This is a genomic window from Streptomyces sp. (assembly GCF_036524955.1).
Lineage (GTDB): Bacteria > Actinomycetota > Actinomycetes > Streptomycetales > Streptomycetaceae > Actinacidiphila.
Genome location: NZ_DATDBG010000228.1, coordinates 1 through 40,923 on the forward strand (window position 1 = coordinate 1; position 40,923 = coordinate 40,923).

Below are 40,923 nucleotides of genomic sequence, written 5' to 3' on the forward strand. Positions count from 1 at the left end.
CTGGCGCAGGCGCTCGCGGACAGCGCGGTGAGCCGGGACCGCGCCGCCGATCTGCTGCTCGCCGCGGTGCAGAGGCATCCCCGGCAGTGGCAGTTGCACGGCGCCCTGCTCGCCGAGGTGGACCGCATCCTGGACGAGCTCACCGTGGAGAAGCGGTCCGAGCGGCTGGTGGAGGAACTGGACCGCAACGCGCGCGAACTGAGCGAGCGCTACCCGCGGCTGGAACTGCTCAAGCGCCGGCTGACCGCCGGCCGCGTCCGCCGGCGGCCGTGAGGCTCGCCGGCGCGTCCCGCTCGCCCCGGCCGTGAGGTCCTGTCCGGCGCGTCCCGCTCGCCCGGCGCCGCCGCCCCGTACGCCTGGCACGCGACCCCGGCCGGCCGGCCCGCCGGACGGCTCATCAGATAGGTCGTCCCGGGCCATAGACGGCGCCGTAGCGCGTCTGTAACACTCTGCCAACACGCGCGCAAATTATGAGCAGAAGAACGATGAATCTGCATTGCAATCGCGCAACTTCGCAGGTTCACCCCGCATGCTTCGCATTGCCGCGTAGTTCGCGCTCGTCTCCCGATCTTCCGGACCACGACACAGAGGGACGCTATGAGATCGAAGCGCTCCATCGCACGGCTGATCGCGGGGGTGATCGCGACCAGCCTGCTCTTCCTCGGCGGCCAGGTCCTCCCTGCGTCGGCCGCGGGAGGACCGAATCTGGCGACCGGCAAGGCGGTCTCGGCCAGCAGCACCAACGGCAGCAACCCCGTGAGCAACATCAACGACGGCAACCAGGACTCGTACTGGGAGAGCGCCAACAACGCCCTGCCGCAGTGGGCCCAGGTCGACCTCGGCAGCTCCACCAGCATCGACCAGGTCCAGCTCAAGCTGCCGGCCTCCTGGGGCGCCCGCACCCAGACCCTCTCGCTCCAGGCAAGCCCCGACGGCACGGCCTTCAGCACACTGGTGGCCTCGGCGACCTACTCCTTCGACCCGGCCGCCGGCAACACCGTGAGGATCGACCTCCCGGCCGCGAGCGCCCGGTTCGTACGGGTCAACGTGACCGCCAACACCGGCTGGCCGGCGGCCCAGATCTCCGAGCTGGCCGTCTACGCGGCCACCGCCTCGTCGAGCAACCTCGCCGAGGGCCGCACGCTGACGGCGAGCAGCTCGAACGCCCCGTACGCCCCGGGCAACGCCAACGACGCCAACCAGGCCAGTTACTGGGAGAGCAACAACAACGCCTTCCCCCAGTGGCTGCGGGTGGACCTCGGCTCCGCGGTCGCGGTGAACAAGGTGGTGCTGAAGCTGCCCGCCGCCACGGACTGGGCGACGCGCACCCAGACGCTGGCCGTGCAGGGCAGCACCGACGGCAGCACGTTCTCCGACATCGTCGGCTCGACCGGGTACACCTTCAACCCGGCCACCAGCAACACGGTGACCATCACCTTCGGCGGCGCCGCCACGACCCGCCACGTGCGGCTGAACTTCACCGCGAACACCGGCTGGCCCGCGGCCCAGCTCTCCGAGTTCGAGGTGTACGGGCCGAACACCGGTGACGTCACCGCGCCGTCCGCCCCGACCGACCTCGCGTACACCCAGCCGTCCCCGGGGCAGATCAAGCTGACCTGGAACGCGGCGACCGACAACGTCGGCGTCACGGCGTACGACATCTACGCCAACGGCGTCCTGCGCACCTCGGTGGCCGGCAATGTGCTGACGTACACCGACACGCAGCCGGACACCGCGACCGTCACCTACGTCGTACGTGCCAAGGACGCGGCCGGAAACCAGTCGCCGGACAGCAACAGTGTCACCCGCTCCGGCACCGGCGCCGACACCCAGGCGCCGACCGCGCCCACCAACCTCGCCTACACCCAGCCCGCCTCCGGCCAGATCAAGCTGACCTGGGGCGCGTCCAGCGACAACGTCGCCGTCACCGGCTACGCGGTCTTCGCCGGCGGCACCCGGATCGCCACCACCGCCGGCAATGTGCTGACGTACACCGACACGCAGCCGGACACCGCGACCGTCACCTACTTCGTACGCGCCCAGGACGCGGCCGGAAACGAGTCGGCCAACAGCAACTCCGTGACCCGCAACGGCACCACCCCCACCGGCACCGACCAGGCGCTCGGCAAGCCGGTCACCGCCACCTCCGCCACCTGGGTCTACGTGGCCGCCAACGCCAACGACAGCGACCTGACCACGTACTGGGAGGGCGGCGGCCAGCCGGCCTCGCTGACCGTCAACCTGGGCTCCAACGTGGACACCGGCTCGGTCGTGGTCAAGCTCAATCCGAGCAGCGCGTGGGGCGCGCGCACCCAGACCATCGAGGTGCTCGGCCGGGAGCAGAGCGCGAGCGGCTTCACGCAGCTCGTGGCGCCCAGGAGCTACTCCTTCGACCCGGCGAGCGGCAACACCGTGACGATCCCGGTGACCAGCCGGGTCGCCGACGTACGCCTCACCTTCACCACCAACTCCGGCGCGCCCGGCGGTCAGGTGGCCGAGTTCCAGGTCATCGGCGTGCCGGCACCCAACCCGGACCTGACCGTCACCGCCTTGACCGCGTCGCCCGCGGCGCCGGTCGAGACCGACCCGGTCACGCTCAGCGCGACGGTGAAGAACGTCGGCACCAACGCGTCCGCGGCCACCAACGTCAACTTCTACCTCGGCACCACCAAGGTCGGCACCGCCCCGGTGGGCGCGCTCGCCGCGGGCGCGAGCACCACCGTGTCGGCGGACATCGGCGCTCGGAGCGCGGGCAGCTACCAGACGACCGCCAAGGCCGACGAGGCCGGCGCGGTCATCGAGCAGAACGAGACCAACAACAGCTACACCAACCCGGCCGCCCTGGTCGTCAAACCGGTGGACTCCTCCGACCTGATCGCCTCGCCGGTCGCCTGGTCGCCGGGCAACCCGTCGGCGGGCAACAACGTCACCTTCTCGGTGGCGATCAAGAACCAGGGCAACCTCGACTCGGCGGGCGGCTCGCACGGCGTCACGCTCACGGTCGCCGACGCCACCAGCGGCGCCGTGGTCAAGACGCTCACCGGCTCGTTCACCGGCACCATCGCCGCCGGGTCCACCACCAGCCCGGTCGGCCTGGGCAGTTGGACGGCGGCGAACGGCAAGTACACCGTGAAGACGGTGATCGCGGCGGACGGCAACGAACTGGCCGTCAAGCAGGCCAACAACACCACCACCCAGTCCCTCTTCGTGGGCCGCGGCGCCAACATGCCGTACGAGTCCTACGAGGCGGAGGACGGCGTACTCGGCGGCGGCGCCCAGGTGGTCGGACCCAACCGGACCATCGGCGACCTCGCCGGCGAGGCGTCCGGACGCAAGGCAGTCACCCTCAACTCCACCGGGCAGTCGGTGACGTTCACCACCCGGGCCAGCACCAACACCCTCGTCGTCCGCTACTCCATCCCGGACTCCGCGGACGGCAGCGGCAACAACTCCACCCTGAACGTCTACGTCAACGGCAGCTTCCTCAAAGCCATCAACCTGACCTCGAAGTACACCTGGCTCTACGGCGCCGAGTTCCAGCCCAGCAACTCGCCGGGCGCGGGCGGCCCGCGGCACATCTACGACGAGGCCAGCATGCTGCTGGGGACCACGGTCCCGGCGGGCAGCACCATCAAGCTGCAGAAAGACGCGGCCAACTCCCTCGCCTACGCAGTCGACTTCATCAACACCGAGCAGGCCACGGCGAACGCCAACCCCGACCCCGCCCGGTACGTGGTTCCGGCCGGCCTCACCCACCAGGACGTGCAGAACGCCCTGGACGCCGCGCGGCAGGACACCACCAAGCTCGGCGTCTACCTGCCGGCCGGCGACTACCAGACGGCGACGAAGTTCCAGGTGTACGGCCGGTCCGTCAAGGTGATCGGCGCCGGACCGTGGTTCACCCGGTTCCACACCCCGGACACCCAGCAGAACACCGACGCCGGGTTCCGTGCGGAGGCCTCCGCCAACGGAACGACCTTCTCCGGCTTCGCGTTCTTCGGCAACTACACCGACCGGCAGGACGGCCCCGGCAAGGTCTTCGACCTCACCAACGTCTCCGACATGACCGTCGACGACATCTGGGTCGAGCACACGGTCTGCCTGTACTGGGGCACCAACAGCGATCACACCACGATCACCAACAACCGCATCAGGGACATCTTCGCCGACGGCGTGAACCTCACCAACGGCAGCAGCGACAGCCTGGTGAGCAACAACGAGGCCAGGTCCACCGGCGACGACAGCTTCGCGCTGTTCCCCGCCATCGACATCGTCAACGAGCAGGAGACCAACAACACCTTCCAGAACCTGTCGGTGCTGCTGACCTGGCGAGCCGCAGGACTCGCGGTCTACGGCGGCGCCAACAACGTCTTCCGCAACCTCTACATCGCCGACATGCTGACGTACTCCGGCATCACCGTCGGCACGCTGAAGTTCGGGCCCATCCCGGCACTGGGCTTCGAGGCCACGCCCCAGACCGTCTTCCAGAACATCTCCCTGGTCAGGGACGGCGGCCACTTCTGGGGCCAGCAGACGTTCCCGGCACTGTGGCTCTACTCCGCCGAGTACGTGTTCCAGGGGATACGGATCAGCGACGTCGACATCACCAGTCCCACCTACTCGGGGATCATGTTCCAGACCAAGTGGAACGGCAGCACCCCGATGAACCCGATCAAGGACACCGTACTGACCGACATCAGCGTCACCGGCGCCCACAAGAGCGGTGACGCCTTCGACGCGAAGTCGGGATTCGGGCTGTGGGCCAACCCGATGCCCGAGGCCGGCCAGGGGCCCGCGGTGGGTTCGGTGACCTTCAACGGGCTGGTGGAGAGCGACAACGCGGTGGACATCGAGAACAGGACCACCACCTTCACCATCAACGTCACCTAGGCGCGTACCGGGATAGCCGGGAGGAGACCGGGAGGATCAGCAGGCGTGCCCGCGTTCGGCAGGTGAACGCGGGCACGCCCCGGGCTGCCCCTGCGTGCAACTCGACTGCACTTGAGTTCAGTTGGTGAAGCCGGGGTCTTGACGGGGTATTGGTCTAGTCCTACGGTCGCCGATGCGCCCCCAGTCATGCCGGTGTCCCGCGTCCGTTCTTCGAACGCGGTGGCCCGGCTGTCCGCTACCGGAAGGCCGTCCCCCATGAGAAGACCGCGTCTCCGGCTCAAGGCGCTCGTCGCCCTCGCCACCGCGCCCACCCTGGCCGCCGGCGTCCTGCTGGCATCCGGCACCCCCGCGCACGCCGCGGCCAACCCCGGCCCCGGTTTCCCGGCCCAGTACGCGGCCCCGTACACCGAGGTCTGGAACTCGCCGACGGCGATGGCCAACGCCAAGAACGCAACCGGGCTGAAGTACTTCACCCTTGCCTTCGTCATCGACGGCGGTACCTGCAACGCCACCTTCAACGGCACCACCCCCGTCACCGACGCGGGCTGGACCTCGGCGATCAACAGCCTGCGGGCCGGCGGCGGCGACGTCATCGCCTCCTTCGGCGGCGCGGCCGGCACCGAGGTCGGTATATCGTGCGGGACCGTCGCGGCGCTCAAGACCCAGTACCGGAAGGTCATCGACGGCCTCAACCTGACCCGGGTCGACTTCGACATCGAGGGCGGCTCGCTCAACAACACCACCGCCAACGACCGGCGCAACCAGGCGCTGGCCGAACTCCAGCAGGAGTACGCGGCGGCCGGCAGGCGGCTCGACGTCCAGTACACGCTGCCGGTCAACCCCACCGGCCTGGAGGCCAACTCGATCAGCCTCCTGAACAACGCCAAGAGCCGCGGGCTGAACGTCAACCTCGTCAACATCATGACGATGGACTACGGCCCCTCGATGGACATGGGCCAGGCCGCGATCAGCGCCGCGCAGGCGCTGCACACCCAGCTCGGCCAGATCTGGACCACCAAGACCTCCGCGCAGCTCTGGGCGATGGAGGGCAACACCCCGATGATCGGGGTCAACGACACCACCAACGAGGTCTTCTCCACCTCCGACGCGCAGGAACTGGAGACCTTCGCCAAGAACAACGGTATCCAGGAGCTGGCCTTCTGGGCGCTCGGCCGCGACAAGGCCTGTGCCACCCCCGGCACCCTGTCCGACACGTGCAGCGGCACCCCGCAGTCGCCGTACCAGTTCTCCGGCATCTTCAACGCCGTCACCGGCGGCACCCCGCCGCCGCCCACCGCCACCGGGCCGATCTACTCGGGTTACGCCGGCAAGTGCGTCGACGTGGCCGCCGCCGGCACCGCCAACGGCACCGCCGTCCAGCTCTACGACTGCAACGGCACCGCCGCCCAGAACTGGACCGTCGGGAGCGACGGCACCCTCAAGGCACTCGGCAAGTGCATGGATGTCACCGCGGCCGGCACCGCCAACGGCACCAAGGTGCAGCTCTACGACTGCAACGGCACCGGTGCCCAGGTCTGGCAGAAGGGCACCGGCAACACCCTGGTCAACCCGCAGTCCGGCCGCTGCCTGGACGCGACCGGGCCCAGCTCGGCCAACGGCACCCGGCTGCAGATCTGGGACTGCTTCGGCGGCGCCAACCAGCGGTGGACCCTGCCGGTCTGAGCCAGCCCGCCCTCAGTAACGAGCCGTAATGCACGGTAACAGGCGCTGACGGCGCAGACGGTCCTGGGCGGGGACGGCTCATCCCGCCCGGGACCGGCCCGCCTCCCCGGCGACGCGACCCCGCGCGGGCAGAATCGGGAGCGTCAGGCCGCGACGGGCAGCGGGCCCGCGCGCGGCACCCGTACGACCCCGCAGGGAGCCCCGATGAACAGCGCGGAACTGCTCGCCGACGCCTTCGGCCGGATCAAGGAAGGCGTGCACGGCGCCGTGGACGGCCTCACCGTCCAGGAACTGGCCGAGCGCGTCGATCCCGGCGCGAACTCCGTGGCCTGGCTGATCTGGCACCTCACCCGGGTGCAGGACGCCCATGTCGCCGAGGTCGCCGACCGCGCCCAGAGCTGGACGGACCAGGGGTGGCACGAGCGCTTCGGTCTGCCCTTCAAGCCCGCGGCCACCGGCTACGGGCACACCCCCAAGCAGGTGGCCGCGGTCCGGGTCGACGACGCGTCCCTGCTCACCGGCTACTACGACGCCGTGCACGACGCGACCCTCGACTGCGTCCAGGGCCTGACCGACACCGACCTCGACCGGATCGTGGACAAGAACTGGGACCCGCCGGTCACCCTCGGAGTGCGACTGGTCAGCGTGATCGAGGACGACCTCGAGCACGCCGGGCAGGCCGCGTTCGTCCGCGGCATGCTGCTGCGCCGCCGCTGACGGCCACCCGGCCCGGCGGCGTCCTCGGCCGGGTCAGGGGCCACGACGCGGGCTCCGCGGGCTTCACCGTCACCTCGGCGATCCTCGCGGCCGACCCGCCGCACGGCGGTGGCGGCGCGCTCCGGCTGATCGGCCGGTACCCGAAACCGCTGCTCACCGAACCGGTGTCCGGCCGGCCCGACCGCCCTCAGCGCTGCCGTACCTCGGCCGGCCCCGGCTCCAGCGGGGGCGCCGAGACGCCGCAGTGCGCGACGCACTCCGGCTGGGCGCACGGCGGCTTGTCCAGCTCCTCGCGCAGTGCCTGCGCCGGCACCAGCAGGAAGGCGAGCAGCCCGGCCAGCGCGCACAGGCCCGCGCAGATCAGCATCGCCGAGCCGAAGGCGGCGTCCACCCGGTACGGCGAGCGGTACGCCTGGTCGGACAGGCCGATGGCGAGCGGAAGCGCGGCCACCACCAGGAGCTGGGCCACCCGGGCCGCCGCGTTGTTGACGCCGCTGGCCACCCCGGCGTGGTCGACCTCCACCGACGCCAGCACGGTCGCGGTCAGCGGCGCCACGAACAGGCTCATCCCGAGCCCCATCACCACCACCGCGGGCAGCACGTCCGGCACGTACGAGGAGGAGTCCGGCGACACCCGGATGAGCAGCAGCAGCCCGGCGGCGGTGACCAGCGGACCCACCGTCAGCGGCAGCCGCGGCCCGATCCGCTGGGCCATGGCCCCGGCGGGCGCCGACAGCAGCAGCATCAGCACCGTGACCGGCAGCGTCGCCAGGCCCGCCTGCAGCGCGCTGTACCCCGCGGCCACCTGCAACTGCACCGGCAGGATGAAGAACACCCCGCCGATCGCCGCGTACAGGCACAGCGTCACCACGTTCATCGAGGTGAACAGGCGCGAGGAGAACACCGACAGCGGCAGCATCGGGTGCGGCTGGTTCCGTTCGGTGACCAGGAAGGCCACCCCGCACGCCACCCCGGCCAGCGCCGGCACCGCGACTGTGGCCGGCGAGGGGTTGCCGGAGGCGGCGATCAGCGCGTACGTGATCCCGGCCAGACACAGCGCGGCCAGCGCGGCGCCGCGCACGTCGAAACTCCCGGAGGCGTTACGGTCCCGGCTCTCGGGCACGTGGCGCAGCGCGATGGCCACCACGATCGCCGCGATCGGCAGGTTGACCAGGAAGATCCAGCGCCAGCCGGGGCCGTCCACCAGATACCCGCCGAGGAACGGCCCGACCGCGGCCGCCACTCCGCCCAGACCCGACCACGCACCCACCGCCTTCGCCCGGTCCTCGGGCCGGTACGAGGACTGCACCAGCGCCAGCGACCCGGGCGTCAGCAGCGCGCCGCCCACCCCCTGCAGGGCGCGGGCCGCGATCAGCATCGCGCTGTCCTGCGCGAGGCCGCACAACGCGGAGGCGACCGCGAACCAGACCACCCCGATCACGAAGACCCGGCGCCGCCCGTAGCGGTCGCCCAGGCCGCCGCCGAGGAGGATCAGCCCGGCCAGCGTCAGCAGATAGCCGTTGACCGTCCACTGCAAGGTGGCCAGCGACGCGCCCAGATCCTCGCCGAGCCGGGGGAGCGCGATGTTGACGATGGTGCCGTCCAGCAAGGCCATGCCCGAACCGAGCACGGAACACGCCAGTACCCACCGGCCCGCAGGGGAGGACAGCCGCACGCCCTCGGACGCGGGCGACTCGGCCGTAGCGGTCATGGCAGTCCCTCTCCGGTGGGCGGCGGGCGCCACGGGCCGGTACCCGCCGATTGATCCACCTTAACGTCGGCGGCCCGAGCCCACCGATCAGTTCGCCGGCACCCCGCCGCGCACGGTTTCGGCTGCGGCGCCGCAGCCGGCAGGCACCTTTCGGTCACCTGTCCGGCGGTCGGCGCGCCGCGGTGCCGGGCGGCGCCCGCGGAGGCGTGAGAATGGACGCGTGAGAATGGGGCCCGCCGCGTGAGAATGGGCGCACGGGGCACCCACACAGCGGGAAACCGCAGGACGCAGCGAAGGAGACGCGGATGCCGCACGAGCGCGCCGGAACACCGGCCCGGCCCGACGACCTGGTGGACGTACCCCGGCTGATCACCGCCTACTATGCACTCCATCCCGACCTCGGCGAGCCCGGCCAGCAGGTGGCCTTCGGCACCTCGGGGCACCGCGGGTCCTCCCTCGACACCGCTTTCAACGAGGACCACATCGCCGCCACCAGTCAGGCGATCTGCGACTACCGGACCCGGCAGCACACCACCGGGCCACTCTTCCTCGGCGCCGACACCCACGCCCTGTCGGAGCCGGCCCGGGTCACCGCGCTGGAGGTGTTCGCCGCCAACGACGTCAGCGTGCTCATCGACGAGGCCGACGGCTGGACCCCGACCCCGGCGGTCTCGCTCGCGATCCTCACCCACAACCGCGGACGCGCGGACGCCCTCGCCGACGGCGTGGTCGTCACCCCCTCGCACAACCCGCCCGGCGACGGCGGCTTCAAGTACAACCCGCCGAACGGCGGCCCGGCCGCCTCGGACGCGACCGGCTGGATCCAGGACCGCGCCAACGCGCTGATCTCCGACGGCCTCAAGGACGTCCGCCGCATCCCGTACACCCGGGCGCTCGCCGCGGCCACCACCGGCCGGTACGACTTCCTCGGCCGCTACGTGGACGACCTCCCCTCGGTGCTCGACCTGGCCGCCGTCCGTGACGCGGGCGTCACCATCGGCGCGGACCCGCTCGGCGGCGCCTCGGTGCGGTACTGGGGGCGGATCGCCGAACGGCACGGCCTGGACCTCACCGTGGTCAACCCGGAGGCCGACCCGACCTGGCGGTTCATGACGCTGGACTGGGACGGGAAGATCCGGATGGACTGCTCGTCGCCGTACGCGATGGCGTCGCTGATCGCCCGCAAGGACGAGTACCGGATCGCCACCGGCAACGACGCGGACGCCGACCGCCACGGCATCGTCACCCCCGACGGCGGACTGATGAACCCCAACCACTATCTCGCCGTGGCGATCTCCTACCTGATAGGGCACCGCGACCGGTGGAGCCCGGAGGCGGCCGTCGGCAAGACCCTGGTGTCGTCCTCGATGATCGACAAGGTGGTGGCCGGGCTGGGGCGCCCGCTCGTCGAAGTCCCGGTCGGCTTCAAGTGGTTCGTGGACGGGCTGCTCGGCGGCACCCTCGCGTTCGGCGGCGAGGAGTCCGCGGGCGCCTCCTGCCTGCGCCGCGACGGCAGTGTGTGGACCACCGACAAGGACGGCATCCTGCTGGCGCTGCTCGCCTCGGAGATCACCGCGGTCACCGGACGCACCCCGTCCGAGCACTACGCGGACCTGGCGGCCACGTACGGCGCGCCCTCGTACGCCCGGATCGACGCGCCCGCCGACCGCGAGCAGAAGGCCGTACTGGCCCGGCTGTCGCCCGACCAGGTGCCGGCCGAGGAACTGGCGGGGGAGCGGGTCACCACCGTGCTGACCGAGGCGCCGGGCAACGGCGCGGCGCTCGGCGGGATCAAGGTCTGCACGCAGAACGCCTGGTTCGCCGCGCGTCCCTCCGGAACAGAGGACGTGTACAAGGTGTACGCCGAGTCCTTCCTCGGCGACGATCATCTCGCCCGGGTACAGGAGGAGGCGCAGGCGATCGTGTCGGCCGCGCTCAAGGGCTGAGCTCTGGCACGGGGGGTGGTACGGGTAGGGGGCCGGGGGTGCGACGGGTGTGACGCGGCGTCGGGGGGCGGGTGCCCCGCGGTACCCGGCCCCCCTGACCGGTCCTCGTCCTTCCGGCCGGCCCCGGTCGCGGTGGTACCGGACCGCGGACCGTCAGCGGCGGCCGGTGCGGAACCGGCGGCGCAGCACCACACCCCCGAGCAGCAGGCCCGCGCCGGTGGCCACCGCCAGCCCCACACCCTCGCCACCGGTGTGGGCCAGCGCCGGGCCGGAGTCCGAGGGCTCGTCACGAGGAGGGTTGGGCGGGGCGGGAATCGGCTTGTGGGCGGGCGGCGACGTCTCGCCCGTCGCCGAGGTGTTGGCACACGCCTGGCCGGATGCGGAGTTCAGCGCACCGACCACGTCGACCGTGTTCCCGCATACGTTCACCGGGACGTGCGCCGGCACCTGGACCGTATTGCCCGACAGGACTCCGGGCGAGCCGGCGGTGTCACCGCCGGCCGCCGAATCCGCCTGGGCCGACCCCGCGGTGGCCAGCAGGCCGCCGGCGACCACCGCGGTGACAAGTCCCTTCCTGGCGACTGCGTTCATATGCTCACTGCCTTCCGGATAAACCCGCGCGGACAGTGTGTCCGCACCGAGCACAACGCTCCGGAGGGTCAACCAGACCGTGACGGACCGTTGGTTCATCCCAATGAGTGAGCGCCCGCCGTCTCCCGTCATTCCGATGTACCGAGTGGATATTCCGATGAATCAGGCGCTGCGCCAGGGGTGATCCGCCGTCACTTCCGTCACCGCCGAACGGACATCGCTCGGCACGGTTGCCGGGTGCGCGGCGAACGCGTCGTACACCTGGGGTGAGGGAGCCTGCCGGACCCGGTGATCCGCCCGGGCACCCCTCTGTGGTCGGTCTTCCTGCTCACTCGTTCCGCGGGTGACCTCGTTCCTCGGCCGCCCGCTCCGCGAGCTCGGGCGTCAGCCCTCCGAGGGCGAACCCCCCAGCCCCGGGCGGATCAGGCTGCCGTGCCGTCCACCGCTTCGGCCTCCTGGTACCCGTACCGCTCGATGTGCTCGCGGGCCGCCGCCAGCGCCGGGCCTATCTCCCGAGTGCCGGTCGAGACGCACAACGTGTAGACAGTGTCCTGCAGTTGCTGACCGACGAGCGAAACCACCCCGTCATCGTCCGCCAAGCCTGCCCGGCTCTGCTTCTCGGCCTCGGTGCGAAGCGCCTCGTAGCGTTCCACCAGCTTTCGCAGGACGGTGGGGTGGGCCATCAGCATCGTCGTACTCCTCGGTACTCGGCGAAGTTGAGCGGCGTCTGCCCACCTGGCGCGACCGCATGCCTGGCACACCGGGATTACCCGCTGTGGCGCTCGTCACGCCCTGCTGTCACCCCGTCATCGCTCACCCCGCGCCCCCACGTGTGCCGCGCGCGCTCCAACTGCCGTCCCGGCGACGCCGGCCGACCGGCCGGTCCGGGGAAGTGCGGTGCCGAGGCGAACGCTTCTGCCGGGCATCGTGATGCGGCCGCTCACCTCCGGTGGCCTCGCGCCGGTGATACGCGCGTCGCGTCACCCCGAAGGATCGCGCCAACGCCGTGCTCCACCCCGCCCGTCGCTCGCCCGGTGATCACGTTCGGACGTGACGGTAACCGTCGTCCACGGCATCCGGTGACCTCGGACCCCGCGCGGCGCACCGGTGCACGGCCGGCCCGGGGAACGCCCCCGTTCGAGGCGGCGTCCGTTGCGGCGCGACGGGGGCCCTGAACGGATCGCGGACCGCCGGCGGGGGCGAGCCCAGGCTGCGTCGTCGTTAGTCGATCCCGCGCAGGATGTGCGTCTCGGTCGGGTCGTCCTCGTAGCCCGCCAGGCGGATCGGCGCGCAGCGGGACCAGACGTCCAGGGGCCGTTCCTCGCGGAGGAGGGCGGCGGCCTTGCTGCCTTCGGCTGCCTTCTTCTCCTGGTGCTTGTGCTGATCTCCTGACACCGCGCACTCCTTAGCGTCGCGTGGACCGGATACGTCGGACGCCAGGTCCGTGTGCCGGCGCCCAGCGGTGGGTTGGCTGTACGGCGGTGCGGACGCCGTGGCGCCTTGGGTGCCCCCAGCCCGCTGGGCGATGGGGAGGGCCGGAAGCACGGCCGAGGTGGCCACTGGTTCCGGGACGGGCTCCTGCGGCCCGGTACGCGCCGGGGAGCATGTTCGTCACGGACAGCCTATGCGGGGAAGCACCCCGTCACCAGCCGGTTCGCGGTTAACTCGGCGTTCCGGTTACTGCCCCGGCAGCGACGCGACCGGGCACGGTTGCTACCGTTCCCCGTGCTCAACAGTGAAGAAGAAGAGCAGGAGCGCTCTGGTCCATCCGGGGCAATCGGGGCAACCGGGTCCGCGAGCCCGCCGGGGTCTCGTATACCGCGCGCGGTGTCCGCCCCGCCCCGGTCCCGGCGCTCACGCCTGCTCGCCGACATCAGCCCACTGCGCGACCACCCCGACTTCCGGCGGCTCTGGTTCGGCAACACCGTCTCGGACATCGGCCAGCAGATGACCGCGATGGCCGTGGCCCTCCAGGTCTACGCGATCACCGGATCCAGCTTCTACGTCGGGCTGGTCGGCCTGTGCTCCCTCGTACCGCTGATCGTCTTCGGCCTCTACGGCGGGGCCGTCGCCGACGTGGTGGACCGGCGCAGACTCGGGCTGGTCACCGCCTCCGGGGCGCTGCTGCTGTCGGTCGCCCTCGCCGTGGTGGCGATCGCCCACATACGGTCCGTGGCCCTGCTCTACGCGATCGTCGCCCTCCAGGCGGTGTGCTTCGCGATGAACTCGCCCGCCCGCTCCTCGATGATCCCCCGGCTGCTGCCGCCCGAACGGTTGCCCGCCGCCAACGCGCTCGCCTCTCTGGCGGGCGGTGTCGACCAGATGGCGGGCCCCCTGCTGGGCGGTCTCTCCGTGGGCCTGTGGGGCTATCAGGCCGCCTACCTCATCGATGTCGCCGCCTTTACCGCGTCCCTGTACGCGATGTGGCGGCTACCGGCGATGCTGCCGGGCGAGGTTGCCGCCGGAGGGGGCGAGACCGGGGCGGGTGCGGCAGGCGCTACCGGCGAGGCCGCCGCGGGTGCGGGTGGCACGGGAGCGGGCGGTGCGGGTAAGGATGCTGTGCGCCGCCGGCCCTCCGTCATGGAGGGCTTGCGCTATCTCGCCGCCCGGCCCAACCTGCGCACCACCTTCGTCTCCGACCTCGCCGCGATGGTCCTCGCCCAGCCGCGGGTTCTCTTCCCGGCCGTCGCCGGCCTCTGGTACGGCGGCGACACCCGTACGGTGGGCCTGCTCGCGGCGGCGCCCGCGGCCGGTGCCCTCCTCGGCGGCGTTTTCTCGGGCTGGCTCGGCCGTATCAACCGTCAGGGCCTGGCCGTCCTCGTCGCCATCGCCTCCTGGGGTGCCGCCGTCGCCGTCTTCGGCCTCACCCGCAACCTCTGGCTCGGCCTGGCCTTCCTCGCCCTCGCGGGCTGCGCCGACACGGTCTCCATGGTCTTCCGCAACACCATGCTCCAGTCCGCCGCCCCGGACGACATGCGCGGCCGGCTCCAGGGCGTCTTCCTGGTCGTGGTCGTCGGCGGTCCCCGCCTCGGCGACTTCCTCGCGGGCTCCACCGCCGACCTCTTCTCCCCGGCGGCAGCCGTCATCGGCGGCGGCCTCGCATGCATCGCGGCCATCACCCTGATCGGCGCCCTCCAGCGCGGCTTCGTCACCTACGACGCCAGGCACCCGGTGCCTTGACCTGTGCCTGGTCTTCGGCCCGTGGCTCGTGAGGGCGGGGCCCACACGGTGCCAAGCCCGCTGGTGATCCGTCGGAGTTCGCAGGCCCCGCGATGCGGACATGGCTCGTGACGCGATGTCGAGCGGTTCGCGCCCGGCGCCGGCGGCCGGCTCAGCCGATCGCGTCCACGTACACCCACAGGCCGCCCTCGCGGACGAATCGGCTGTTCTCCCGCTGTTCCCCGTCCGTGCCGCGGACGCGGAACCGGGCCCGGAACTCGACCGTGCCCTCGGAGTGGAAGGCGCTGCCACCGGTCGTGACCAGCACGTCGAGGCCGGTCCAGTGGATCGCCTCGTCGAACCGCACCCCGGGCGGCCGGGTGGCGGCCGACCAGGTACGCAGCAGGTAGTCCTCGTCGCGCACGGCGAACGCGCTGTACCGCGACCGCATCAGCCGCTCGGCGGTGGGAGCCGCGCCCCGGCCCTGGTGGAAGATCCCGCAGCACTCGCCGTACGGAGCGCCGAGCCCGCAGGGGCAAGGGGCGGCGGGGGACAGGGCGGAGCGGGACGGCGTGGTACGGGAACGGGAGGCATGGGGCCGCGGGGTGCGGGGAGAAGAAGGCCGTCTGGGCATCCTCCGATTGTTCCAGTTGTCCCCGTTGCTGCAGCCGAACGGTCCGCCGCCATTCGCGGCCGCCCGGGTTTTGCCCGCCGCGACGGGGAAATGCGCCCAACATGGCGCAAGTCGGGTACACGATGATGACCGAACAGGCCGGCCCGCGTGACCTCGTGGATCACGTGGTGGCAGCCGAACACACCGGTTTCGACGAGATCGCGCTCGTCCAGATCGGCGGCGATTACCAGGAGCCGTTCCTGTCATGGTCGGAGAAGACGCTGCTGCCGGCGCTCCGCGACGCCCTGTGACCGCGCGAGCCGCAAACGCACAGACGCACAGAACCCGCAGACCCGCACACACCGCAGGGCCGCACGGTCGCAGCGCCGTGAGCCCGTAACGCCGCGGATCCGCCCGGTGCCCCGGGGCCCCGGCAGAGGTCCCGGGCCCGGAAGCCACGGAAAGGAAACATCGTGAGCACCCGGCAGGACCGGCGCGCCGACCCCTCGGCGGCCACGTCCGCAGCTCCGCACTCGCCCACAGGCCGGCACTCGTCCGCGCCCCCGTCCGCCGACCCCGCCGACCAGGTGGCCGTCACCATCGACAGTTGCCGCAAGGAGGACGCCCACGCCGTACTCGCGGCGCTGCAGGCCGCCTTCCCCTCCGACCGGTCGCCCGACGACATCCCCGCGGACTCTCCGAACGGCCGGCCGATCGTGTGGGCCGCGACCTTCGACGTCTCCCGCACGCTCGGCCGTCCCGGGCCCGCCTCGCTCACCGAGCCCGTCACCGTCACCGCGCAGGGCGGCTACCACGCGGTGGACCGGCTCCGCGAGCAACTGGGCGACGCTTTCGCCGTGCGGGTGGTCGGCACGGCCTCCGGCGACCAGGAGGAGGAGGTACAGCTGCGGCTGGAGACGCGGTGATCCGGGTGAACTGGTGAGCGCGTTCCGGCCGTCCCGACGCGGACAGACGGCACGGGGCTCCGGTTCCGCGGATCGATCATCCGGATGCGCGGCCTCCGCCCAGCGCGTGATCACCACTTCGGACGGGGCTCAAGCGGGCGCGTGCTCCCTTGCCTTCTCCTGGATCCTCTCCGCCGCGCGCTTGTCCAGGGAGACCCGGACCAGGGCCGCGGCCAGGACGGCGGGGTCGGTGTCGCCGGCCAGGCGCAGCAGGGCGGCGGGGGAGTCGGGCAGGCCGAGGCGCCGGGCGCCCTCGAGGGTCTTGTCGTCCAGGGAGGGCGCCACCTCGGGCCATACGCTCTGCACCTCGCGCAGGAAGATGTCCGCGCCGGTCGGGCCGAGCCCGGGGAACCCCAGCAGCGCCCGCCTCGTCTCCGCCACGTCGCCGTGCGTCCGCTGGTGCAGCCGCCGCAGGTCGCCGCGGTACCGCTCCCTCATCAGTTCCGCGCCGGCGCCGAGCTGGGTCGCGGTGCGTTCGTCGTAGCGCCGGTAGCCGCCGCGGCCGAGCGCGTCCACCCGCTGCTGCCAGGTCGCCTCCGCCATCCGGGACGGGTCGCGCATACCGGCCTTGAACAGCTCCCTGGCCGCCGCGACGGCGACCCCGGCCCGGATACGGGCGCTCAGCAGGGTCGCCAGGACGAGGAGCTGGTAGAGCGGCTGCGGGGCGTCCTTCAAGGTGATGCCCGCGTCCCGGGCGTACGTGCGGCCGTACTCCTCCAGGAGCGCCCGCACCATGTCGCGTTGTGTCGTGGCCATCCGGGTTCGCCTCCGTCGTTGGGTGCGATGCGAGGGATGCGAAGGATTCCGCGGTACGCCTACCCGAACGCGCCCCTCGTAACCGACGATGGTGCAGGGGTGACTCAGGACGCACCAGGTACGCGAACGCCGACCTGGTCGCTCCGTACCGGCACGCCGGTGGCTGCGGCAAACCGGTATCGGCGGGCCGAAGGTCTGCTGGGACACCGACCGGAACCGCGCGGTACGGACCGTGCACCGGCCGTGGCCCACCGAGCGGCTGCCCGGCGAACTCTTCCGGCCTCCCCGCGCCCGAGCACTTCCGGCAGGCGACCTCGCTGGTCGGTGAGGAGAGGGGCGCCGCATCCGGCGCCTTCGGCGACGACCCCGGGGAACACCTCAAGGCGATCCGCGCTTTCACCGGCGCCGACTTCGACCAGGTGTACGTCACCAGATCGGCCCCGACCGGCAGCCGTTCTTCGACTTCTGCCGCAGCGGAGTGCTGCCCGCGCCGGTCGGCTCGTGACGCCCCGACCGGTCAACCGGCACCGTGCGCCGCCCGTACCGCCGCCACCGTGTCCGCCTGCGCCGGGCTCTTGTCCTCCCGGTAGCGGATGACGCGGGCGAACCGCAGCGTCAGGCCGGCCGGATAGCGGGGCGAGGTCTGCACCCCGTCGTAGGCGATCTCCACAACGAGTTCCGGGCGGACGGTGACCACGAAGCCGTCGTCGTCCACCGCCAGCGCCCGCAACCGCTCGGTCTGCCACTCAAGCAGCGCGTCGGTGAGGCCCTTGAAGGTCTTGCCCAGCATGACGAAGGAGCCGTCGTCGTTCCGGGCTCCGAGATGCAGGTTGGAGAGCTTCCCGGTGCGCCTGCCGTGGCCCCACTCGGCGGCCAGCACCACCAGGTCGAGGGTGTGCACGGGTTTGACCTTGATCCAGGAGGCGCCGCGCCGACCGGCCGCGTAGGCGCTGTCGGCGGCCTTGACCACGACGCCCTCGTGGCCGCGGTCCAGGGTCGCGGTCCAGAAGTCGGCCGCCGCCGCGAGGGCCGCCGGGTCCGCGGGGTCGGCGACGACCGCGCGCCGTACCCGCAGTTCGGCCGGGACCAGGCGCTCCAGGGCCGCGTGCCGCGCGTCGTACGGCAGGTCGAGCAGGTCGCGGCCCTCCACCGAGAGCACGTCGAAGAAGACCGCGTGCACCGGGAGCGCGCGGGCGGCGGCCGTCACGTCGACCCGGGAGCCGACACGGCCCGCGGTCTCCTGGAAGGGGCGCGGCCGGCCCGCCGCGTCGAAGGCCAGCACCTCGCCGTCGAGGACGAACCGCGCGGCGCCCAGCACCTCGGCGACCGCCACGACCTCCGGCAGCCGGACTGTCACGTCGTCCAGGGTGCGGGTGAAGATCCGGACACCGTCCTCGTCCCGGTGCACCTGCACGCGGATGCCGTCCAGCTTCTCCTCCACCGCGCAGGGCCCCGCCCTGGCGACCGCCTCCGCCACCGTCTTCGCGGTGGAGGCGAGCATCGGCAGCAGCGGACGCCCGACGGTCAGCGAGAACTCGGCGAGCGCGCCGGGGCCGCGGGCGAGCAGGGCCCGCGCGACCGGTTCCAGGGCGCCCGCGAGCATCACCGCACGCCGCACGTCCGCCGGCGGCGTTCCGGTGGCGGCGGCCAGGCCCTCCGCGGCGGCGGCGTCCAGCGCGCCCTGCCGTACCTCGCCGGTGATCAGGCCGAGCAGATACCGCTGCTCCTCGGCGGTGGCCGCCCCGAACAGGTCCCGGAGCAGCGCCCGGCGTGCGGCCTGTGCGCCGGTGCCGGACGCCTCGCTCACCGCGGTCAGCGCCGCGTCCACCGCCCGTACGGTCAGCGTCGCCGCCACAGCGGGCGCGGGCCGGTCCCGCAGCGCCGACCAGCCCACCCCGAGCCGGCCCTGCGGCAGCCGGCCCGCCAGGTACGCGATGGCGACCGGCACGTCGTCCGGTTCGGCGGCCCGGAAGAAGCCGGCCAGCAGCGCGGTCTTGCGGGACCGCGCGGAGGCCCGCGCGACCTCCCGGGAGACCCGGGCGACGTCGGCGAAGTACATGCCCCCATCCTGCGACGCGGCGCGGGTCCACGCGCGGGCGATGACAGAGCCGTTTTTATTCGAATATACGTACGAGATTGCATTACAGTGGCAACCGTGCACCAGCAGCAGGCGTCCATTTTCGGCACCGGGGCCCCCGGCCTCGGCGAACTGGCCGGAGCACGCCGTACACACCTCGGGCGCGGCGCCTGGATCGACACCCTGCCCGGATGGCTCAGCGGCGCGGACGACCTCTTCGAGGAACTGGCCGCACGCGTCCCCTGGCACGCCGAACAGCGCCGGATGTACGACAACGTGGTCGCCGTCCCCCGCCTGCTCGCCCACTACGGCGAGGGCGACCCACTGCCCCACCCCGTACTCGACCGTGCCCGCGCCCGGCTCACCGACCACTACGCCGCCGAACTGGGCGAACCCTTCGTCACCGCCGGACTGTGCTACTACCGCGACGGCCGGGACAGCGTCGCCTGGCACGGCGACCGCATCGGGCGCGGCGACGCCCAGGACACGATGGTCGCCATCGTCTCCCTCGGCGAACCCCGCGCCCTGCTGCTGCGGCCGCGCGGCGGCGGTCCCGCCGCCGTCCGCCGGCCGCTGGGCCACGGCGACCTCATCGTCATGGGCGGCTCCTGCCAGCGCACCTGGGACCACGCGATCCCCAAGACGCGCGCCGCGGTCGGCGGGCGGATCAGCGTCCAGTTCCGGCCGCGCGGGGTGGGGTAGCCCAGAGCGAAACGGGCGGGCCCGGCGGGCGGACCGCCGTGCGTTCAGCGCCCCCACGCCCCGGCCGGCCGGCGGTCGTGCTCCTCCGGGGCGCCCGGTGTGCCGGACCGGCCGCGCAGGATGTCCGCCAGGGCGACCACCAGGGCGAGGGCGGCCAGGCCGGTGGCGGTGAGGATGCCCCACTCGAAAGCGGCCGACCAGTCCGCGTGCCGGCCGCCCACCCGGGAGAAGAAGACCGAGCCGACCGCCGCGATACCGGCCGCGGAGCCGATGCGCTGGGCGGTCTGGAGCACCCCGCCGGCGCTGCCGGCCCGGCCCACCGGCACCTGGCTCAGGGTCAGGGTCTGGTTGGGCGAGATGACCAGACCGCTGCCGATCCCGGCGAACAGCAGTGGCCCCGCGGTCGCCCAGCCCACCGAGCGGCCGCTGTCCAGGTGCACCGCGAGCGCCGCGCCGAGCAGCCCCACCAGCACCATCGCCAGCCCCGAGGCCACCAACGGCCGCCCGATCCGGGTCACCACCCGGCCGCCGACCGCGGCCGACGCGCCCGAGCCCAGCGCGAACGGCATGATCGCCAGCCCCGCCTCCAGCGCGGAATAGCCCAGGCCGTTCTGCAGGTACAGCGTGAGGATGAAGAAGACCGCGGTGAACCCGGCGAAGTACAGCAGCGACATCAGTGTGCCGAGCGCGTACGACCGGTGCCGGAACAGCGTCAGGTCCACCAGCGGCGCGTGCCGCCGGGCGTAACGCCGCTCCCAGCCGGCGAACGCGGCCAGTACGGCCAGCGCGACCGGCACCAGCAGCCACTTCTCCGGGCCCCGCCACTGCTGCTCCTGCACGAACGGCAGCAGCAGCAGGACCGTGCCCACGCCCAGCAGCCCGACCCCCACCGGGTCCAGATCGCCGCGCCCGCGCCGGCCGGCCTCCTTCACCGGCGGCGGAGGCAGCAGCCGGTACGCGAGCGGCAGCGTGGCCAGACCGATCGGCAGGTTGACGTAGAACACCCAGCGCCAGCCCTCGTGCGCGCCGAACACCTCGATCAGCAGCCCGCCCAGGAGGGGGCCGACCGCCGTGGACACCCCGATCGTCGCACCCAGCATGCCGAAGGCCCTGCCCCGCTCCGCGCCGCTGAACATCTGCTGGATGAAGCCGGACACCTGCGGTACGAGGATGCCGCCCGCGAGACCCTGCAACAGCCGGGCCGAGACCAGCCACTCCTCGTTCTGCGCCGCGCCGGCGAGCGCGCTCGTCGCGGTGAACAGCGCCAGGCCGGTGATGAAGACCGCACGCCTGCCGCGTACGTCACCGGTCCGGCCGGCCGGCACCAGCACCAGGCCGAACGCCAGGGAGTACCCGGACAGCACCCACTGCAGGCCGCTCTGGGACGCGTCGATCCCGGCGCGGATGGAGGGCACCGCCACATTGACGATGCTGACGTCCAGCAGCGTCATGAAGCTCGCGGTCAGGCACACCGCGAGGGCCGGCCAGCGGCGGTCGCGGTCGGCCCTCGCCGCGCCGCCCGCGCGGCCGTCGTGCGCTCCCGGCGCGGTGGCATGCGCTGTGCCCACGGCATGTCCTTCCTGGGGCGCTCGGTACGCGGATCGGGTGCCCGGCGGGCGGCCCGCCAAGCGTTCCCGCACGACGGCCGGCCCGCGCCACCGGCGCGACCACCGCCCTGCCTACGTCCCCCGGTCCGCCGCGCGCCACGCCCACCGGACCTCGCCGGTCGCCCGTCATGCGTACCGGCTGATATTCGGACGTTTCTCCCATAATGTGTACTAGTCGGATGATCGCGGTATGTATACGGTTGCTCGTGCGTCCGGTACCGGCAGGACCGGCAGGCCGCGGCCGGTACGGTGGTCCGCCCGATCGAGGGTAGGGGAGAACGCATGACGACCCTCGGGGTGGAAGAGGAATACCTGCTGCTCGACCGCGAGACGGCGATGCCGTCGCCGAGCGCCGGACGCGTGCTGGCCGCCGCCGACCTGGAACCGGTGCTCGGCCGCGGCGAACTCGCCCGTGAGTTGCTCCAGGCTCAGATCGAGGTCGCCACCCCGGTGTGCACCGGCCTCGACGAGGTCACCAGCAACCTGGCCCGCTTCCGGCGGGCCGTCGGGGCTGCCGCCGACCGTGCGGGCTGCCTGCTGGCCGCGACCGGCGGCGCACCGCTGTCCGGTGGCCTCGCCGTACCGATCACACAGAAGCGGCGCTACCGCGAGATGCGCGCCGCCACCGCCAGGCTGGTGGACGAGCAGCTCATCAACGGCATGCACATCCACGTCGCCGTGCCCGACCGTTCGGCCGGTGCCGCCGCGCTCGGCCGGCTGCGGCCCTGGCTGCCGGTGCTGGTCGCGTTGGGCGGGAACTCCCCGTTCTGGGACGGCCGCGACACCGGGTTCGCGAGCTGGCGGACGGTGGTCTTCGGGCGCTGGCCGGTCAGCGGCTCCCCGCCGTACATATCCGGCGGCGCGGAGTACGAACGGCGGGTCGGCGCGCTGCTGGCCACCGGCGTGATCCCGGACCGCAAGCAGGTCTACTGGCACGCGCGGCTGTCCGAGCGGTACCCGACGATGGAGATCCGCGCCCCCGACGTGCAGCTCGACGTGGACAGCGCGGTGACCCTCGCCGGGATCTCCCGCGCCCTGGTGGCGACCGCGCTGCGCGAGGCGCGCCGCGGGGTACGGCCGCTGGACCCGGCCGGCAGCATCCTCTACGCGGCCGGCTGGCACGCCGCCCGGCACGGGCTGGGAGGCACCCTGGTCGATCCGCGTCACGGCACGCCCGGCTCCGCCACCGAGGTGGTGCACGCGCTGCTCGACCACATCCGTCCCGCGCTCAACGAATTCGGGGACACCCAGCGTGTCTCCGAGGGCGTCGAGCGTCTGCTCGACAAGGGCACCGGCGCCACCCGGCAGCGCCGCGCCCTGATCGAGGGCGGTCTCGGCGGGCTCCTTCACCTGATCGCGCCCTCGGCCCGGCAGCACCGGGAGCCCGACGGCACCGGCCGGAAAGACCGGAAAGAGGAGGAGAGCCCGACCGGCGGGGACGACGCGAGCGCCGGGAAGGAGTGGTACGGCGATGGCTGAACACGACCAGGCTCGGGGGTCCCCGGACGACTGGGGCCGTCACGAGACCCCCGAGCAACGCGCCGACCGGCGCTGGGCCGACCTCCTCCAGGAACTGCGGGTCGCCCAGACCGGTGTGCAGATCCTCTTCGGCTTCCTGCTCACCGTCGTCTTCCAGCAGCGCTTCACCGAACTCTCGGACACCGACCGGCACATCTACGTCGCCACGGTGATCCTCGGCGCGGCCACCACCGGCGCGCTCATCGGCCCGGTGGCGATGCACCGGCTGCTCACCGGCCGCCGGTTCAAGCCGGAGACCGTGGTCCTGGCGTCCCGTCTGACCCTCCTCGGCCTGATCCTGCTGCTGTTCACCATGGCGGCCTCACTGCTGCTGGTGCTGCGCCTGGCGATCCGCGACGCGGGCGCCGCGTGGCTGGTCGGCGGGATGGTGGCGTGGTTCGCACTGTGCTGGTTCGTGCTGCCGATATGGGCCCGCTACCACGTCCCATCCGGCGACCGCTGACCAGGTGCATTCCAGGCATTCGAGGGCATCATGGACAGATGGTGATGCTGTGCGGGTCCGAGGGCGGGTCCGGCCGGTGAGGCGGAATGACCGTTTCCACCCCTGCTGTACGGGTAGGGGACCGCCCGTGACGACGGAAGGACCCGATCATCGGAGAGGACGTGAGAGTCCGTGCGAACCGCATTTCTGGTGGCGCCCGAAGGCGTCGAGCAGGTCGAGCTGACCTCCCCCTGGCACGCGCTCGCGCAGACCGGCGAGACTCCGCGACTGGTGTCCACGGCACGCACGGTCCAGGCGTTCAACCACCTGGACCGGGCCGACGTCTTCCCGGCGGACGTGACCGTCGACCGGGCCTCCGCCGACGACTTCGACCTGCTGGTGCTCCCCGGCGGCGTGGCCAACCCGGACACGCTGCGGATGGACGCGACCGCGGTCGCCTTCGTGCGCGCCTTCTTCGACGCCGGCAAGCCCGTCGCGGCGATCTGCCACGCCCCGTGGACGCTCATCGAGGCCGACGTGGTCCGGGGCAGGACCCTGACCTCCTGGCCGAGCCTGCGCACCGACCTCCGCAACGCCGGCGCGACCTGGGTGGACCAGCAGGTCAAGATCTGCACCGCAGGGCCCAACACCCTGGTCACCAGCCGGAAGCCGGGCGATCTGGAGGCGTTCGACGAGGCGGTACTGCGCGAAGTGGGTGCGATGGCATGACGGAACCGACCGAGCCCACGGAAAGCGGTATGGGCGACGAGGTCTACCAGCCCGACGACAGCGAGATCCGGGAGGACACCGGGCTGCTGGAGCCGCAGGACACCCTGGACGACCGGGGCCTCGACCAGGTCATGGACGAGGGCTACTCGCCGCCCGAACGGCCGCTCGCCGTCGAGGACGTCGGCACCACCGCCCGCGAGCAGCGCACCGGCGAGTCGCTGGAGTCGCGGCTGCGGCGGGAACGCCCCGACGAGACGCCGCCTCCGGGGGACGGCCTCGGCGACGCCTCGGACACCGACGGCGAACTGCTCGACCCGGAGGCCGGCGACCGCCGCTCCGGGCGGCTGGTCGGCCCGGACGGGGGCGCCCACCCCCGGCGGGACGGCCTGACCGGCGAGGACGCCGGCATCGACGGCGGGGCCGCCTCCGCGGAGGAGGCGGCTGTGCACGTGGTGCCCGACCCCGAGCCGCCGCCCGACGCGGACGACCGGCGCTGACCTGCGGGAACCGGCAAGGGAAGAGTGAGGAGTCGGTGGGATGAGCGAAGCGAGCGAACGCGGCACAGCGGGCCCCGGCCCGGAGGAACCGGCCGGCGTGGTCCCGCCGGGTCCCCTTCGCGACCCGGCCGACCCGTTCCGGGACACGGCTGCCGCGGCGCCGGAACCGGCCGTCGCCGAGGGGCAGGTCCCCGAAGCCGCGGTCCCCGAGGCAGCCGTCGCCGGGCCGGCCCTCGCGCCGCGCGAGCGGATCGGCCGGCTGCGCGCGTTCCGTCACCGGGAGCGGCGGTCCGCCGCGCTCGGCGCCACACGGGCCGAAAGCCGACGCAGAGCCCTGTCCCGCGAACGGGAGAGAGACCGGAGCCGCCCGCACCCCCCGGAGGGCCTGGCCGCCAGCCTGGTCACCTCCGGCGGTCTGCTGCTCGCCATGGTGGAGGACGTACGGATGCGCGGCAGCACCGAGCCGGCCGACCTGCGCCTGCTGGCCGACACCTTCGCCCGGCACAACGCGGCCAAGGAGGCCACCGTGCGGAAGGTGCTGGACCGGCACGGCGTCGCCCGCGAGGTCGTCGAGCGCGACCGGCAGGAGGGCACGCTGCTCCAGGGCATCCTCGACCGGGCCCTGATGGGCAGGCACCCGGTGGACACGCACACCCTCACCGTCGACGGCGCGTTGGCGCAGATGTACCAGTACCTGTTCCACGAGCGGCGCGACCTCGTACCCGCCCTCGAACGCGCGGTGCCGCGAGAGGAGAGCGAAACGCTGGCCGCCGCCTTCGAAGCGATCGACCGCGTATGAGAGGAGGGCGGCGAGGGAATCCGCCCCCACTTCCAAGGTCACCAGGACCAAGCGCATACTCACTTAGTACACGTGTCCGAAAGGGGGCGGGGAAAGGTGGACAGCGCGGACGGGTGGCGCGAGGCCGTGCCGCGGACGCCCGCCGCCACGGGTCACGACCACGCCGACTTCCACCACCCGGCGCTGTTCTACCGCGACGAAGCCGAATACCTCCACTGCACCCTCCCGTTCGTGCTCGGCGGCCTGGACGCGGGCGAGCCCGTCGCCGTGGCCGTGCCCCCGCACCGGCTGGAGATGCTGCGCGCCGCCCTCGGCCCGCGCGCCGACGCCGTGCACTTCACCGACATGACCCGGGCCGGCCGCAACCCCGGCCGGATCATCCCCGGAGTGCTGCGCGCCTTCTGCGACACGCAGCCCGTCGGCCGGGTACGGATCATCGGCGAGCCCGTCTGGCCCGGCCGCACCCCGCTGGAGTACCCCGCCTGCGTCCAGCACGAGGCCCTGATCAACGCGGCCTTCCACGGCCGTGCCGCGACGATCCTGTGCCCGTACGACGCGACCGGTCTGGCACCGGACGTGCTCGCCGACGCCCTCGCCACCCACCCCGTCGTCATCGAGGACGGCCGGGAGCACAAGAGCGCGTGGTACGCGCCGGAGGACGCCGTGGCCTCGTACAACACCCCGCTCGCCGAGCCCCGTTACGCCGCCGTCTTCGCCTTCGACGAGGAACGGCTCCGCGACGCCCGGCAGTTCGCGGTCCAGGTGGCCGGCGGACTGGGCATGACCGGGGTGCGGCTGGACGATCTGGCGCTGGCGGTGGCCGAGCTGACCACCAACAGCGTGCTGCACGGCGGTGGTTCGGGGGAGATCCGGGTGTGGGCCGAGGACGAGCAGGTGGTGTGCGAGGTACGTGACGGCGGCCGGCTGAGTGATCCGCTGGCCGGGCGGCGCCCCCCGTCCCCCGGGCACCCCGGCGGCCGGGGTCTGCTGATGGTCAATCACCTCGCCGACCTGGTCCGCACTCACATCGGCCCCGGCGGCACCGTCATCCGCTGCTATGTCACGCCAAGTCCGGTGCGGCCGTAGCCGGTTGCGAACGGGCCTGCCCGTCAGCTTGTGCGTCCGGCCCCCTTCCGTGTCCGGCTGCGGCACACTGGATCCATGATTACCGCTCGCTGGAACGGCGAAGTCATCGCGCAGAGCGACCAGACGCAGGTCGTCGAGGGCAACCACTACTTTCCGCCGAGTGCGGTCCGCGCGGAGTTCCTGACGGACTCCGCCACCACGACCGTCTGCCCGTGGAAGGGCAATGCCGGCTACTACACGCTGAGCGTCGGCGGCGAGGCCAACCCCGACGCCGCGTGGTACTACTCCGACCCCAAGCCGGAAGCCGCGCACATCAAGGACCACGTCGCCTTCTGGCGCGGGGTGGACATCGAAGAGAGCTGACCGGCCGGCCGCCCGCAGGGTCGGCCGCCCGCGCGGCCGACGGCGGGGGAAACCAGGTGGCGCCGCTGCACGGCCCGGGACATCATCCGGTCATGGACCGCACTTTCGACGAGCTCGTGGCCGAGGCCGACTCCGTGTCGGTGGACGGCTGGGACTTCTCCTGGCTGGAGGGGCGCGCCACCGAGCAGCGCCCGTCGTGGGGGTACCAGCGGGCGATGGGCGAGCGGCTGGCCCGCGCCCGCGCGGCGCTGGACATCCAGACCGGCGGCGGTGAGGTGCTGGCGGGCGTGCCGACGCTGCCGCCGCTGATGGCGGCCACCGAGTCGTGGCCGCCGAACATCGCGAAGGCGACCGCGCTGCTGCACCCGCGCGGCGCGGTGGTCGTCGCCGACGCCGACGAGCCGCCGCTGCCGTTCGCGGACGCAGCCTTCGACCTGGTGACCAGCCGGCACCCGGTGACGGTGTGGTGGGGGGAGATCGCCCGGGTCCTGCGGCCAGGAGGCACCTACTTCGCCCAGCACGTGGGCCCGGCCAGCGCCTTCGAGCTGGTCGAGTTCTTCCTCGGCGCCCAGCCGGAGGAGGTGAAAAACGCCCGCCACCCGGACCGCGCCCGCGCGGGCGCGGAGCGCGCCGGACTCGACGTGCTCGACCTGCGCCTGGAGTCGCTGCGGATGGAGTTCCACGACATCGGCGCGGTCGTCTACTTCCTGCGCAAGGTGATCTGGATGGTGCCCGGCTTCGCCGTCGGGGAGTACCGCGACCGGCTCCTCGACCTGCACGGACTCATCGAGACCGAGGGACCGTTCGTCGCCCACTCCACCCGCTGCCTCATCGAGGCGCGCAAGCCGGCGGCCTGAGCCGTTACGCCTGTGGGCCGCCGCCCCGTGCGGGACGGCGGCCCCTTGCCTGGAGGACCTGCCAGGACGGGTGCCTTACGGGTACCTCGTCACCGTGGAGGGCACCGTGTCGGTGCCCGAGATCGGCGCTCCCGTTGCGGCGGCCGCGGCACCGTACGGGCAGAGCCGTGGGACGCCCGTCAGCCGCAGGTCAGGAGGCCCGCGTCGTGCTTGGCGGTGAGCACGCGGCGGAGGCTGTCGTCCACGGACGTGCGGAGGGCGGCGTCCTGCGGGAGGCGGTTCAGGACCGCCGTCGTCATCGGGGCGATGTTCTTGGGCTGGACGGTGAGGAGCAGGTTGCCGCCGGCGGCGAAGAAGTCGAGAGCGCGTTGGGCGGGGGTGCGGTCGCTGACGGCGGCGGCGTTGCCGAGGTCGTCGGAGATGATCACGCCCTTGAAGCCGAGCGAGCCGCGCAGCATGTCGCGCAGCACGACGGAGGAGAAGACCGCCTGGTGGGCCGGGTCGATCCGGCTGTAGGTGGCGGAGGAGACCATGACGAAGGGCGCGCCCGCCTGGATGCCGGCCCGGAAGGGCAGGAGGAACGGGTCGTCGCGGGTGGTCACGGTGTCGGTGACGCCCGCGGTGAGGTCGGTGTTGCCCCGCACCCGGCCGAGGCCCGGGAAGTGCTTGACGGAGGTGATCACGCCCGCGTCCTGCATGCCGAGCAGGAACGCGGTGCTGTGCGAGGCCACCGTCGTGGGGTCGGTGCCGTACGCGCGGTCCAGCTTGCCGATGGGCTCGTTGACGGTCACCAGGTCGGGTGGCACGGTGTCGGCGACCGGTGCGAGGTCCATCGTGACGCCGGCCGCCTTGAGCTCGCGTCCCCAGTCCGCCGCACTGTTCCGCAGCGTGGACGGAGACCACTGACCCTGCGTCACCGCGCTCGGCATGGTGCTGAAGCCGGGCCCCTTCAGTACCTGGATCCGGCCGCCCTCCTGGTCGGTGGCGACCAGCATCCGCACCGTGGAGCCGGGCACCGGCGAGGCGAGCGCGCGGGCCCGGTCGGTGACCGACTTCACCGCGCTCGTACCGCTGGACGAGTGACCCATCAGGATGACCGAGCCCACCTTGCCCTGCGTGATCGCCGCGCTCTCGGCGGCGGTCGGACCCGAGGTGCTGACCGCGGACATGAAGAGCTGCCCCACGCGCTGGGCCTGGGACATCGCGTCGATCGTCCGGTTGACGCAACTCGTCGCAGAATTCGTCGCCGCGGGCTTCGTGGTCGTCGCCGCGGGCGGGGCCGGCTTGCGGGTGCTGGTACCGGACGTCGGCGGTTTCGTGGTGCCGGGCGTGCTGCCGTCGGTGCTCGCGGTGGGCGAGGAACCAGTGGACGACAGCGCGGGGGCGGAGGTCGCGGGCGGCTCCTTGTTGTCGTTTCCGCACGCCGCGACGGTGATCAGCAGGCCGAGGACGAGGCCGGCGGAGCAACGGATGCGGCGGGCCCGGCGGGAGCGCCCGCCGGACGGCCGGGGCGGCCCGGCGGAATGCGGCCCCGCCCCCGGGGGGGACGGCCGGGGGCCCGCGGAGCCAGGCCGCGTGTCGGGGGAATCCGCGGAAAACGCGGAACCCGGCGACCCCGCGGAACCCGGGGCACACGGTCGCGGCTCGGGGGTCTCGGCCGTCTCTGCGGTGGGAGCGGTCGGCTGGCGCACGGCGGAACCTCACACCTCGTCGTCGTTACGGGCCGGGACAGCAGCCCGGGAGCTGCTTCCCCCTGTCCCTGCCCACTGAGACTCCAGTCATCTCATGTTGCGGAAAACACACCCTGGTGAGGCTGCCAGCATGCCCCCTGGCGGCCTGTTCCGCATCCCGGGCGCGGGGTCGCGTACCGCGCCCGCCACGTGTGCGGCGTGACCGGCGGCCGACGCTCCCCGGGCGGCGTACCCGGCGGCGTACCGCGCAGCAGTCCGCGGCCGGTGTGAGACCCACCGGACAGGAGGTGATCTTCCCTGGCCGGCCCCGCACCGGACCCGGCCGGCGGCGACGTCGTCACTACCGACGTGCCCGCACGGCTCCACCGGCTGCCCTGGTCGCGCCGGCGGCGCCGCTCGCCGGAGGACATCGCCACGCCCCTCTCCCCCGCGGCGGGCCCCACGCCGGCGCCGGGCGGCTGACCCCCCGGATCAGCCGCCCGTCGCCGTCGCACCCCGCTCACTCCTGTGCCAGGAGCCCCGCGCGGAGTCTGCTGATCGTTCTGCTCAGCAGCCGGGAGACATGCATCTGCGAGCAGCCCATCGCCTCGCCGATCTGAGCCTGCGTCATCTCCTCGCCGAACCGCATCCGCAGCAGCGTCCGGTCCCGTTCGGGCAGTTTCTCGATCAGCGGCGCGAGACTGTGGAAGTCCTCCACGAGTTCCAGAGCCGGATCGCACGCCCCGAAGGTGTCGGCGAGAGTGCGCCCCTCGCCCTCCGTACCGCTGTCCGCGTCGTTGTACGGGGTGTCGAGCGAGCCCGCGGTGTAGCCGTTGGCGGCGACCAGGCCCTCGACGACCTCTTCCTCGGTCAGCTTCAGGTGCTCCGCCAGTTCCGGGACGGTGGGGTCCCGGTCGAGCACCGGCGAGAGCTCCTCCTTGGCCTTGCTCAACTCCACCCGCAGTTCCTGGAGCCGGCGCGGTACGTGCACCGCCCACGAGGTGTCGCGGAAGAACCGCTTCATCTCCCCGACGATGTAAGGGATGGCGAAGGTGGTGAACTCCGTCTCCCGCGACAGGTCGAACCGGTCGATCGCCTTGATCAGCCCGATCGTGCCGACCTGGATGATCTCCTCGTGGTCGGTGGCCGGCCGGTTCCGGTACCGCCCGGCCGCGAAATGCACGAGGGCCAGGTTCATTTCGATCAGTGTGTTACGGGCGTAACTGAAGGCATGCGTCCCCTCCTCCAGCTCCTGAAGGCGGTCGAAGAACAGCTTCGACAACACACGTGCGTCCCGCGGTGCCACGCTCGTCGCGTCGTCGATCAAGGGCAGTCCGCCGATGGCGTCGTCCACCGATCCGTTCCACCGCTCGCTCGTCGCCGTCTCGTTCGTGCTTCCCGACTGCTGAACCCGTACGGTCACGTCATCGCCTCGCACCCCTATACGACTGTTCGCGACCCGCCTGCCCGCTCTTCGCCGTCGTATTCCCGATCTCACGCAGATTCGCGCAGCTTTTTCCACCCGGCATCAGCCCACCCCGGTCGCAGCCGCGTTGGGCCGGGGACGCGGTGGTCCTACGGGCTTCGGCGCGCTGTGGCGCACTCCGTCCAGGAGCACATCGACCAGGCGTCCGGCCTGGTCGCACTGTTCGGGCTCCCCGGCGGCCAACGGGACTCCGCCGAGGGCGGCGAGCACGCCGCCGGGGAAAGGGAACGGATGCGGGTGCAGATCGGCAGCACCGGCGGCCTCGGCCGGAAGAGCGTGGAACAGGGCGCCGCCACCTCCGTACCGGTCGCCACCTCGCCGCTGCTCGACGGCGTCTGCGGACGCCACTTCGAGGACTGCCGGGAGGCGGTGGAGCACCGGCCGGGCACCCCTGACGGCGTCGCGCCGTACGCCTCGGCCAGGAGGCGGCGGAGCGGCTGTGGGAGGTGTCCCCTCGACACCCCGGCCGTGAGACGCGGCACGGAAGAGGTGCCCGGGCGGTGCGAACGCGGTACGACTGCCGCGCCGCGTGACACGGCGCCGGGTGCCCGGCCGGTGCGCGTGAGCCACCCGAACGGTTCGAACGGGTGGGTCACGCCGGTGCATCACGCCTTCCGGGGGCCGCTGTCACTGGCGGGCCGGCCGCGGCCGGGGTCGGTGGTGCAACCACCCTTGCGGCAGTTCACATCGGGACAGGACATTGTGGGTCACCTCTTCTCTGCCAGGTCGTCGAGGACGCAGTCCAGAAGGAGCTTGTCGACACGCCGGCCGTGCCACAGGGCGGCGCCGCGCAGCCGCCCGGCGGCCTTGAAGCCGGCCTTGATGTAGGCGTGCACCGCGGCGGTGTGCGGAGCGAGTACCTCCAGCCACACCGCGCTGAGCGACGCGATGGTGAACGCCCAGTCGAGGGTGAGTGCCGTGGCTTCGGTCGCGTAGCCCCGGCCGCGGTGCTCCGGAGCGATCACGAGGGTGAATTCGGCGTTGTTGACCGATTGGTCGACATTGAGTGAGGTGGTGCCGACCGGAGTCCCGCCGTCGGCGGTGATCACCTCGAAGAGCTGGTAGTGCAGGGAGGTGTGACTGTTGCGGAAGCGCGCCTGGAACACGTCCCAGGACACCGGCCAGCGGGCACCGAAACCGACGACCGTCGCCGGGTCGGTCTCCCACCGGTGGTACTCCTGCATCATCTCCTCCCTCGCCAGTGCCAACGCCAGCCGCTCCCCGGTGCGCAGCTGAACGGGTGCGGTGGGTTGCGGGTTGGTCATCACGTTCTGTCTCTCCTACGTGTGCCCGGGTCCGGGTCCTTGCAGCCGTCCATAAAGCGTCAATCCACCGGCCGTCCCGATACGGCAGATCCGCCGTATTGCCACCGGACAGCCGGTCGTGTGCTTGTGCCCGCCCACCGCCGGGCGGCGGGAGCCGACGTACCGCGACGCTCCGGTCGCGTGGGGTGATCCCATGCTTGTCCCAGGTGTCGCTTCGATAGGCTGACACCCCATAAGACATCTCGCAGGACAGGAGTGCCGATGAGCCAAGCCGAGGATTTCAACGCGCGGATCGTGGCCGAATTCCGCGCCAACCACGGGCAGGTGGGCGGCAACTTCGCGGGCGCTCGGCTCCTGCTGCTCCACACTACGGGGGCCCGCACCGGCCGCGCCCTGGTCAACCCGGTGATGTACTTGCCGGACGGCGACCGGTATCTGGTCTTCGCCTCCTACGCGGGCGCCGACCGACACCCGGCCTGGTACTTCAACCTGCTCGTGCACCCGGACGTGGAGATCGAGGTCGGCGACGACCGGATCGCCGTCCGGGCCGAGACGCTGACCGGCGCCGAGCGGGACGAGAAGTTCGCCGAGCAGGCCAAGCTCGTCCCCCGGTTCGCGGAGTACGAGGCGAAGACCACCCGGGTCATCCCCGTGGTCGCCCTCACCCCGCGCTGACCGCCCGACCACGGTCCCGGAAGATCGGGCGCCGCGGGCGGGGTAGAGGCACTATGGAGCGGGAAAGGATCGAGAACGCGGCTGTCGAGGGCGGGAGGCCCCAGTGAAGGTGGCTCTGCTCACCCGGGAATACCCGCCGGACGTGTACGGCGGGGCGGGCGTCCATGTCGAGTTCCTCGCCCGCGAGCTGCGCGCCCTGGCCGACGTCCAGGTGCACTGCTGGGGCGAGGACGACGGCGCGGACGCCACAGTGAGCCGGCACCGCGCCCCGGCCACCCTCGACGGCGCCAACGACGCGCTGCGCACCTTCGGCGTGGACCTCGCGATGGCCGCCGCCCTCCAGGGCCGCGACCTGGTCCACTCCCACACCTGGTACGCCAACCTGGCGGGTCACCTCGGCAAGCTGCTGTACGGGATACCGCACGTGCTCACCGCCCACTCGCTGGAACCGCTGCGCCCCTGGAAGGCCGAGCAGCTCGGCGGCGGGTACGCCCTGTCGAGTTGGGCCGAGCGCACCGCGATGGAGTCCGCGGACGCGGTGGTCGCCGTCTCCGACGGCATGCGCGCCGACATCCTGTCCTGCTATCCCGCACTCGACCCCGGCCGCGTCCACGTCATCCGCAACGGCATCGACACCGTCACCTACCGGCCCGACCCGCGCACCGAGACGCTGAACCGCATCGGCATCGACCCCGACCGCCCGTACGTCCTGTTCGTGGGCCGTATCACCCGGCAGAAGGGCGTACCGCACCTGCTGCGCGCCGCCCGCCGGATCGACCCCGCCGCCCAGCTCGTGCTGTGCGCCGGCGCGCCCGACACCCCCGCCCTCGACAGCGAGTTCCGGGTCCTGTTCGACGAGCTGAGCGCGGTACGCGACGGGGTGCACTGGATTCCGGCGATGCTGCCGCGCCCCGCCGTCGTCCAGCTCCTCACGCACGCCTCGGTCTTCGTGTGCCCCTCGGTCTACGAGCCGCTCGGCATCGTCAATCTGGAGGCGATGGCGTGCGGCACCGCCGTGGTGGCCTCCGCGGTCGGCGGCATCCCGGAGGTCGTCCAGGACGGTGTCACCGGGCTGCTGGTGCCCTACTCCGAGGAGCACGAGGAGGAGTTCGAGGACGGACTGGCGCGGGCCGTCGACCGGCTGATCGGCGACCCGGACACGGCGGCGCGGATGGGCGAGGCCGGCCGGGAAAGGGCCGTACGGGAATTCGGCTGGGACACCGTCGCGGGCCGTACGGCCGAGCTGTACGGGTCGGTGCTCAAGGCCGGGCAGGGCGGGTAACCCGGCCGGGTGACCGGCAGCGGGGCAGGCCCGCGGGCCGGGCAGGACCGGCGGCGGGTGCGAGACAAGCGGACACGACCCAAAGGGGGGAGCCTCGATGCGCGGTGCACCTTCGGTGCTGGGCATAGTGCTGGCCGGCGGCGCGGGAAAGCGGCTGATGCCGCTCACCGCCGACCGGGCGAAACCGGCGGTGACCTTCGGCGGCACCTACCGTCTGGTGGACTTCGTGCTGTCCAGCCTGGTCAACGGCGACATCCTGCGGATCTGCGTACTGACCCAGTACAAGTCGCACTCGCTGGACCGCCACGTCACCACCACCTGGCGGATGTCCAGCCTGCTGGGCAACTACGTGACACCGGTACCGGCGCAGCAGCGGCTCGGCCCGCGCTGGTTCCTGGGCAGCGCCGACGCGATCCTGCAGTCACTCAACCTGGTCCACGACGAGCAGCCGGACTACATCGCGGTGTTCGGCGCCGACCACGTCTACCGGATGGACCCGCGGCAGATGCTCGCCCAGCACATCGAGCACGGCGCCGGCGTCACCGTGGCCGGCATCAAGGTGCCCAGGTCCGAGGCAGCCGGCTTCGGGGTGATCACGCCCGCCGCCGACGGCATCCAGGTGCGGGGCTTCCTGGAGAAGCCCTCCGACCCGCCCGGGCTGCCGGCCGACCCCGGCCACGTCTTCGCCTCCATGGGCAACTACCTGTTCAGCACCAAGACCCTGCTGGAAGCGCTGCACGAGGACGCCGAGGACCCGCAGTCCGTGCACGACATGGGGGGCAGCATTCTGCCCATGCTCACCGAGAAGGGCGTCGTCCAGGTCTACGACTTCGACACCAACCACGTGCCGGGGGAGACAGCTGGCGACCACGGCTACTGGCGGGACGTCGGCACCCTGGACGCGTACTACGACGCGCACATGGACCTGATCTCCGACCAGCCCGCCTTCAACCTCGCCAACCTGCGCTGGCCGATCTACACCCACGCCGGCCAGTTGCCGCCCGCCAAGATCGCGGCCGGCGGCATCGTGGGGGAGTCGGTGATCAGCCCGGGATGCGTCATCCGCGGCCACGTCACCAGCTCCGTCCTGTCGCCGGGCGTGGTCGTGGACGCCGGCGCCGTCGTCCAGGGCTCGGTGCTGCACCACAACGTGCGGGTCGGCCGCGGCGCCATCGTGCGGGGCGCGGTGCTCGACAAGAACGTGGACGTGCCGCCCGGCGCCACCATCGGCGTCAACCCCGGCCGCGACCGCGAGCTCTACACCGTCTCCGCCGCCGGAGTGATCGCCCTCGGCAAGGGCCAGCAGGTCCGCTGACCGCGGAACGGCCGCCCCCTGTGCGACGGGGACGGCCGTTTCCCTCCGGACTTCCGTACCGGGGCCGGCCGTGTCTCACAAGGAGCGCCGACCGCCCGGAGGGCGGGACAGGCGGGGCTTCCACACCGCGGGCCTGGTGCCGCGTCGGTCAGGGTGTGCCCGTCGAGGAGCGGCATCCGGCGCGGCGCGTCGCAAGGTGCAGGATCGGCCTCGTCGTCGGCCTGCCCGGTCGATGCGGCAACGCCGCGGGGTACCGTGCCGGGCGTATCGACGGGGCAAACCCTGGCGGCGCGGCTGACGCGGCTGACGCGGCACTAGCCTCCGTAGACCTCCAGCTCGTAGATCCGGGTGGTCGGGGCGGCGTCCGCGGTGTTGACCGGGGCGGAGACCACCACCCGTACATAGCGGGCCGCGCGCGGTGAGACCGCGCTGTAGGTGCGGCTGGAGCGCGAACCGGTGACGGAAGCCGCGGTGGCCCAGTGCGCACCGTCGGTGCTGGTCTGGATCTCGAAGGCGCCGGTGTTCCAGCCGGTGCGCTCACCGCCGAGCCCCGCGTGCTCCAGCACGAACGACGAGACGGTCTGCGGTGAGCCGAGATCGACCCGGAGGGCCGCGCCCGCCGCCTTCGAACACCACTTGCTGTTGTTCCTCAGCGAACCGTCCACGGCCCTGTCACCGGACTCGGCCGCCGCGCAGGAGGCGGAGGCGGCCACCGGCCTGCCCTCGGCGAGGTCGGTGCCGAGCTCGGGCTCCGGTACCGGAGTGCCGCCGGTCCGGAACGACGGCGGTGCGTCGGAGACGCCCGTTCCCCACGTGGCGCTGGGCGCGGCGCCCATGGTGTAGCTCAGCGTCGCGCCGCCCCCGATGTCCGGGTAGCGCAGGTAGCTGTGGCTGGTGGCGACGCCGTCGACGGTCAGCGCCTGCACATAGCCGCCGCGGCCGGCGGAGTTGACGGTGATGTCGCCGCCGGGCCGCTGGATCAGCACCGAGGGGAACTGCGGCCCGTGGACCGCCAGCGTGTCCGCGCCCGGCGTCGCCGGGTACATGCCCAGCGCCGCCCACACGTACCACGCCGAGGTCGCCCCCAGGTCGTCGTTGCCCGGCAGCCCGCCCGGCCCGGTGGTGTACGACTCGGTCATCGGCGTACCGGGTGAGGTCGACGGTCGCGGCGCGGGCCGGAGCCGGGGTGAGGCCGCCGGTCCCGAGGGCGGCCAGTAACAGGGCGCCGAGCGCGCCCGCGGTCCGGGAGCGGAGCAAGGCAGGGATCATGGGGGGACCACCTTCTCGCGGAGGCAGCGCGTATACGGCGTACGGCGTACGGCGGCCTCGGGTCACGGGGACTGCTCGAAGCGGTGAACGCCACCGAGCGACAGCGCGTCGTCGGCCGTGCGCGCCTGACTCGGGGTCAAGGGCCCGAACCGGTCCCGCACCGACTGGTCAGCAGCGCAGAAGAGCAGGTGCCACGGAGGGCCGCGCGACGTTGTGACATGCCGTCAGAATCCCCCAGCGGGCTCCCCGAGCCGCTGGGAACGCTACCGAGCCGGACGATCCCGCCCCGGCGGCCGTCGGCTTCGGTGACCTGCCGCCGGCCGAACCTCGTCCCGCCGCCGACCGCCGTCGGCCAGGACCCGCCCGCCCTCGGCGGCACCGCGCCGCATCTGCTCTTCTCCGCGGATCGCGGGCGACCGCCCGGCCCCGCCTTCGGTGGTGCACCCGCTGCGTGGAGCGGTGCGCGGAGGAAGCTCCGCAGGAGCTGACGGTACGTCAGCCGATGGGGGCGGCCGTGATCGTGGCCGCTGCCGAGGACGCCGCGGCGGCCGTCCGCTCGGCCACCGCACCGCTGAGCGCCGGGAAGAACGCCTCGGCGATCCGGCGGTAGCCGGCGTCGTTCGGGTGCAGCCTGTCCACCCGCTCGGCGCCGGTCAGGGCGGGCGCGGCCACGTATCGGAAGCTGCGGCCCGCGCGCCGCTCGACGCTCTCCAGAGCCCGGGCCCGCTCGTTGTACGCGGCGATCAGCGGCCCGAGACCGGGAGTCGTGGGGATCAGGCCCATCATGACGATCGAGACGCCGGGCCGGTCGCTGTAGATGCGGTCGACCAGGGAGGCCAGCCGGTCGGCCGCGTGGGGCGGGTCGATCCGCCGGCTGAGATCGTTGATGCCGATGTGCAGGAGCACGACGTCCGGCCGCGCCGCCGCCATCCAGTCGTCGAGTCCGGCCCGGATGCGGTTGATCGTGTAGCCGCGGTGGCCCTCGTTCGCCGGCTCCGGCAGGTCACCGGTGCGCTGCGAGCCGACGAACCGCACGGCGTACCGCGACTGGCCGGCCACCATCGCCCACAGCGGCCTGCGGTACGAGGAATCGGTCGGGCTGCCCTGGCCCCAGGTGATCGAGTCGCCCAGCGGAAGCACCCGTATCAGAGGGCGGGCCCGGGCCGGCTCGGTCGCGGAGCCGCGGGTGGGCAGCAGTGTCACCGCCAGCACGACGAGTACCGAGACCAGCCCGCCGAAGGCCAGCCCGGCACGGATCAGCCACCCGCGTCCCATACCCCGTCCTCCGCGTTTCCGCCCGGCGACCCCGCCGGACGCACTCCTGAGACCCCGCCGTTCGACCGAAGATCACCCTAACCGGCCCGGGTAACCGCCGCGTTTCGGCCCGCGGCCTGTCCTCGGCCCACCCGGGCGACCGCTCGCCACCTGGACTTTCACCCGGATGGGTCACGAACGGTGGGCGGGCTGAGCGGTCGGTGACCACACTGGGACAAGGTGCGTGCGCCTCCCGCATTCCGGGCAGGCGACGGGCGACGGGCGACGACGGAGCGGGCAAGCCGGCGGGCGCCGTGCCGAGCAGCATCAGGAGAGGTGAGCATCATGCCCCGAGGATCCAGCGACAAGCGCGAGCGGCAGTACGAGCACATCAAGGAGAGCGTCCAGGAGCGCGGCGAGTCCGAGGAACGCGCGCAGGAGATCGCCGCACGCACCGTGAACAAGGAGCGCGCCCGGTCCGGCGAGGCCCGCACTGCCAGCCGCACGTCCACCCAGGACATGTCCTCGTCCAGGCGGGGCGGCCTGCGCTCGGGCCGCGGCGCCGGCGGCCCGACCCGGGAACAGCTCTACAACGAGGCCCGGCAGCGCAACATCAAGGGCCGCTCCCACATGACCAAGGACGAGCTGAGCGAGGCGCTCGGCCGCCGGAGCTGATCCGTACGACGGGCCCTGGTCCGTGGGACGGGCCCCGGACCTGCTTCGTACGACGGGCCCCGGTCCGTCGAACGGTCCCTGACCCGGTCCTCAAGACGGGCCCGGTCCGCAGGACAAGCCCTCACGGCCGCCGCCCCGCGACCGGTCGCCGCCCGGCGCGGCGGATGCCACGACGGGCGGCCCGTGCCCGCGGTACGCCCCCGGGAAGGCGGGTATGACCACGACCAGCGAAACGGAACCCGGACGCCGGGTGGACACCCCCGGTCTGGAGAACGCTCTCCGGCGCGGTGTCGACGGCGAGGTGCGGTTCGACGCGGGCAGCCGCGGCGCCTACGCCACGGACGCCTCCAACTACCGGCAGGTACCGGTCGGCGTCGTCGTACCACGCTCCGTGCAGGCCGGCGCGGACGCCGTCGCCATCTGCGCGGAGTTCGGCGCGCCCCTGCTCTCCCGCGGCGGCGGCACCAGCCTGGCCGGTCAGTGCGCCAACGCCGCGGTCGTCATCGACTGGACGAAATACTGCGACGGCCTGGTCTCGGTCGACCTGGACGCCCGTACCTGCGTGGTCGAACCCGGCATCGTGCTGGACGACCTCAACCGCCGGCTCGCCGCCTGCGGACTGGCCTTCGGCCCCAGACCGGCCACGCACGGCCAGTGCACGATCGGCGGCATGATCGGCAACAACTCCTGCGGCGCCTCCACCCAGGCGTACGGCAAGACCGCGGACAACGTGCGGCGCCTGGAGATCCTCACCTACGACGGCGCCCGCTGCTGGGTCGGCCCGACCTCGCAGGAGGAGTACGAGGCCGTCGCCGCCATCGCCGACCGCCGTGCCGAGCTCTACCAGGGCCTGCGCGGCATAACCGACCGCTATCTCGCCGACATCCGGCGCGGCTACCCGGCCATACCCCGCCGGGTCTCCGGCTACAACCTGGACGACCTGCTGCCCGAGCACGGCTTCAACCTCGCCCGCGCGCTGACCGGCAGCGAAGGCACCCTGGTCACCGTCCTGCACGCCGAACTCGACCTCGTCCCCGTACCCGCCGCCGAGGCGGTCCTCGTCCTCGGCTACCCCGACATCTGCGCCGCCGCCGACGACGTGCCCCGCCTGCTCGCACACGGCCGGCCCACCCAGCTCGAAGCCCTCGACGACCGCATGGCCCGGCTCATGCGCGAGGAGGGTGCCTTCCTGGACTCGCTCGCCGCGTTCCCCGAGGGCGAAGGCTGGCTGCTGCTGCAGTTCACCGGCGACGACCAGGAGTCGGTGGAGGGGCAGGTCCACGACCTGCTGCGGGCGGTCGGGCGCGGCGCGGACGACCCCACCGTGTCGTTCTCCGAGGACCCGGCCCGCGAGCAGCGGATGCTGCGAGCCCGCGAGGCCGGCCCCGGCGTCACCGCGCGCCCGCCCGACAACCGGGAGGCCTGGCAGGGCTGGGAGGACTCCGCGGTCCCGCCGGAACGGCTCGGCGACTACCTGCGCGACCTGAAGAAGCTGTTCGAGCGGTTCGGCTACGACCGCCCGTCGCTCTACGGGCACTTCGGGCAGGGCTGCGTGCACACCCGCATACCGTTCGGGCTGCGCACCGCCGAAGGCGTCGCCGCCTTCCGGGAGTTCCTCCAGCAGGCCGCCGGCCTCGTGGTCTCCTACGGCGGGTCGCTCTCCGGCGAGCACGGCGACGGGCAGGCCAGGGGAGAGCTGCTGACGAAGATGTACGGCGAGCGGCTGGTGCGCGCGTTCGAGGAGGTCAAGGCCCTCTTCGATCCCGGCGACCGGATGAACCCCGGCAAGGTCGTCGCCCCGTACCGGGTGGACGAGAAGCTGCGCCTCGGCCCGGACTGGCGGCCCCGCGACGACCGGGACGCCCGCTTCGGCTACCCCCGCGACGACCACTCCTTCAACCAGGCCGTCCTGCGCTGCGTCGGCATCGGCGACTGCCGCGGCCACACCGGCGGCGTGATGTGCCCCTCCTACCGGGCCACCGGCGAGGAGGAGCACTCCACCCGCGGCCGGGCCCGGCTGCTGTTCGAGATGATCGGCGGCCACGCCGACTCCCCGGTCACCGACGGCTGGCGCTCCACCGCGGTCCGCGACGCCCTCGACCTCTGCCTGGCCTGCAAGGGCTGCAGGTCCGACTGTCCGGCCGGCGTCGACATGGCCACGTACAAGGCCGAGTTCCTCTCCCACCACTACGAAGGGCGGCTGCGGCCCGCCGCACACTACACGCTGGGCTGGCTGCCGTTGTGGGCCCGGCTCGCCGGCGCCGCGCCCGGCCCGGTCAACACCCTGCTGCGCGCCCCCGGCGTCGCCCGGCTCGGCAGGCGCC

Annotated in this window: 34 protein-coding genes and 2 pseudogenes; 22 read left to right on the top strand and 14 right to left on the bottom strand. The window is 72.6% G+C overall.

Features of this window, described 5'->3' with window-relative positions; translation table 11 throughout:
• From VIW71_RS18320 to VIW71_RS18335, 4 genes and pseudogenes are all read left to right on the top strand, one after another.
• Positions 1-273: pseudogene (locus tag VIW71_RS18320) on the top strand (hypothetical protein); the annotation flags it as partial.
• A 324-nt stretch (positions 274-597) separates the two neighbouring features.
• A complete protein-coding gene (locus VIW71_RS18325; protein ID WP_331623420.1) occupies positions 598-4,890 on the top strand; it encodes a discoidin domain-containing protein in 4,293 nt (1,430 codons plus the stop codon).
• A 255-nt stretch (positions 4,891-5,145) separates the two neighbouring features.
• The gene (locus tag VIW71_RS18330) at positions 5,146-6,573 is read left to right on the top strand and encodes an RICIN domain-containing protein (RefSeq protein WP_331623421.1); all 1,428 of its coding nucleotides are present in this window, start codon (positions 5,146-5,148) and stop codon (positions 6,571-6,573) included.
• A gap of 204 nt (positions 6,574-6,777) precedes the next feature.
• A complete protein-coding gene (locus VIW71_RS18335) occupies positions 6,778-7,290 on the top strand; it encodes a mycothiol transferase (protein ID WP_331623422.1) in 513 nt (170 codons plus the stop codon).
• 187 nt (positions 7,291-7,477) lie between these two features.
• Here the strand turns inward: VIW71_RS18335 and VIW71_RS18340 are convergent, their stop codons facing one another.
• Positions 7,478-9,001, bottom strand: a complete 1,524-nt coding sequence (locus VIW71_RS18340) for a DHA2 family efflux MFS transporter permease subunit (RefSeq protein ID WP_331623423.1) — start codon at positions 8,999-9,001, stop codon at positions 7,478-7,480.
• 305 nt (positions 9,002-9,306) lie between these two features.
• Here VIW71_RS18340 and pgm point away from each other — a divergent pair, with 305 nt between their 5' ends.
• The gene (gene pgm, locus VIW71_RS18345) at positions 9,307-10,947 is read left to right on the top strand and encodes a phosphoglucomutase (alpha-D-glucose-1,6-bisphosphate-dependent) (RefSeq protein ID WP_331623424.1); all 1,641 of its coding nucleotides are present in this window, start codon (positions 9,307-9,309) and stop codon (positions 10,945-10,947) included.
• A gap of 153 nt (positions 10,948-11,100) precedes the next feature.
• Here the strand turns inward: pgm and VIW71_RS18350 are convergent, their stop codons facing one another.
• The 3 genes from VIW71_RS18350 to VIW71_RS18360 all read right to left on the bottom strand — a co-directional run bounded on the left by VIW71_RS18350 (position 11,101) and on the right by VIW71_RS18360 (position 12,933).
• Positions 11,101-11,538, bottom strand: coding sequence for a chaplin (locus VIW71_RS18350; protein WP_331623425.1), 438 nt, complete (start codon positions 11,536-11,538; stop codon positions 11,101-11,103).
• A gap of 422 nt (positions 11,539-11,960) precedes the next feature.
• Positions 11,961-12,227 (bottom strand): DUF5133 domain-containing protein, encoded by a 267-nt coding sequence (locus VIW71_RS18355; RefSeq protein ID WP_331623426.1) that lies wholly within the window; start codon positions 12,225-12,227, stop codon positions 11,961-11,963.
• A 532-nt stretch (positions 12,228-12,759) separates the two neighbouring features.
• Complete coding sequence (locus VIW71_RS18360) at positions 12,760-12,933, bottom strand: hypothetical protein (RefSeq protein ID WP_331623427.1); 174 nt, start codon at positions 12,931-12,933, stop codon at positions 12,760-12,762.
• A 432-nt stretch (positions 12,934-13,365) separates the two neighbouring features.
• Between VIW71_RS18360 and VIW71_RS18365 the strand changes: the two genes are divergently transcribed.
• A complete protein-coding gene (locus tag VIW71_RS18365) occupies positions 13,366-14,718 on the top strand; it encodes an MFS transporter (RefSeq protein WP_331623428.1) in 1,353 nt (450 codons plus the stop codon).
• A 151-nt stretch (positions 14,719-14,869) separates the two neighbouring features.
• On the opposite strand, the gene VIW71_RS18370 is transcribed toward VIW71_RS18365, so the two are convergent.
• Positions 14,870-15,331, bottom strand: a complete 462-nt coding sequence (locus VIW71_RS18370; protein ID WP_331623429.1) for a YchJ family protein — start codon at positions 15,329-15,331, stop codon at positions 14,870-14,872.
• Between the two features lie 185 nt (positions 15,332-15,516).
• On the opposite strand from VIW71_RS18370, the pseudogene VIW71_RS18375 reads away from it, so the two are divergent.
• Both VIW71_RS18375 and VIW71_RS18380 read left to right on the top strand, forming a co-directional pair.
• Positions 15,517-15,621: pseudogene (locus tag VIW71_RS18375) on the top strand (LLM class F420-dependent oxidoreductase); the annotation flags it as partial.
• 276 nt (positions 15,622-15,897) lie between these two features.
• Complete coding sequence (locus VIW71_RS18380; RefSeq protein ID WP_331623451.1) at positions 15,898-16,236, top strand: hypothetical protein; 339 nt, start codon at positions 15,898-15,900, stop codon at positions 16,234-16,236.
• 129 nt (positions 16,237-16,365) lie between these two features.
• Here VIW71_RS18380 and VIW71_RS18385 read toward each other — a convergent pair whose 3' ends face one another.
• Together VIW71_RS18385 and VIW71_RS18390 are read right to left on the bottom strand one after the other, a co-directional pair.
• Positions 16,366-17,031, bottom strand: a complete 666-nt coding sequence (locus VIW71_RS18385; RefSeq protein ID WP_331623430.1) for an endonuclease — start codon at positions 17,029-17,031, stop codon at positions 16,366-16,368.
• A 517-nt stretch (positions 17,032-17,548) separates the two neighbouring features.
• Positions 17,549-19,090, bottom strand: coding sequence for an ATP-dependent DNA ligase (locus VIW71_RS18390; RefSeq protein ID WP_331623431.1), 1,542 nt, complete (start codon positions 19,088-19,090; stop codon positions 17,549-17,551).
• 87 nt (positions 19,091-19,177) lie between these two features.
• Here VIW71_RS18390 and VIW71_RS18395 point away from each other — a divergent pair, with 87 nt between their 5' ends.
• Positions 19,178-19,810 (top strand): alpha-ketoglutarate-dependent dioxygenase AlkB, encoded by a 633-nt coding sequence (locus VIW71_RS18395; RefSeq protein ID WP_414720777.1) that lies wholly within the window; start codon positions 19,178-19,180, stop codon positions 19,808-19,810.
• A gap of 44 nt (positions 19,811-19,854) precedes the next feature.
• Here the strand turns inward: VIW71_RS18395 and VIW71_RS18400 are convergent, their stop codons facing one another.
• Positions 19,855-21,378: an MFS transporter gene (locus tag VIW71_RS18400; RefSeq protein WP_331623433.1), complete on the bottom strand. Its 1,524-nt coding sequence runs from the start codon at positions 21,376-21,378 to the stop codon at positions 19,855-19,857.
• A gap of 321 nt (positions 21,379-21,699) precedes the next feature.
• Between VIW71_RS18400 and VIW71_RS18405 the strand changes: the two genes are divergently transcribed.
• From VIW71_RS18405 to VIW71_RS18440, 8 genes are all read left to right on the top strand, one after another.
• On the top strand, positions 21,700-22,896 hold the full coding sequence (locus VIW71_RS18405; protein WP_331623434.1) for a carboxylate-amine ligase: 1,197 nt from the start codon (positions 21,700-21,702) through the stop codon (positions 22,894-22,896).
• Positions 22,889-23,398, top strand: coding sequence for a DUF6328 family protein (locus VIW71_RS18410; protein WP_331623435.1), 510 nt, complete (start codon positions 22,889-22,891; stop codon positions 23,396-23,398). The genes VIW71_RS18405 and VIW71_RS18410 overlap by 8 nt, the downstream gene beginning before the upstream one ends.
• Positions 23,399-23,569: 171 nt before the next feature.
• On the top strand, positions 23,570-24,106 hold the full coding sequence (locus VIW71_RS18415; RefSeq protein ID WP_331623436.1) for a type 1 glutamine amidotransferase domain-containing protein: 537 nt from the start codon (positions 23,570-23,572) through the stop codon (positions 24,104-24,106).
• Positions 24,103-24,603, top strand: a complete 501-nt coding sequence (locus VIW71_RS18420; protein WP_331623437.1) for a DUF5709 domain-containing protein — start codon at positions 24,103-24,105, stop codon at positions 24,601-24,603. Before VIW71_RS18415 ends, VIW71_RS18420 begins: the two co-directional genes overlap by 4 nt.
• A gap of 40 nt (positions 24,604-24,643) precedes the next feature.
• The gene (locus VIW71_RS18425; protein WP_331623438.1) at positions 24,644-25,402 is read left to right on the top strand and encodes a hypothetical protein; all 759 of its coding nucleotides are present in this window, start codon (positions 24,644-24,646) and stop codon (positions 25,400-25,402) included.
• A gap of 126 nt (positions 25,403-25,528) precedes the next feature.
• Positions 25,529-26,488: an anti-sigma factor RsbA family regulatory protein gene (locus tag VIW71_RS18430; RefSeq protein ID WP_331623452.1), complete on the top strand. Its 960-nt coding sequence runs from the start codon at positions 25,529-25,531 to the stop codon at positions 26,486-26,488.
• A gap of 75 nt (positions 26,489-26,563) precedes the next feature.
• Complete coding sequence (locus VIW71_RS18435) at positions 26,564-26,851, top strand: DUF427 domain-containing protein (RefSeq protein WP_331623439.1); 288 nt, start codon at positions 26,564-26,566, stop codon at positions 26,849-26,851.
• Between the two features lie 92 nt (positions 26,852-26,943).
• Positions 26,944-27,708, top strand: coding sequence for a class I SAM-dependent methyltransferase (locus VIW71_RS18440; protein WP_331623440.1), 765 nt, complete (start codon positions 26,944-26,946; stop codon positions 27,706-27,708).
• A gap of 179 nt (positions 27,709-27,887) precedes the next feature.
• Here the strand turns inward: VIW71_RS18440 and VIW71_RS18445 are convergent, their stop codons facing one another.
• From VIW71_RS18445 to VIW71_RS18460, 4 genes are all read right to left on the bottom strand, one after another.
• Positions 27,888-28,910, bottom strand: coding sequence for a glycoside hydrolase family 3 N-terminal domain-containing protein (locus tag VIW71_RS18445; protein WP_331623441.1), 1,023 nt, complete (start codon positions 28,908-28,910; stop codon positions 27,888-27,890).
• 988 nt (positions 28,911-29,898) lie between these two features.
• On the bottom strand, positions 29,899-30,801 hold the full coding sequence (locus tag VIW71_RS18450) for an RNA polymerase sigma factor SigF (protein ID WP_414720778.1): 903 nt from the start codon (positions 30,799-30,801) through the stop codon (positions 29,899-29,901).
• Positions 30,802-30,906: 105 nt separating this feature from the next.
• Positions 30,907-31,242 carry a hypothetical protein gene (locus VIW71_RS18455; RefSeq protein WP_331623442.1) on the bottom strand — a complete coding sequence of 112 codons (336 nt, stop codon included), beginning with the start codon at positions 31,240-31,242 and terminating at the stop codon, positions 30,907-30,909.
• 329 nt (positions 31,243-31,571) lie between these two features.
• Entirely contained in the window at positions 31,572-32,129 is a 558-nt protein-coding gene (locus tag VIW71_RS18460; RefSeq protein WP_331623443.1) for a GNAT family N-acetyltransferase, read from the bottom strand.
• A gap of 261 nt (positions 32,130-32,390) precedes the next feature.
• On the opposite strand from VIW71_RS18460, the gene VIW71_RS18465 reads away from it, so the two are divergent.
• The 3 genes from VIW71_RS18465 to VIW71_RS18475 all read left to right on the top strand — a co-directional run bounded on the left by VIW71_RS18465 (position 32,391) and on the right by VIW71_RS18475 (position 35,401).
• On the top strand, positions 32,391-32,804 hold the full coding sequence (locus VIW71_RS18465; RefSeq protein WP_331623444.1) for a nitroreductase family deazaflavin-dependent oxidoreductase: 414 nt from the start codon (positions 32,391-32,393) through the stop codon (positions 32,802-32,804).
• 103 nt (positions 32,805-32,907) lie between these two features.
• Complete coding sequence (glgA, locus tag VIW71_RS18470; RefSeq protein WP_331623445.1) at positions 32,908-34,086, top strand: glycogen synthase; 1,179 nt, start codon at positions 32,908-32,910, stop codon at positions 34,084-34,086.
• Between the two features lie 97 nt (positions 34,087-34,183).
• Positions 34,184-35,401 carry a glucose-1-phosphate adenylyltransferase gene (locus tag VIW71_RS18475; RefSeq protein ID WP_331623446.1) on the top strand — a complete coding sequence of 406 codons (1,218 nt, stop codon included), beginning with the start codon at positions 34,184-34,186 and terminating at the stop codon, positions 35,399-35,401.
• Positions 35,402-35,715: 314 nt separating this feature from the next.
• On the opposite strand, the gene VIW71_RS18480 is transcribed toward VIW71_RS18475, so the two are convergent.
• Together VIW71_RS18480 and VIW71_RS18485 are read right to left on the bottom strand one after the other, a co-directional pair.
• A complete protein-coding gene (locus VIW71_RS18480; protein WP_331623447.1) occupies positions 35,716-36,540 on the bottom strand; it encodes a discoidin domain-containing protein in 825 nt (274 codons plus the stop codon).
• A 625-nt stretch (positions 36,541-37,165) separates the two neighbouring features.
• Positions 37,166-37,945 carry an SGNH/GDSL hydrolase family protein gene (locus VIW71_RS18485; RefSeq protein ID WP_331623448.1) on the bottom strand — a complete coding sequence of 260 codons (780 nt, stop codon included), beginning with the start codon at positions 37,943-37,945 and terminating at the stop codon, positions 37,166-37,168.
• Between the two features lie 324 nt (positions 37,946-38,269).
• Between VIW71_RS18485 and VIW71_RS18490 the strand changes: the two genes are divergently transcribed.
• Positions 38,270-38,599, top strand: coding sequence for a plasmid stabilization protein (locus VIW71_RS18490; protein ID WP_331623449.1), 330 nt, complete (start codon positions 38,270-38,272; stop codon positions 38,597-38,599).
• Between the two features lie 214 nt (positions 38,600-38,813).
• A partial coding sequence (locus tag VIW71_RS18495; RefSeq protein ID WP_331623450.1) for an FAD-binding and (Fe-S)-binding domain-containing protein occupies positions 38,814-40,923 on the top strand: 2,110 nt, incomplete at its 3' end.

What these genes read in the sequence shown, in the direction of transcription:
- VIW71_RS18325 (WP_331623420.1), top strand. Translation starts at nt 598, where the DNA reads ATGAGATCGAAGCGCTCCATCGCACGGCTGATCGCGGGGGTGATCGCG.
- VIW71_RS18330 (WP_331623421.1), top strand. Translation starts at nt 5,146, where the DNA reads ATGAGAAGACCGCGTCTCCGGCTCAAGGCGCTCGTCGCCCTCGCCACC.
- VIW71_RS18335 (WP_331623422.1), top strand. Translation starts at nt 6,778, where the DNA reads ATGAACAGCGCGGAACTGCTCGCCGACGCCTTCGGCCGGATCAAGGAA.
- VIW71_RS18340 (WP_331623423.1), bottom strand. Translation starts at nt 9,001, where the DNA reads ATGACCGCTACGGCCGAGTCGCCCGCGTCCGAGGGCGTGCGGCTGTCC.
- pgm (WP_331623424.1), top strand. Translation starts at nt 9,307, where the DNA reads ATGCCGCACGAGCGCGCCGGAACACCGGCCCGGCCCGACGACCTGGTG.
- VIW71_RS18350 (WP_331623425.1), bottom strand. Translation starts at nt 11,538, where the DNA reads ATGAACGCAGTCGCCAGGAAGGGACTTGTCACCGCGGTGGTCGCCGGC.
- VIW71_RS18355 (WP_331623426.1), bottom strand. Translation starts at nt 12,227, where the DNA reads ATGCTGATGGCCCACCCCACCGTCCTGCGAAAGCTGGTGGAACGCTAC.
- VIW71_RS18370 (WP_331623429.1), bottom strand. Translation starts at nt 15,331, where the DNA reads ATGCCCAGACGGCCTTCTTCTCCCCGCACCCCGCGGCCCCATGCCTCC.
- VIW71_RS18385 (WP_331623430.1), bottom strand. Translation starts at nt 17,031, where the DNA reads ATGGCCACGACACAACGCGACATGGTGCGGGCGCTCCTGGAGGAGTAC.
- VIW71_RS18390 (WP_331623431.1), bottom strand. Translation starts at nt 19,090, where the DNA reads ATGTACTTCGCCGACGTCGCCCGGGTCTCCCGGGAGGTCGCGCGGGCC.
- VIW71_RS18405 (WP_331623434.1), top strand. Translation starts at nt 21,700, where the DNA reads ATGACGACCCTCGGGGTGGAAGAGGAATACCTGCTGCTCGACCGCGAG.
- VIW71_RS18410 (WP_331623435.1), top strand. Translation starts at nt 22,889, where the DNA reads ATGGCTGAACACGACCAGGCTCGGGGGTCCCCGGACGACTGGGGCCGT.
- VIW71_RS18420 (WP_331623437.1), top strand. Translation starts at nt 24,103, where the DNA reads ATGACGGAACCGACCGAGCCCACGGAAAGCGGTATGGGCGACGAGGTC.
- VIW71_RS18425 (WP_331623438.1), top strand. Translation starts at nt 24,644, where the DNA reads ATGAGCGAAGCGAGCGAACGCGGCACAGCGGGCCCCGGCCCGGAGGAA.
- VIW71_RS18435 (WP_331623439.1), top strand. Translation starts at nt 26,564, where the DNA reads ATGATTACCGCTCGCTGGAACGGCGAAGTCATCGCGCAGAGCGACCAG.
- VIW71_RS18440 (WP_331623440.1), top strand. Translation starts at nt 26,944, where the DNA reads ATGGACCGCACTTTCGACGAGCTCGTGGCCGAGGCCGACTCCGTGTCG.
- VIW71_RS18445 (WP_331623441.1), bottom strand. Translation starts at nt 28,910, where the DNA reads ATGTCCCAGGCCCAGCGCGTGGGGCAGCTCTTCATGTCCGCGGTCAGC.
- VIW71_RS18460 (WP_331623443.1), bottom strand. Translation starts at nt 32,129, where the DNA reads ATGACCAACCCGCAACCCACCGCACCCGTTCAGCTGCGCACCGGGGAG.
- VIW71_RS18465 (WP_331623444.1), top strand. Translation starts at nt 32,391, where the DNA reads ATGAGCCAAGCCGAGGATTTCAACGCGCGGATCGTGGCCGAATTCCGC.
- VIW71_RS18475 (WP_331623446.1), top strand. Translation starts at nt 34,184, where the DNA reads ATGCGCGGTGCACCTTCGGTGCTGGGCATAGTGCTGGCCGGCGGCGCG.
- VIW71_RS18480 (WP_331623447.1), bottom strand. Translation starts at nt 36,540, where the DNA reads ATGACCGAGTCGTACACCACCGGGCCGGGCGGGCTGCCGGGCAACGAC.
- VIW71_RS18485 (WP_331623448.1), bottom strand. Translation starts at nt 37,945, where the DNA reads ATGGGACGCGGGTGGCTGATCCGTGCCGGGCTGGCCTTCGGCGGGCTG.
- VIW71_RS18490 (WP_331623449.1), top strand. Translation starts at nt 38,270, where the DNA reads ATGCCCCGAGGATCCAGCGACAAGCGCGAGCGGCAGTACGAGCACATC.